This window comes from Streptomyces sp. Ag82_O1-12 (assembly GCF_900182715.1).
GTDB classification, from domain to species: domain Bacteria; phylum Actinomycetota; class Actinomycetes; order Streptomycetales; family Streptomycetaceae; genus Streptomyces; species Streptomyces massasporeus.
On record NZ_FXUW01000001.1, the window covers coordinates 8,224,740 to 8,281,029 of the forward strand.

At 71.0% G+C, this 56,290-nt stretch carries 54 protein-coding genes and 2 pseudogenes (2 of these 56 only partly in view); 25 read left to right on the forward strand and 31 right to left on the reverse strand.

Translation table 11 applies throughout. The features are described from left to right. Positions 1–286, reverse strand: the 5' portion of a protein-coding gene (locus tag QOL88_RS37510) for a nuclear transport factor 2 family protein (protein WP_097222639.1). The gene continues 113 nt to the left of window position 1, outside the view; only the first 286 of its 399 coding nucleotides appear in the window; the start codon lies at positions 284–286; the stop codon falls past the left edge of the window. Positions 287–432: 146 nt separating this feature from the next. Between QOL88_RS37510 and QOL88_RS37515 the strand changes: the two genes are divergently transcribed. Next, complete coding sequence (locus QOL88_RS37515; protein ID WP_097222640.1) at positions 433–729, forward strand: hypothetical protein; 297 nt, start codon at positions 433–435, stop codon at positions 727–729. A gap of 73 nt (positions 730–802) precedes the next feature. Here the strand turns inward: QOL88_RS37515 and QOL88_RS37520 are convergent. Further along, positions 803–1,548, reverse strand: a pseudogene (locus tag QOL88_RS37520) (dienelactone hydrolase family protein). A gap of 108 nt (positions 1,549–1,656) precedes the next feature. Between QOL88_RS37520 and QOL88_RS37525 the strand changes: the two are divergent. Beyond that, a complete protein-coding gene (locus QOL88_RS37525) occupies positions 1,657–2,139 on the forward strand; it encodes a MarR family winged helix-turn-helix transcriptional regulator (RefSeq protein WP_097222642.1) in 483 nt (160 codons plus the stop codon). A 177-nt stretch (positions 2,140–2,316) separates the two neighbouring features. Here the strand turns inward: QOL88_RS37525 and QOL88_RS38705 are convergent. Next, a pseudogene (locus QOL88_RS38705) lies at positions 2,317–2,412 on the reverse strand (DUF6584 family protein); the annotation flags it as partial. 188 nt (positions 2,413–2,600) lie between these two features. On the opposite strand from QOL88_RS38705, the gene QOL88_RS37530 reads away from it, so the two are divergent. The 3 genes from QOL88_RS37530 to QOL88_RS37540 all read left to right on the forward strand — a co-directional run bounded on the left by QOL88_RS37530 (position 2,601) and on the right by QOL88_RS37540 (position 3,911). After that, a complete protein-coding gene (locus QOL88_RS37530) occupies positions 2,601–3,326 on the forward strand; it encodes a class I SAM-dependent methyltransferase (RefSeq protein WP_257028002.1) in 726 nt (241 codons plus the stop codon). A gap of 9 nt (positions 3,327–3,335) precedes the next feature. Then, entirely contained in the window at positions 3,336–3,545 is a 210-nt protein-coding gene (locus QOL88_RS37535) for a hypothetical protein (protein WP_097222643.1), read from the forward strand. Positions 3,546–3,617: 72 nt separating this feature from the next. Beyond that, positions 3,618–3,911 carry a hypothetical protein gene (locus QOL88_RS37540; RefSeq protein ID WP_031106059.1) on the forward strand — a complete coding sequence of 98 codons (294 nt, stop codon included), beginning with the start codon at positions 3,618–3,620 and terminating at the stop codon, positions 3,909–3,911. Positions 3,912–3,944: 33 nt separating this feature from the next. Here QOL88_RS37540 and QOL88_RS37545 read toward each other — a convergent pair whose 3' ends face one another. Both QOL88_RS37545 and QOL88_RS37550 read right to left on the reverse strand, forming a co-directional pair. Then, positions 3,945–4,163, reverse strand: a complete 219-nt coding sequence (locus QOL88_RS37545) for a hypothetical protein (RefSeq protein WP_097222644.1) — start codon at positions 4,161–4,163, stop codon at positions 3,945–3,947. Positions 4,164–4,341: 178 nt separating this feature from the next. After that, complete coding sequence (locus QOL88_RS37550) at positions 4,342–4,917, reverse strand: dihydrofolate reductase family protein (protein ID WP_097222645.1); 576 nt, start codon at positions 4,915–4,917, stop codon at positions 4,342–4,344. Between the two features lie 416 nt (positions 4,918–5,333). Between QOL88_RS37550 and QOL88_RS37555 the strand changes: the two genes are divergently transcribed. Both QOL88_RS37555 and QOL88_RS37560 read left to right on the forward strand, forming a co-directional pair. After that, positions 5,334–5,768: a VOC family protein gene (locus QOL88_RS37555; RefSeq protein WP_097222646.1), complete on the forward strand. Its 435-nt coding sequence runs from the start codon at positions 5,334–5,336 to the stop codon at positions 5,766–5,768. Between the two features lie 58 nt (positions 5,769–5,826). Continuing rightward, positions 5,827–6,546: a Type 1 glutamine amidotransferase-like domain-containing protein gene (locus tag QOL88_RS37560; RefSeq protein WP_097222647.1), complete on the forward strand. Its 720-nt coding sequence runs from the start codon at positions 5,827–5,829 to the stop codon at positions 6,544–6,546. 257 nt (positions 6,547–6,803) lie between these two features. On the opposite strand, the gene QOL88_RS37565 is transcribed toward QOL88_RS37560, so the two are convergent. Then, positions 6,804–10,457, reverse strand: coding sequence for a LamG-like jellyroll fold domain-containing protein (locus QOL88_RS37565; protein ID WP_097222648.1), 3,654 nt, complete (start codon positions 10,455–10,457; stop codon positions 6,804–6,806). A 571-nt stretch (positions 10,458–11,028) separates the two neighbouring features. On the opposite strand from QOL88_RS37565, the gene QOL88_RS37570 reads away from it, so the two are divergent. The 5 genes from QOL88_RS37570 to QOL88_RS37590 all read left to right on the forward strand — a co-directional run bounded on the left by QOL88_RS37570 (position 11,029) and on the right by QOL88_RS37590 (position 17,079). Then, complete coding sequence (locus QOL88_RS37570; RefSeq protein WP_097222649.1) at positions 11,029–12,051, forward strand: LacI family DNA-binding transcriptional regulator; 1,023 nt, start codon at positions 11,029–11,031, stop codon at positions 12,049–12,051. Positions 12,052–12,191: 140 nt separating this feature from the next. Further along, the gene (locus tag QOL88_RS37575) at positions 12,192–13,433 is read left to right on the forward strand and encodes a sugar ABC transporter substrate-binding protein (RefSeq protein ID WP_097222650.1); all 1,242 of its coding nucleotides are present in this window, start codon (positions 12,192–12,194) and stop codon (positions 13,431–13,433) included. A gap of 10 nt (positions 13,434–13,443) precedes the next feature. Further along, complete coding sequence (locus tag QOL88_RS37580) at positions 13,444–14,427, forward strand: carbohydrate ABC transporter permease (RefSeq protein WP_097222651.1); 984 nt, start codon at positions 13,444–13,446, stop codon at positions 14,425–14,427. After that, entirely contained in the window at positions 14,424–15,248 is an 825-nt protein-coding gene (locus QOL88_RS37585; protein ID WP_097222652.1) for a carbohydrate ABC transporter permease, read from the forward strand. Before QOL88_RS37580 ends, QOL88_RS37585 begins: the two co-directional genes overlap by 4 nt. A 97-nt stretch (positions 15,249–15,345) precedes the next feature. Then, the gene (locus QOL88_RS37590) at positions 15,346–17,079 is read left to right on the forward strand and encodes an amylo-alpha-1,6-glucosidase (protein WP_097222653.1); all 1,734 of its coding nucleotides are present in this window, start codon (positions 15,346–15,348) and stop codon (positions 17,077–17,079) included. A gap of 76 nt (positions 17,080–17,155) precedes the next feature. Here the strand turns inward: QOL88_RS37590 and ppk2 are convergent, their stop codons facing one another. Continuing rightward, a complete protein-coding gene (ppk2, locus tag QOL88_RS37595; protein WP_097223370.1) occupies positions 17,156–17,959 on the reverse strand; it encodes a polyphosphate kinase 2 in 804 nt (267 codons plus the stop codon). Positions 17,960–18,217: 258 nt separating this feature from the next. On the opposite strand from ppk2, the gene QOL88_RS37600 reads away from it, so the two are divergent. After that, on the forward strand, positions 18,218–19,243 hold the full coding sequence (locus QOL88_RS37600) for a 6-phosphofructokinase (RefSeq protein WP_097222654.1): 1,026 nt from the start codon (positions 18,218–18,220) through the stop codon (positions 19,241–19,243). 4 nt (positions 19,244–19,247) lie between these two features. Here the strand turns inward: QOL88_RS37600 and QOL88_RS37605 are convergent, their stop codons facing one another. The 5 genes from QOL88_RS37605 to QOL88_RS37625 form a co-directional block, all read right to left on the reverse strand. After that, positions 19,248–20,135: a universal stress protein gene (locus QOL88_RS37605; protein WP_097222655.1), complete on the reverse strand. Its 888-nt coding sequence runs from the start codon at positions 20,133–20,135 to the stop codon at positions 19,248–19,250. 158 nt (positions 20,136–20,293) lie between these two features. Then, positions 20,294–21,094, reverse strand: coding sequence for a MerR family transcriptional regulator (locus QOL88_RS37610; RefSeq protein ID WP_097222656.1), 801 nt, complete (start codon positions 21,092–21,094; stop codon positions 20,294–20,296). 15 nt (positions 21,095–21,109) lie between these two features. After that, entirely contained in the window at positions 21,110–21,871 is a 762-nt protein-coding gene (locus QOL88_RS37615) for an ABC transporter permease (protein ID WP_097222657.1), read from the reverse strand. Between the two features lie 9 nt (positions 21,872–21,880). Then, positions 21,881–22,675 carry an ABC transporter ATP-binding protein gene (locus tag QOL88_RS37620; protein ID WP_097222658.1) on the reverse strand — a complete coding sequence of 265 codons (795 nt, stop codon included), beginning with the start codon at positions 22,673–22,675 and terminating at the stop codon, positions 21,881–21,883. A gap of 228 nt (positions 22,676–22,903) precedes the next feature. Further along, positions 22,904–23,575 carry a pyridoxamine 5'-phosphate oxidase family protein gene (locus QOL88_RS37625; protein WP_257028003.1) on the reverse strand — a complete coding sequence of 224 codons (672 nt, stop codon included), beginning with the start codon at positions 23,573–23,575 and terminating at the stop codon, positions 22,904–22,906. A 264-nt stretch (positions 23,576–23,839) separates the two neighbouring features. On the opposite strand from QOL88_RS37625, the gene QOL88_RS37630 reads away from it, so the two are divergent. Further along, positions 23,840–24,400, forward strand: a complete 561-nt coding sequence (locus QOL88_RS37630; RefSeq protein WP_097222659.1) for a dihydrofolate reductase family protein — start codon at positions 23,840–23,842, stop codon at positions 24,398–24,400. A 446-nt stretch (positions 24,401–24,846) separates the two neighbouring features. Here QOL88_RS37630 and QOL88_RS37635 read toward each other — a convergent pair whose 3' ends face one another. After that, entirely contained in the window at positions 24,847–25,683 is an 837-nt protein-coding gene (locus QOL88_RS37635; RefSeq protein WP_097222661.1) for an ATP-grasp domain-containing protein, read from the reverse strand. Between the two features lie 251 nt (positions 25,684–25,934). Here QOL88_RS37635 and QOL88_RS37640 point away from each other — a divergent pair, with 251 nt between their 5' ends. From QOL88_RS37640 to QOL88_RS37675, 8 genes are all read left to right on the forward strand, one after another. Continuing rightward, positions 25,935–27,593, forward strand: a complete 1,659-nt coding sequence (locus QOL88_RS37640; protein ID WP_179879170.1) for an FAD-dependent oxidoreductase — start codon at positions 25,935–25,937, stop codon at positions 27,591–27,593. Positions 27,594–27,890: 297 nt separating this feature from the next. Further along, positions 27,891–29,048, forward strand: coding sequence for a SchA/CurD-like domain-containing protein (locus QOL88_RS37645; RefSeq protein ID WP_097222662.1), 1,158 nt, complete (start codon positions 27,891–27,893; stop codon positions 29,046–29,048). 68 nt (positions 29,049–29,116) lie between these two features. Beyond that, complete coding sequence (locus QOL88_RS37650; RefSeq protein WP_257028004.1) at positions 29,117–29,560, forward strand: cupin domain-containing protein; 444 nt, start codon at positions 29,117–29,119, stop codon at positions 29,558–29,560. Continuing rightward, positions 29,557–30,825 carry a beta-ketoacyl-[acyl-carrier-protein] synthase family protein gene (locus QOL88_RS37655; RefSeq protein WP_097222663.1) on the forward strand — a complete coding sequence of 423 codons (1,269 nt, stop codon included), beginning with the start codon at positions 29,557–29,559 and terminating at the stop codon, positions 30,823–30,825. The genes QOL88_RS37650 and QOL88_RS37655 overlap by 4 nt, the downstream gene beginning before the upstream one ends. Next, on the forward strand, positions 30,822–32,075 hold the full coding sequence (locus QOL88_RS37660) for a ketosynthase chain-length factor (protein WP_097222664.1): 1,254 nt from the start codon (positions 30,822–30,824) through the stop codon (positions 32,073–32,075). Before QOL88_RS37655 ends, QOL88_RS37660 begins: the two co-directional genes overlap by 4 nt. A gap of 33 nt (positions 32,076–32,108) precedes the next feature. Continuing rightward, positions 32,109–32,363, forward strand: coding sequence for an acyl carrier protein (locus QOL88_RS37665; protein WP_097222665.1), 255 nt, complete (start codon positions 32,109–32,111; stop codon positions 32,361–32,363). A 1-nt stretch (position 32,364) separates the two neighbouring features. Next, positions 32,365–32,844 carry an SRPBCC family protein gene (locus tag QOL88_RS37670; RefSeq protein ID WP_097222666.1) on the forward strand — a complete coding sequence of 160 codons (480 nt, stop codon included), beginning with the start codon at positions 32,365–32,367 and terminating at the stop codon, positions 32,842–32,844. Between the two features lie 19 nt (positions 32,845–32,863). Next, positions 32,864–33,196 carry a TcmI family type II polyketide cyclase gene (locus QOL88_RS37675; protein WP_097222667.1) on the forward strand — a complete coding sequence of 111 codons (333 nt, stop codon included), beginning with the start codon at positions 32,864–32,866 and terminating at the stop codon, positions 33,194–33,196. Positions 33,197–33,310: 114 nt separating this feature from the next. Here the strand turns inward: QOL88_RS37675 and QOL88_RS37680 are convergent, their stop codons facing one another. The 16 genes from QOL88_RS37680 to QOL88_RS37755 form a co-directional block, all read right to left on the reverse strand. Further along, complete coding sequence (locus tag QOL88_RS37680; RefSeq protein ID WP_097222668.1) at positions 33,311–34,339, reverse strand: methyltransferase; 1,029 nt, start codon at positions 34,337–34,339, stop codon at positions 33,311–33,313. 90 nt (positions 34,340–34,429) lie between these two features. Continuing rightward, complete coding sequence (locus QOL88_RS37685; RefSeq protein ID WP_097222669.1) at positions 34,430–35,530, reverse strand: right-handed parallel beta-helix repeat-containing protein; 1,101 nt, start codon at positions 35,528–35,530, stop codon at positions 34,430–34,432. Positions 35,531–35,641: 111 nt separating this feature from the next. Continuing rightward, the gene (locus tag QOL88_RS37690) at positions 35,642–36,097 is read right to left on the reverse strand and encodes a hypothetical protein (RefSeq protein WP_097222670.1); all 456 of its coding nucleotides are present in this window, start codon (positions 36,095–36,097) and stop codon (positions 35,642–35,644) included. A gap of 236 nt (positions 36,098–36,333) precedes the next feature. Then, on the reverse strand, positions 36,334–37,686 hold the full coding sequence (locus QOL88_RS37695) for a diacylglycerol/lipid kinase family protein (protein WP_097222671.1): 1,353 nt from the start codon (positions 37,684–37,686) through the stop codon (positions 36,334–36,336). Between the two features lie 26 nt (positions 37,687–37,712). After that, positions 37,713–37,841: a DUF7144 family membrane protein gene (locus QOL88_RS37700; protein ID WP_257028005.1), complete on the reverse strand. Its 129-nt coding sequence runs from the start codon at positions 37,839–37,841 to the stop codon at positions 37,713–37,715. Between the two features lie 90 nt (positions 37,842–37,931). Next, positions 37,932–38,399, reverse strand: a complete 468-nt coding sequence (locus QOL88_RS37705) for an SHOCT domain-containing protein (protein ID WP_097222672.1) — start codon at positions 38,397–38,399, stop codon at positions 37,932–37,934. A gap of 79 nt (positions 38,400–38,478) precedes the next feature. Continuing rightward, entirely contained in the window at positions 38,479–39,339 is an 861-nt protein-coding gene (locus QOL88_RS37710; protein WP_097222673.1) for a YhjD/YihY/BrkB family envelope integrity protein, read from the reverse strand. Between the two features lie 3 nt (positions 39,340–39,342). After that, positions 39,343–40,698: a hypothetical protein gene (locus QOL88_RS37715; RefSeq protein WP_097222674.1), complete on the reverse strand. Its 1,356-nt coding sequence runs from the start codon at positions 40,696–40,698 to the stop codon at positions 39,343–39,345. Between the two features lie 127 nt (positions 40,699–40,825). Further along, on the reverse strand, positions 40,826–41,488 hold the full coding sequence (locus QOL88_RS37720) for an HdeD family acid-resistance protein (RefSeq protein WP_257028006.1): 663 nt from the start codon (positions 41,486–41,488) through the stop codon (positions 40,826–40,828). Positions 41,489–41,756: 268 nt separating this feature from the next. After that, positions 41,757–41,954 carry a DUF8691 family protein gene (locus tag QOL88_RS37725; protein ID WP_030847793.1) on the reverse strand — a complete coding sequence of 66 codons (198 nt, stop codon included), beginning with the start codon at positions 41,952–41,954 and terminating at the stop codon, positions 41,757–41,759. Between the two features lie 121 nt (positions 41,955–42,075). Beyond that, positions 42,076–42,600, reverse strand: a complete 525-nt coding sequence (locus tag QOL88_RS37730) for a hypothetical protein (RefSeq protein ID WP_097222675.1) — start codon at positions 42,598–42,600, stop codon at positions 42,076–42,078. A 19-nt stretch (positions 42,601–42,619) separates the two neighbouring features. Next, positions 42,620–44,248, reverse strand: a complete 1,629-nt coding sequence (locus QOL88_RS37735) for an MFS transporter (RefSeq protein ID WP_097223375.1) — start codon at positions 44,246–44,248, stop codon at positions 42,620–42,622. A gap of 158 nt (positions 44,249–44,406) precedes the next feature. Beyond that, positions 44,407–47,103 (reverse strand): helix-turn-helix transcriptional regulator, encoded by a 2,697-nt coding sequence (locus tag QOL88_RS37740; protein WP_097222676.1) that lies wholly within the window; start codon positions 47,101–47,103, stop codon positions 44,407–44,409. A gap of 114 nt (positions 47,104–47,217) precedes the next feature. Then, positions 47,218–47,709 carry a DUF7144 family membrane protein gene (locus tag QOL88_RS37745; RefSeq protein ID WP_097222677.1) on the reverse strand — a complete coding sequence of 164 codons (492 nt, stop codon included), beginning with the start codon at positions 47,707–47,709 and terminating at the stop codon, positions 47,218–47,220. A 244-nt stretch (positions 47,710–47,953) separates the two neighbouring features. Further along, a complete protein-coding gene (locus QOL88_RS37750; protein ID WP_097222678.1) occupies positions 47,954–49,534 on the reverse strand; it encodes a glycerol-3-phosphate dehydrogenase/oxidase in 1,581 nt (526 codons plus the stop codon). Continuing rightward, complete coding sequence (locus QOL88_RS37755; RefSeq protein WP_097222679.1) at positions 49,531–50,148, reverse strand: TetR/AcrR family transcriptional regulator; 618 nt, start codon at positions 50,146–50,148, stop codon at positions 49,531–49,533. Before QOL88_RS37755 ends, QOL88_RS37750 begins: the two co-directional genes overlap by 4 nt. 65 nt (positions 50,149–50,213) lie before the next feature. Between QOL88_RS37755 and QOL88_RS37760 the strand changes: the two genes are divergently transcribed. Further along, positions 50,214–51,812: an FAD-binding oxidoreductase gene (locus QOL88_RS37760; RefSeq protein WP_179879074.1), complete on the forward strand. Its 1,599-nt coding sequence runs from the start codon at positions 50,214–50,216 to the stop codon at positions 51,810–51,812. 82 nt (positions 51,813–51,894) lie between these two features. Beyond that, entirely contained in the window at positions 51,895–52,776 is an 882-nt protein-coding gene (locus QOL88_RS37765) for a diacylglycerol/lipid kinase family protein (RefSeq protein WP_097222680.1), read from the forward strand. 25 nt (positions 52,777–52,801) lie between these two features. Here the strand turns inward: QOL88_RS37765 and QOL88_RS37770 are convergent, their stop codons facing one another. Next, complete coding sequence (locus tag QOL88_RS37770) at positions 52,802–54,307, reverse strand: FAD-dependent oxidoreductase (RefSeq protein WP_097222681.1); 1,506 nt, start codon at positions 54,305–54,307, stop codon at positions 52,802–52,804. Positions 54,308–54,462: 155 nt separating this feature from the next. Between QOL88_RS37770 and QOL88_RS37775 the strand changes: the two genes are divergently transcribed. Beyond that, on the forward strand, positions 54,463–55,659 hold the full coding sequence (locus QOL88_RS37775) for a cytochrome P450 (protein ID WP_097222682.1): 1,197 nt from the start codon (positions 54,463–54,465) through the stop codon (positions 55,657–55,659). A gap of 90 nt (positions 55,660–55,749) precedes the next feature. On the opposite strand, the gene QOL88_RS37780 is transcribed toward QOL88_RS37775, so the two are convergent. Further along, positions 55,750–56,290, reverse strand: the 3' end of a protein-coding gene (locus tag QOL88_RS37780) for a S8 family peptidase (protein ID WP_257028007.1). It continues 1,259 nt past the right edge of the window; the window shows 541 of its 1,800 coding nt (coding positions 1,260–1,800); its start codon lies beyond the right edge, outside the window; the stop codon is at positions 55,750–55,752.

Genomic DNA, 56,290 nt, shown 5'->3' on the forward strand with positions numbered 1-56,290 from the left:
CGGAGGTGTGCTCGAGACCGGCCGTGTAGGCCATGTCTCCCGCAACGTCGTACGCCTGCAGTTCGAACGCGTACGACGTGCAGTCGGAGAAGCTCCTGCCGAGGGTGGTGAAGAGCTCGTCCAGCTCCTGCTGCCCGTAGGCGTTCCGCCATGCCCCCAGAACACTCACCGGTTCGTTGCGCGACCAGAGCGCCCGGCGGGGAGCCGCATCGCCGTTGTGCAGCGCAAGTTCCGCCTCGTACAGGGCGGTCGTGACCCACTCCAGGAAATCGTCACGGTCCGTCATGCCTTCATCATGGGCCCCAGGTGCACGCGATGCCCACGATCTCGGTCGACGGCACGCGGTGGCGCCAGGTTCCCCTCGGCTCGCGGACCTGCCGCCCCGGCTTTCGACCGGCCCGCGTTGTCAGTGGTGGCTGCAACGCTGGACGGATGAACGGCGACGAGCGACTGCTGCGCGGCCGGGTCTACGGCCACGACCACGACGACCCCGACCCGGGGCCCCGCTCCGGGAGGACCTATGCCCACCTCGTCGGAGGGCCGCTGGACGGGTTGCTGCTGGACGTCACGGGCTGGACGCCGGACGAGATCGGCACGGGTGCAGCACTGCCCACCGAACTCGGGCAGTTCCCCGGCGGCCGCGCACTGTACGATCCCGGCCCCGGCGAGCCGCATGCCCTCGGCCCCGGAGTGGCGTGTCGCTTCCACTACCGCGGGGACAGTCCCTGAGGGGTGACGATGCGGGACCGGCCGGACGCCCGACCCGTCGACGCCGCCTGGACGCTGGTGCCAGGCCCGTGTGTCAGCTTGTGGCCAGCCTGCGCTCCAGGAGAGGCAGCAGACGGTCCCAGTGGCGGCGCAGCGCAGAAGGGTCGAAGGCGTCGGTGTCGGACATGGTGAAACCGTGGACGGTGCCGGGGTAGATCTCTGAGGTGTGGTCGACACCTGCGGCGTCCAGCGCCCGGTTGAGCTCGGCGAGGGCCTCGGGCGTCAGGTCGGACTCGGCGTGGCCGAGGTGGACCTCGGCGGTGAGCTCGGACAGCAGGAGGCGCAGGCTCTCGGGCCCGTCGGCGCCCACGGGGCCGTGGAATCCGGCAACGGCGGCGACCTCGCCGGGGTGGGCCGCGGCGGTGGTCATCGCCAGAAGGCCGCCGATGCAGTAGCCGGTCACCGCGACCGGTCCGGCCACGACCTCGGGCTGGGCGGTGAGAAACCCGAGGTAGGCGGCGGCGTCGCTCAGGACGCGTTCGGTGGTGTGCGCCTCGATCAAGGGCATCAGCCGGGCGAAGATCGCGGGCCGGACCTCATCTCCGATGTGCTCCGGAAGTTCGATCACCGGTGCCGGGCCGTGCCGGTAGAAGACGTTGGGGACGAGCACGTAGTACCCGCGCCCCGCGAGTTCGCGGGCCATCTCCCGCAGCACGGGCCGGATGCCGAAGCCGTCCGCGTACATCAGCACCCCGGGGTGCCGCTCGCCCGGTCGGGAAAGGCGGCGAACGCGTCGGCCAGGCCGTCCGTGGTGGGGATTCGCAGTGTCTTGATGGGCAAGTTCTGCCTTCCTGTCGACCACGCGTCAGCGTTAGTCGCACTAACGATGTAAAGGTCTGAGCGAACGTACATCGTTAGTCCCACTAACACAACGGTAGATTTGGTGCCATGACCAGAGCCGAGGCCACCGACCTGCCCGACGCGGACGTGCTCAAGACGCCCGACAGGCTGCGGCGGCGGGCGAGCCGGCTGTTGTCCCAGCTGACCATGCGATCGGACCGGCTGATCGCCGAGGGGCTGGCCCGGGCCGACGCCCGCAAGTGGCACTACGCCGTGCTCGCCTCACTGCAGGAGTTCGGCCCGGCCAGCCAGGCGGAGCTGAGCAGACGCTCCGGCATCTACCGCAGCGACATGGTCGGTGTCCTCAACGAACTGGCCGAGCGCGACCTGGTCGAGCGGACGCCGGACCCCGCCGACCGGCGCCGCAACGTCATCACGCTCTCCCCCCGAGGCCGCCGCCACCTGAACCGCCTGGACGTGCTCCTGGACGACCTCCACGACACGCTCCTCGCGCCTCTCGACCCGGCCGAACGCGACCAGTTCGTCCAGTTGCTCACGCGCTTGCTGGACCACCACGCCGGAGCGTCGTGAGCGGCGGGGCGGAGGCACCGGACGTGCTCGACGGAGACATCAGTCCACGAGGGCAGGCACCCTGCCCCTGCCAGGAAGTTGGTGAGCGGGCTTCCGTCGCTGTCCGCATCTCGGTCGGACGGCTTCGTGTCCCAGTCGACGGCGTGCCCCACGGCGATGCGGCAGATCGTTCGGCTACGACGACACCAGCCCGCGCAGACGCCGGCGCGCGACGGGAACCCGGCCGGCGGCCAGATCCGCATCCACTGGGGCAAGGATGTCTCGCAACAGCATGAGCGCATGATCGGACACGGCAATGACCTGCGTCGACTTCGTTTCGACGACGTCCGGTCGAGTATGGGCCGCGCAAAGGAACCAGTACCGACGGCGCAGCCCGTGTCACGATGCCTGGCATGGCTGGTCGTGCGCTGAGTTTCGGAGTAGTGGCGGAAGCGTACGAGCGGTTCCGCCCCGGGTATCCCGTGGAGCTGCTCGACCTGGTGATGGCGTACGCGGGCCATCCGGTCCGGACTGCCCTGGAAATCGGGGCCGGTACGGGCAAAGCCACCCGGCTGTTCGCTCAGCGAGGGATCATGGTCACCGCGACCGAACCAGACGGGTCCATGCTCGCCGAGCTGCGCAAGCACGTGCCGGCGAACGTCAGCGCCGTGCACGCCGCGTTCGAGGACGTGCGACCGGGGGAGCGGTACGGGCTGGTCTACGCGGCCGCGGCGTTGCACTGGACGAACCCGGAGAACCGCTGGTCACGCATGGCCGCACTGCTGGAGCCGGGTGGTGTGTTCGCCTCGTTCGGCGGGCCGTTCCGGTTGGCCGACCCAGCCGTGGCGGAGGCCGTTCGCGCGGCGAGAGCGGCGTTCTTGGAGAGCGACGAGATCCCGTCCCCCGACGGGACCTCTCCGGAACAAGAGATGCAGTGGCCGGGTACCGAACTGCAACGTTCCGAATGGTTCACCGACGTCCAACAGGCCCTGATCGAACGACACGTGACGATGAGCGCCGACGACTACGTCGGGCACCTCTCCACCGTCTCGGCCTACCTCGTCCTGCCGCTTCCGGATCGGCAGCAGGTCTTCAGCAGAATCATGCGCGTCCTCCCGGACAGGGTCGAGATGACTGCCGACATCACCCTCCATCTCGCGCGTCGGCGCTACACGGGCCACCTTGATCACCGAGCTCCCCGCCTGTGATCATGCAGCGTGTTGATCGCAGTCGAGGGCCGGGCAGACAGCGAGCAGGAGTCGGACGGGTGGCCGGACATACCGGGAGACACCGCGTTCACCATCAAAATGGCTCCCCTGCTACCGCTGCGGTGCCATGTCGACGAGGTCGAACTCATCGTCTGGGACGGGGAACGCTGGCAGAGCCAGGCCACGTACCCGCTCGGGCGATTCGTCGGCCGACAGTGACTCGACCCGGGCTGCGGGGCTTCGAGAAGGGACGTGATGATAGCGAGCGCGTTCCGGGGTACCTGCGTCGGCATGGCTTCGGAAACCGATCACGTTGAATCCGTACGAGCCCTGCGGCAGCTGCGCCGGATGCGCACCTTCTACGCCGGGGGCGCCGTCCTGTGGGCGACTTCGGCCGCATCGGCGGGATGGGACGACCCCGGGGGCCGACCGATGTGGGTGTCGGTGGCGTTCCTGCTGGTCTTCGGCGCTCTGCTGGGCCTGACGGCCCTGTGGCTGAGGCGTCGGCAGGCCGACCGTGCGGAGGAGCCCGTGCACCATGCCGCTCCCCGGAGGACGACCTGGCGTCGGCACGCCAACGCCTGATGCTGGAGCCCGGACCCTGGGCCGTCGTCGGCCCTACTCGTCCGGGCTCGGCCGGAAGTCGTCCGGCCGATCGCGGCGCAGTTCCTGCCGGAAGTCGTCCGGCCGATCGCGGCGCAGTTCCTCGTACCGCTGCGCGTAGGCATCGACAGCCTGGTGAATTGTGCAGCCCAAGGTCTCGCGGATCGTCGCGATCGCGGCGATGCTCCGGTGAGCCAGGATGTCGTGGTCCACACTCGCGGGCAGTCCGTCCATGACCGTGAGGCTACGGCCATGACGTGACCGGGCAGTGGTCCATCCCCGTCGCCGGGGGCGACCATCCGGCCGAGTCGGGGGCAGACCCGGTTGGATTCAGCCGAGTCGTCGTCCTCCCGTGCTCCACCACTCCGCCGTTCGACGATGGTTCGACCCCGCTTCTTCGACCGTGCCCCGGTCAGTGGAGGGCCGGCCGGTAGACGAGCTCCTGGATGTGACCGTCGAGCGTGCGATGCTCGACCAGCTCCAGATCGAAGTCGGCCGCATCCCGGAAGACCGGGTCCAAACCCGTCCGGCCGGTGATGACGGGGAAGAGTGTCACCTGCACCCGGTCGACCAGGCCGGCGGCCATCAGCGCCCGGTTCAACGAAAGGCTGCCGTGCGAGCGCAACGGCACGTCCGACTCCGCCTTGAGCCGGGCGACGACGTCGACCGCGTCACCGCTGATCACGGTCGCGTCCGGCCAGTCGAGGGGGCCTTCCAGCGTCGTCGACACCACCGTCGTGGGCAGGTTCCTCATCCGCGTCACCCAGGGGTCCCGCACGTCGGATTCGTCGGTGCTCGAGGCCAGCATCTCCACGAAGGCGCGAAACGTGTTGGCTCCGTAGACCATCCGCTGCTCCTCGCCGTAGAGGGCGAGGCGGTGGTCGAGCAGCTCGGGCCCCTGCTTGCCCCAGTAGCCGGTCCAGTCGCCGCCGGCGGCGCCGTAGCCGTCGAGGCTGGAGAAGACGTCGAAGGTGTAGGTGGCGGTCATGTCGTGCTCCTCACATGAGGGCGATCGGTGTGAGTGGGCAGTGGCGAGACCGGCGATCTTCACCGGCGGCCCGCGGTGACCCTCGAACCAATAGACCCAGCACGCTGGTGATAATCATCGCTGTGCCCACCGTACGTCGCCCCCGATCGCTCGAACGGCGGAGGGCAGACGGTGCGCCTGCGTATCCCACGCGCCTGCGTATCCCACCCTTGCGTCCCCTCGCGTCCTCGCGCGAAATGCTCCGCGGTGTCCTCCCGATCCGGGCATGATTCCCTCGTGCAGGGAGGCAGGGGGCAACGCGCGCCGGCCGCTACGCCCTGACGGAGTCGGAGAACGGGCACTGTGGGGCGTCTGCGCATCAACACGCTGATCAACAACCCGAGTTGAGCGCCAGCGCTGCTTGCTATGGTGGCGCGATGCCAGCGGTCAAGCAGATCCAGGTCACCTTCGACTGCGCGGAACCCGAGCGGGTCGCTCGCTTCTGGTGCGAGGTGCTGGGGTACGGCGTACCGCCGCCACCGGAGGGTTTCACCACTTGGGACGAGTTCAATCGCTCGTTGCCGCCCGAGGAGCGTGGGGCATGGTTCGTAGCCCTTGATCCCACGGGTGTGGGCCCGCGTCTGTATTTCCAGCGCGTCCCGGAAGGTAAGGTCGCCAAGAACCGGGTGCACCTCGACGTGCGGGCCGGCACCGGACTCGTGGGTGAAGAGCGCCTGGCCACGCTCGAGGCCGAATGCGCCCGGCTGGTCGCACTCGGCGCGGTCCGCGAGCGACTGCTGGAGGCCGATGAGGACAACGAGTCGTGCATCGTGATGCAGGACATCGAGGGCAACGAGTTCTGTCTCGACTGAGGATGCGTGACCGCCGTGAACTCCGAGCGGCTGGCGGTTGGTTGGAAAGGCATGGGAGATGGGCGGTCCGGCTCGTGGTGTGGCGCTCCTCGGCGGAGGCTTCTCGACGGATGAGGACGGACTGCTGGACGACTGGCTGCTCAGCCACGCGAGGAGCAGCCGCCCCAAAGTGTGCTTCGTCCCCACGGCCAGTGGCGACGCACCTGCCTACGTCGATCAGTTCCTGAGCGCGTTCACGCCGCGCGACTGCGAGCCTTCCGTGCTGCCGCTCTTCCGGCGACAACTGGGCGACGAAGCTCTGCGGTCGTTCCTGCTGAGCCAGGACGTCGTCTACGTCGGCGGTGGCAACACCGCGAACCTCTTGGCGGTCTGGCGCGTGCACGGCGTCGACCAGGTGCTGCGCGACGCCTACGACCGCGGAACGCTGCTGTGCGGAATCAGCGCCGGCGCCAACTGCTGGGCCCAGGGCTCGCATACGGACTCCTTCGGCCCGCTGACGTTCCTCCAGGACGGGCTGGGCCTGCTGCCGGGTTCGGTGTGCCCGCACTACGACAGCGAACCGGGGCGCCGCGCCTCCTACCGGGAATCGGTGGCGACCGGCATGTTGTCCCCCGGGTGGGCAATCGAGGACGGTGTGGGGGCTCTCTTCGTGGACGGATGCCTCCAGGAAGCAGTCAGCCGGCGGCCGGGAGCGCAGCTGTACTGGGTGCAGGCCGATGAAGAACCCGCAACGCTGGAGCGGGCATTGCCGTGCCGGATGCTCGACGGAGGCACCTGACGCACGGTCCTCGTCATCTCCTCCTCACTCCGCGTCGCACATCTCGGCGGCCTTCGCCGACAGTTCGTCAGGCAGGACGGGAAGCCGTCGCCCACCCCGTCCCGCGGCGGCCCCAAGGGCCCGGACGTGGTCGTCGTCCCTGACAACTGTCAGGGACGACGACCACCGCTACACCGAGTCCACGCGCCTCACCGCGCTCCCGGAGCTCCCTGAGGAGATCACCTCAGCCGAGGAATGACCTCAGCGGAGGATTGATCTCAGCGCACCTCCCGCGCGTACGGCGCGACGGTGATCCGGTCGATCAGCGGCGCGTAGCGGGAGCGGAGCAGCACGCCCGGGAACGTGTCCGAGGCGTACGTGGTGCCGTCGAAGTTCGGCAGTTCCTCGGAGCGGAAGCCGATCGTGTTCTTCCCCTTCTTCAGCTGCACCGGGACGGTCAGCTCCCAGAAGTTGTTCTGGTGGAAGCTGTGCGGGAAGCCGACACGTCGAGCGTCGCCGCCGTTGACGCTGATGTCGGCGTGGCGAGCGAGCGGGTCGGGGTTGTAGTGGGTGGCCTCGGACTGCTCCGGGTTGGAGTAGCGGATGCGCAGCGCGTACAGACCAGCCTGGTCGGCCGTGACGGTGAACGCCGCGGTGTTGCCGTTGCCCGGGGCGCCGCCGATGCCCGTGATCGCCGTGCCGCCGGTGGCGAGGGAGAGCGGGGTGAGCGTGGCCGAGCCCGCGAGCCGCGCGTCCCCGGCCTCGTACGTGCGCGTCGGAAGCGTGCCCTCGGTCGGGGTGACCGTGAGGCGGTCGACGAGGGTCGTGGCCGGGCCCCCGGTCACGGTCACCTTGTTGACGCCGCCGGAGAGGGAGACCGCCGCACGGGTACGGCCCTTGGCCAGGCGCAGGACGTCGTGGCCGTTGACGGAGAGCCGGGCGCCGGTTCCGCCGAGGGTGTCGACCTTGAGCGTGGCCTCACGGTCGGCCGGTGAGTAGACCCAGAACGTGGCGCTCTGGTCCTTCGCGAGGCGGACCGCGCCCGAGCCGGTCGCCGCCGGCTTCGGAAGGTCGTAGACAGGACGTGCGCCGCCGGCCGGCCAGGCCAGCTCGCCCTCGTAGACCTGCGTGTCCGCCGAGGCGCGGGGGAGGGAGAGGGCGAGGCGGTCGACGATGGCGTCGCCCTGGGTGACGCGCTTGCCGTCGGCGCTCTTCGCGGCGAGCGTCAAGGTGTGCTTGCCCTTGGTGAGCCGCACCTTGGTGTCGGTGTGGTCCCAGACGACCCACTTGTAGCCGAGCGGCAGGTGCAGTTCCTGCTCGCTGCCGGCCTTGCCGTCCACCCGCAGGAAGACGTTGGTCGGGCCCTGCTCCTTGACCTTGTCGAAGGTGTTGAGGGAGTTGGCGAAGACGCTCAGGTCGTACGTGCCGTCCTCGGGCACGTCGACGGTGAAGTCGAGTGCCACATCCGAGCCGGTGCGCAGGCCGCCGACGTCGTAGCCGCCGGAGGTGTAGAACTTCGACACATCACGCGGCGAGCCCTCCGGGCCGTTCTTCGTCCAGCCGGAGCCGGTGTGCGCCGCGTCCTCCGCCTCGTACGAGGACTGCCAGCGCACGGGCGGGGCCTGCGTGCCCTTCGCCTCGCCGGCCGGACTGAGGACGACCTCGTAGGCCGAGGACTCCTTCAGCTTCGGCAGGGCGCCGTCGCCGAAGTCGAGCGCGACCGTCCCGTCCGCACCCACCTTCAGGTTCGACTCGGCGAGCAGCTTCGGGCCGGACGAGTCGCCGACCTGACCGCTCCACTCGATCTCCCGCACCCAGGCGTGCACGCGCTTGCCGAAGACCTTCTTCGGGACGCCGGCGAAGGTGATGTGACCCTTGCCGGTGGAGCCGCCGAAGACGAGCCGGGACTGCTTCTTCTTCTCGTCGAGCGTGGCGACGCCCTGCATGGTGTAGTTCTCGCCGGGGAACGGCGGGGTCACCTTCACGGTGTGCCCGCTCATCGAGGCGTATGAATTCAGCAGCCACCACTGGCCGTTGCCGCGGTTGGACTGCACGGCGGAGTCGGAGAGGTTCCCGTCGATGTTCCAGTACGCGATGTCGGCGTCGACCTTGGACTCCTCGATCGCGGACACCCACTGGATCATCTGGCCGGGCACCGAGGTGTGGTAGTTGAACGCGTACTCGTTGATGTTGACGGGGAGTTGGGTGCCTTCCTTGTCGGTGCCCTTGAACAGGTCCTTCTCCCACGCCCGGTACTTGGCGACGCTCTGGCGCACCGCCTCCGGGTGGCTCAGTTCGTGCCAGGTGATGACGTCCGGGAGGGTGCCGGCGGCCAGGGCGTGGGTGAGGAAGCCCTTCACCTGGTCGTACAGGACGCTGGTGTTGGGTCCGGCGATGCGGGCGCTCGGCATCTTGCCCTTGATGAGCTTGTGGACCTGGTCCCAGGCGGCGAAGTAGGCGTCCGGGTCGTTGAGCCAGCTGACCTTGTCGTAGCTCCACTCGCCGGTGCCGAACATGTTGCCCTCGGGCTCGTTGAACGGCACGAAGACGATGTTGTCCTGGTACTGCTTCGGCAGCTTCAGGACCTGGTCGACCTGCTTGGCGATCTTCTCCTCGTAGCCCTTGAGCTTCTCGGCTGGGGTGTCGCCCGGCCACTGGTAGGGGAAGCCGCGGTAGATGTCGGTCATGTAGATGTACACGTCACCGTCGGTGGAGTCGGCCAGCGGCTTGACCACCTCCAGGGCGTCGGCACCGGGGTGCTGCGGGCCGTCCTGCGCCTTGGTGGAGACCGTGCGCAGGCCCATGCCCTCCATGAGGTTGTTGGTCGGGACGTCCGGCCCGTACACGCCGTAGAGGGTGCCGGAGGCGCCGCCGTGGAACGCGCCGGTGTTCGAACCGAGGTCGACGGTGAGCTGACCCTCGCGGACCACGGTGACGGTGGCCTTGACCGCGCGCCCGGCCGCGGTTCCGGCGACCGTGAAGGTGCCCGGCGCGGCGTACTTCTCGGCGGGGACGGCGTCCCAGGTGACGGGCGTGTCGCGGTCGTAGCCGTCGGAGAACGAGGCGCGGACGGCGGCGGGGAGCGACGGGGCGGTCCCGGTCGTGGTGCGTGCCTCGAAGGAGGTCTTCGAGAGCTGCTGGAGGGTGGGCACGGATCCGACCGTACCGGCCACCTGCTCGGGGCTCAGGGCGGCGTGCCACACGGTGAAGTCGTCGATCGCGCCCTTGAGCAGCGGGTCCGGGTAGAGGGATTTGCCTATGTACCCGGCGGCGGTGGCCGAGGCGTCCAGCAGGTCCTTGGCCTTGATGCCGGTCTCGGCGGAGGAGACCGCCACGCCGTCGAGGTACGTGGTGAGCCGGCCGGCGGAGGTGTCGAGGGTGACGGTGACGGTCCGCCACTCGTCCGCGGGGAGCGGCGCGTAGCCGCGCACCTGGGCCTCGGCGCCCCCACCACCGGTGGTCACGGAGGTCTGGAACAGCCCGCCGCCGTTGTAGGGCGTGCTGAAGAGGTACTTCGTGGTGTTCGTGCCCAGGTCGAAGATCCGCTGCCAGGGCGATTTGTCGCCGCTCCACTTCACGCGAGCGGAGACCGTCAGGTCGGCCGTGTCGCCGACCACGGCACGGGGGAGGCGGACGTACGCGCCGTCGGCGTCGGGCGCGCCGCCGGGCAGGGCGAGGGCTTTGCCTCCGCCGGTGCCCTCGACGGACTGAGCGGTCGAGCCGTTCACCAGGTCTGCCGTCAGACCGTTGCCGGAACTGTCGGTGATCTTCCCGGAGGCCATGTCGTCCTGGTCGAAGGTGTAGTGGGCGGCGGGCCGGGGCGCCTCCGCCGCCTGCGCGGGGGCGGCCGGTGCGGCCAGCAGGCCCGCGCCGAGTGCCAGCGTCACGGCGGCGGGTGCCCGTCGCCGGGCGGATCTGTCAGCGGATGGCATGGATGGCGTCCTCGTTCTCTGAGTGGGCGGTCCGGGAGGAGAAGGTCCAGGAGGAGAAGGTCCGGGAGTGGGGGGGGGCCGGGCGGAGCGGGTTCCGGGCGGGGAGGGTTCCGGGAGTGGGCGGTTCCGGCCGGTCGGACTCGGCCGTCTGCTCGTACACGGGATGGCCCGGCAAGGAGAGTGCGTGCGGATGTCGATGTCGATGTCGGTCGAATCGGTTCGATTTCCCGGGCCGCAGGCACGTCTCCGGACGGCGGAGGCGGCCGCTCGCCTCCTCGGGGGTACGGGAGCAGCCCGGGTTTGCCGGAAGGATCACTTCGTCGAACCGGTTCGCGAAGCTAGCACCGGGAAACCCGCCCAGCAATCCCTCCGGCAGAAGGAGGCCCCGATCCGCGGGCAGATCGAGAAAGTGTGGTCCAGGGTGTTGACAGGTATTCGGGCACTTCCTACCTTCGCTTTCACGCGAACCGGTTCGACAACCGGCCGTCGCGCCCCGTCCCACCCCTCACCCTCACGACCGGCGAGCGCTCCCTCCCACGAGGTGTCGAACCGGTTCGAGCAAGGAGCCGCCGTGAACATCGGTGAGATCGCCAAGCGGGCCGGTGTCTCGCGGAGCACCGTGTCCTACGCGCTGAGCGGTAAGCGCTCGGTGTCGGAGGAGACCCGTCGCAAGATCCAGCAGGTCATCGACGAGCTGGGGTACCGGCCCAACGCCAGCGCGCGAGCCCTGGCCAACGGGCGTACCAGCACCATCGGCCTCGTCTTCCCGCCCGCGGGCAACCACTACACCGGGATGCAGCTGGACTTCATCGGCAGCGTGGTGGAGGCGGCCGCGGTGCACGACTACGACGTGCTGTTGTCGCCCAGCGGTGTCGACAGCGACCGTTCGTTCCAGCGGCTGCTGGGGGAGCGGAGGGTCGACGGGGCGATCCTGATGGAGATCAGGCTGGAGGACGACCGGGTCGACCACCTGGCCGAACTGGACTTCCCCGCCGTCGCCATCGGCCGCACCGCCCATCCGGAGAACGGCTGGTGGGTGAGCCTGGACCACACGGCGCTCGCCGCGGCCTGTGTCGACCATCTCGCCGACCTCGGCCATCGCCGGGTCGCCTTCGTCAACCGGCCCGAGCAACTGCTGCGCGCCGGGTACGAGTCCGCGCACCGCGGCCTGGACGGCTTCACCAAGGCCGCGGCCGAGCGCGGGCTCACGGTACGGACGTACTGCTGCGGGGACGACGCCGCGTCCGGCCAGGCGTGCCTGGAGCGGATCCTGCACGACGACCCGGCCACCACGGCCCTGGTCACGCTGAACGAGGCCGCACTGGGCGGCCTGTACCGGGGGCTCGCGAAGGCGGGCCGTCACGTATCGCGCGACTTCTCCGTCACCGGAGTCGTCGCGAGCCGGTGGGCGGAGACGGTCACCCCGCAGCTCACCGCGGCGGACGTGCCGGCCGAGGAGATGGGCCGGCGCGCGGTCGACCTGCTCGTCGAGCGGATCGAGCACCCCACCGCGCCGGGGCGCCACCACCTGCTCGCACCGCCGATCTCACTGCGGGCCAGCACCGGGCCCGCGACCGGCACCTCCTTCCCCTGAGCCTGACCGCACCTCACGTGCTTTCACTCGTCTCCCTCTCCGCCGAGCACCCGACCCCCTCACCCTCGCCGGTTCGGAGTGCCCGCTCCCCCCAGCCACCACTCCCGCGGCACACGTGTGCCCAGAACGAAGGACTTGCCATGCACAGCTCCTCAAGGCGCCGGCTCACCGCGGTGGCCCTGTCGACCGTCGTCGCCGTCACCGGTGCCGCCTGCTCCTCCGGGTCGGGCAGCGCCGACGCGAAGGGCTCGGACAGCGGCACGTACACCGTCTGGGACCCGTACCCGCAGTTCGCAAAGGGCTCGGCCTGGGTGAAGCTGCTGGACGCGTGCGGTGACAAGGCCGGGGTGAAGGTCAAGAGGACCGGCTACGACACCAGCGACCTGGCGAACAAGGCGCTGCTGGCCGCCCAGCAGGACAACTCCGCGGACGTCCTCATCGTCGACAACCCCGTGGTGTCGACCCTGGCCGAGGCGGGCGTTCTCACCAGCACCGAGGAGAACAAGCTCGACACCTCGAAGGTCGACCCCAACCTGCTCGCCGCCGGCCAGTCGGACGGCAAGACCTACGGAACCCCGATCGGCGCCAACACCCTCGCCCTCTACTACAACAAGAAGGTCCTGAAGGAGGCCGGGGTGGACATCGCCTCGGTCAAGGACTGGAAGTCGCTGACGGCGGCGCTGGCGAAGGTGAAGGCGGCGGGCAAGAAGGGCATCACCTTCTCCGCGATCGGCACGGAGGAGGGCAGCTTCCAGTTCCTGCCGTGGTTCTGGGGTGCGGGAGCCAAGCTGACCGCACTGGACTCCGCGCAGGCCGCGTCCGCCCTGTCGCTGTGGAAGGACTGGCTGGAGGAGGGCTACGCCCCCAACTCCGTCATCAACAACACGCAGACCACCAGCTGGCAGGAGTTCGCCGGCGGCGACTACGCCTTCGCCGAGAACGGAACGTGGCAGCTCGCCAACGCGAAGAAGGCCGGCTTCGAGTACGGCGTCCTGCCGGTGCCGGGTGCCGACGGAGGCAGTGCCGCCGCCCCCACCGGTGGCGAGTTCGTCACCATCCCCACCCAGGGCGACACCGGCCGCTACGCCACCACCCAGAAGCTGGCGACCTGCCTGACCAGCACCCAGAACCTGTACGACACCGACACCACCCTGTCCTACGTGGCCCCCACCAGCGAGGTCCAGGCCAAGCAGGTCGCGGCGAACGCCGAACTGAAGCCCTGGGTCGCGGCGGTCAAGGCGGCCAAGGGACGCACCAGCGACGACCTGGGCACCACGTACCCGAAGATCTCCGAGCAGATGTGGAAGGCCGTCCAGTCCGCCCTCAGCGGGGCCAAGTCGCCCAAGGACGCGCTTGCTTCGGCGCAGGCCGCGGTGAAGTGACGAGAGCCCGATGAAGCAGACGACCCACCCGCCGGACCACCTGTCCGCGCCCGTCCGGAACGGGGCGGCCACCGTCGCCCCGCCCCCGGCCCCCGCGCGCGCCCGGCGCCGTCCGACCTCCCCGCAGTGGGCCGCCTGGGCCTTCCTCGCCCCGGTGACCCTCTACCTGGCCCTCTTCTACGCCTATCCGCTCTACCGCAACCTCGACCTCAGCCTGCGCAACTACACCGTCCGCTCCTTCGTCCAGGGCAACGCGCCCTTCACCGGCATCGAGAACTACCGGACCGTCTTCGACGACCCGACCTTCGCCCCCGCCCTGCTCCACACCGCGCTCTTCACCGCCGTCTGCCTGGTCTTCCAGTACGCCATCGGCCTCGCCCTCGCGGTCTTCTTCAGCCAGCACTTCCGGCTGTCGGCGACCCTGCGCGCGCTGTTCCTGGTGCCGTGGCTGCTGCCGCTGATCGTGTCGGCGTCCACCTGGTCGTGGATGCTCAACAGTGACTCCGGCGTCGTCAACGCCGCCCTGCACGCCCTCGGCATCGCGCCGGTGAACTGGCTCACCTCACCGTCCTGGTCGCTGACCTCGGTGATCATCGCGAACATCTGGATCGGCGTCCCCTTCAACCTGGTCGTGCTGTACAGCGGCCTGCAGTCCATCCCCGCGAGCCTGCACGAGGCCGCCGCCCTCGACGGCGCGGGCGCCTGGCAGCGCTTCTGGCGCATCACCTTCCCGCTGCTGCGCCCGGTGTCCGCGATCACCCTCCTCCTCGGCCTGATCTACACGCTCAAGGTGTTCGACATCATCTGGATCATGACCAAGGGCGGCCCGGCGGACTCGTCGACCACCTTCGCAACCTGGTCCTACCAGCTCGGCTTCGGCAATCTCCTGCCCGCCTTCGGACCCGGCGCGGCCGTCGGCAACCTGCTGGTCGTCGCCGCCCTGGTGTTCGGCCTGATCTACCTCAAGGTCCAGCGAAAGCAGGCGCTGTCATGACCCGACGCACCGGCCGCACATGGTGGAAGACCGCCCTCGGAGTGCTGCTGACCGCAGTCATGCTCTTCCCGGTCTACTGGATGCTCAACGTGTCCCTCACCCCCGACCGGGACATGCGCAAGAGCCCACCGGACCTCTTCCCCACCCACGGCACACTGGACGGCTACCGCACGGTCCTCCACGAGCAGCTGCCCTATCTCGGCACCAGCCTCGTCATCGGCCTGGGCACCGTCGTCCTGACGATCGCCCTGTCCGCCCCCGCCGGCTACGCCCTGGCCAAACTGCGCCCACGCGGCGGCGGCATCCTCAACTTCGTCCTGCTGGCCGCCCAGATGATCCCCGGCATCATCATGGCGATGGGCTTCTACGCCATCTACCTCAGCCTCGGCCTGCTCCAGTCCGTCCCCGGCCTGATCGTGGCCGACTCCACGCTGGCCGTCCCCTTCGGCGTCCTCATCTTCACCGCGTTCATGTCCGGCATCCCCGGCGAGCTGCTCCAGGCCGCGAAGACCGACGGGGCGGGAGCCCTGCGGACCTTCTGGTCCGTCGTCCTGCCGATGAGCCGCAACGCCGTCGTCACGGTGTCCCTGTTCGCGTTCCTGTGGTCCTGGTCCGACTTCGTCTTCGCCGGAACCCTCGTCAACGGCGGCGCCCACGAGCCGATCACCCTCGGCATCTACCACTACATCGGCAACAACAACCAGGAGTGGAACGCCATCATGGCCACCGCCGTCGTGGCCTCGCTGCCCGCCGCGGTCATCCTCGTCCTCGCCCAGCGCTACGTCGCCGCCGGAGTGACCGCCGGGGCCGTCAAGGACTGACCCGGGGCCGACCCCTTCCCCCCCCTCTCCGTCACCACCGAGCCGCCTGCGCGTCAGCCGGCCGGTGACCCCCCTGCTCGAGAAACGAGTCAGCGTCATGACCGCCGCCCGATCCGGCCCGGCCTTCTCCGTCCACGACATCCCGTTCAGCACGCACGGATCATGGTTCGACATCTCACCCGTGGTGGCGGAGAAGACCTACGCCGAGGACCTCCACCTCGTCTCGCACCAGAACGGCATGCACGCCGTCCTGCGCCTCGTCCCGCTCGACCCGGCGACGGGCGACCGGGCCGAAGCCCGCGTCGAGACCACACCGGGCCTGCTCAGCTGGATCGGCGAGAGCGGACGCGTCGATCTCTCCTACGAGTCGCCGGACACCGTGCGCCTGCGGGGGAGCGGCCTGGGCATGAGCGTCGACGCGGCCGCGCGGACCCTCACCCCCTTCAGCGGAACGTACTTCTTCCGCGACCCGGCCGCCGACGCCTACGTGTTCACCTCCTACGAGACCGGACGCCGTTACCGCGTCACCGTGCTGTCCGGCACCGTCACCGACGCCGGCACCCAGAGCCTGGGCGGCGGCCACCGCGGCCTCACCATGACCGCGGAGGCGAACGGTTCCTGGGAGATCGCGATCGAGGAACTCGACACCGCGCGCCCGCCCTACGCGTCCCCGGCGACCTTCGACGCGATCACCGAGTCCGAGCAGCGCTCGTTCGCGGAGTTCGTCGACCGGGTGGCCCCGTGGCGCTCGGCTGCCACGCCCGCCGCCGAACTCGCCGCCTACGTCGTCTGGTCGGCGACCGTGCGTCCCACGGGGCTCGTCACCCGGCCCGCGGTGCTGATGTCCAAGCACTGGATGGACAAGGTCTGGAGCTGGGACCACTGCTTCAACGCCCTCGCCCTCGCCCCCGGTTGCCCCGACCTGGCCCTCGACCAGTTCGCCCTGCCCTTCGACCACCAGGACGACAGCGGCGCCCTGCCCGACTCCGTCACCCACTCCGAGGTCCTCTACAACTTCGTCAAACCGCCCATCCACGGCTGGACCTTCGGCCACCTGCGCCGCCGCCTGCCGACCCCTCCCGGCCCCGCCGAGCTCGCCGAGACCTACGGCCGGCTGGAACGCTGGACGGACTTCTGGCTCACCGCCCGGCGAGCCCCCGGCGCCGACCTGCCCCACTACCAGCACGGCAACGACAGCGGCTGGGACAACGCCACCACTTTCGACCCCGCGCGCGTCATCGAAAGTGCCGACCTGGCCGCCTTCCTCGTCCTCCAGCTGCATGAACTGGCCGACCTGGCCACCGCATTGAACAAACCGGACCAGGCCCGCCGGTGGACACAGGCGGCCGAGGAGACGCAGGCGGCGCTGCTCGACCAGCTCTGGGCCACCGACCGGTTCGTCGCCCGGGCGGTCGACACCGGCGAAACCTGGAACACCTCCAGCCTCCTCGACCTCATGCCCGTCGTCCTCGGCGAACACCTGCCCGGCGACGTCAGCAGCACCCTGGCCGACCACATCAAGGCCCACCTCACGCCGTACGGCCTCGCCACCGAACTGCCCACCTCACCGCACTACCTCGCCGACGGCTACTGGCGCGGCCCCATCTGGGCCCCCGCCACCGTCCTCATCGAGGACGGCCTGCGCCGCGCCGGCCACGAGCGCCTCGCGGACGACATCAGCGCCCGTTTCCGCGCCCTGTGCGAAACCCACGGCTTCGCCGAGAACTTCGACGCGCTCACCGGAACGGGCCTGCGCGACCGCGCCTACACCTGGACCGCCAGCAGCTACCTCCTCCTCGCCGAAGCACACGCACACCGGGACGCACGCTGACCGGAGGGCCGGGATTCGACTCATCGGTGGCCGCCCCGCGGTCACCGTCCACCCGGAGCCCGAGGCACGACGTGTCTCACAGCCGGGCCGCGTGGTCGGGGACGTAGGTCTGCAGGTCGCGTGGCGGACGCCGGTAGCCGGTCGACGGGGGGCGGTCCGGCAGTTCCAGCACGGGCGGCGGCACCTCGTGGTACGGCACGGAGTCCAGCAGGTGGGCGATCATGTTCAGCCGGGCGCGGCGCTTGTCGTCGCTCTCGACGACGTACCACGGGGCCTCCGTGATGTCGGTGTGCACCATCATCTCGTCCTTCGCCCGCGAGTACGCCTCCCAGCGGCTGATCGACTCCAGGTCCATCGGCGACAGCTTCCAGTGCCGCAGCGGGTCCTCGAGACGCCGGCGGAAACGCTCCTGCTGCTCGGTGTCGCTCACCGAGAACCAGTATTTGCGCAGCAGGATGCCGTCCTCGGTCAGCATCCGCTCGAAGATCGGGCACTGGCGCAGGAAGAGCTGGTGCTCCTCCTTGGAGCAGAAGCCCATCACATGCTCGACACCGGCCCGGTTGTACCAGGAGCGGTCGAACAGCACGATCTCCCCGGCGGCCGGCAGGTGCTCGACGTACCGCTGGAAGTACCACTGGGTGCGTTCGCGCTCGGTGGGTTTCGGCAGCGCCGCGATCCGCGCGACACGCGGGTTGAGGTGTTCGGCGACCCGCTTGATGGTCCCGCCCTTGCCGGCCGCGTCCCGCCCCTCGAAGACGACGACCAGCCGGGCACCCTCGGCGCGCACCCACTCCTGGAGTTTCACCAACTCCGTCTGCAGGCGCAGCAGTTCCTTCTCGTACGCCTTGCGCGGCACCTTCGCCGCCTGCTCGTTCGTCATGCCGCCTCCGCACGCCGCGGTGCCGTCGGGCCTCCGTCCCTGCACCGTACTGTCCTGCCGGGGCCCCCGCACGACGTGCCGCTCCGCCGGCAGGATCAGCACGTGCGTCGTCGGAAAGGGCCCGCCCGAGTGGCCACCGCAGATCGAATCGGGGGAGGCTGGAGGGGAGGCGGCGGTTTGCGGGGTCGGCTGCGGTCTCCGGGCGCCGTGAGCGGCGCGAGCGGACGGACGTGGCGCGCGGCGGATGGGAGAAGGCCCATGAGGGTCGGAGTACTGACCGGCGGCGGTGACTGTCCCGGCCTCAACGCGGTGATTCGCAGTGTCGTCCGTAAGGGCGTCCAGGAGTACGCGTTCGACTTCGTCGGTGTGCGGGACGGCTGGCTCGGCCTGCTCAAGAACGACGTCGTTCCACTGGACATCTCCAGCGTCCGGGGGATCCTGCCCCGCGGTGGGACCATCCTCGGGTCCTCCCGCACGAACCCGTTCAAGCACGAGGACGGGCTGCGACGGGTACAGGACACCCTCGCCTCGCACGAGGTGGACGCGCTCGTCGTGATCGGCGGCGAGGACACGCTGGGAGCGGCCACGGAGCTCAGCCGGCAGGGGATCAACCTCGTCGGTGTGCCGAAGACCATCGACAACGACGTCTCGGGCACCGACTACACCTTCGGTTTCGACACCGCCGTCGGTATCGCGACGGAGGCCATCGACCGCCTCCACACCACCGCCGAGTCACACATGCGCGCCCTCGTGGTGGAGGTGATGGGGCGGCACTCGGGGTGGATCGCGCTGCACGCCGGCATCGCGGGCGGCGCCAACGTGATCCTCATCCCGGAGCGGCCCTTCGACATCGATCAGGTCTGTGAGCTGGTGAAACGCCGGTTCGAGAGCAATTACGCGCCGATCGTCGTGGTGGCCGAAGGGGCGGTCCCCGAGGAGGGACAGCTGATGGTCAAGGACCAGTCCCTGGACGAGTTCGGCCATGTGCGACTGTCCGGCATCGGAGAGTGGCTGGCCCAGGAGATCTCGGCCCGCACTCAGAAAGACGCCCGCACCACGGTCCTCGGCCACATCCAGCGCGGCGGCACACCGAGCGCCTTCGACCGGTGGCTCGCCACCCGGTTCGGATTGCATGCCATCGACGCGGTCAAGGAAGGCGACTTCGGCCGCATGGTCGCCCTGCGGGGTACGCGGATCGTCCGCGTCCCCCTCGCGGACGCCACCGCGCAGAACAAGGTGGTGGACCCGTCGCTGTACGACGAGTTCGAGGCCTTCTACGGCTGAGCGGTCACCCTCCGTGCGGCACGACCGCCACCGGACAGCGGGCGTGGTGCAGCACGGCGTGGGCGACCGGTCCCAGACGGCCTTCTGCCGCCCGCGGCTCGGCGCGGCGTCCCACGACGAGCAGGTCCGCACCCCCGGAGGCGTTCAGGAGCGCTTCCGCGGGGTGGAGCAGCATGAGATCGCTGTCGACGGTCACACCGGGATACTTCTCCTGCCACGCGCGCAGGACGTCGGACAGCCGCAGAACCTCCTGGTCCTCCCAGTCCGCCCGGTCCTCCTCGGTCACCACCAGGCTCCGTGACGAAACGGATGCGGCGGGAAAGGCCCAGGCCTGCACCACGTGCAGCGGCGCGGCGTGATCATCGGCTGCCGAGAACGCGAAGTCGGCCACCTCACCGGCCGGCCGGTGCGTGTCGAATCCCAGGACGACCGGACCGGTGCTGTGCGCTGCGCGGCCTTGCTCCGCGAAGGCGCCCGGGCGGTGCGGGACGAGCACGACGGGGCAGGGGGCCGCTGCCGCCACCCGCAGCGCCACCGAGCCGACCGCCAGCCCCTCGAACCCGCCCGTTCCGCGCATGCCGACGACGAGGAGCCCCGCATCACCTGCCGCGGCCACGAGAGCGCCGGCCGGGGCGTCGTCGTACTGCACGCTCTCCACCCGGAGGTCCGGGTGACGGTCGGCGAGGTCTGCGACCGTCCGCTGGAGCAATCGGGCGCCGATGTCGCGCAACCGGTGCAGGGCCGGACCCGGGACGACGGCTCCGGGGAGCTGCGGAGACGCGTGCAGCAGCCGCAGCGGAACGCCGCGCAGCGCCGCCTCCCGTGCCGCCAGATCGGCCGCCGCCGCGGCACGCTCGGACCCGTCGACACCCACCAGCACAGGGAGCCGCATCCCGGCCTCCTCACTCCGCCCGCACCCTCGCGGGCTCCCGGCCCATGCCCCTCCCCACTGTTCCACGACGGGACGGCTACGGCGCCCGGACCGGGTACGGGGCGACATCTGCGGCCGGGTCCCCCGCACGGCAGGGCACCGGTGCGGCTCTGCATTGCCTAGGGCGGCGGCAGGTCGGTGTCGAGCCGGTCGGCGGGCACGCGCTCGATGCGCGTCCAGCCCTTCCAGCCCCGCTCCTCCAGGATCGCCACCACCCGCTCGGCACTCGGAGAGGACTGGACCATGGTCGAGTCCAGCAGGTCGACGAACTGGTCGTCGAGCCCGAAGGCACCCGCCTCACCCGACTCGCCCGCCTCCACGGCGCGCATCATCAGGCGCTCCACGATGTCGGCGACCTCAACGACTCGCGGATCGTCGACCGGCCAGTCCAGGTCGCCTCTGAAGAAGCTGTAGAGCTTCACCATGTCGGGGTCGTCCAGCTGCTCGTGCTTCTTGGCGATCACGAAGTCGATCAGGTGCGGTACCTGAGCGGCGATCATGATCCAGGCGTCCCGCTCCATCTCGATGTACCGCTCCACGACACCGAGACGGCGCAGCCGGTCGAGGTAGCCCACGACGCTCCGCGGGAGCGCCAGGTGCTCCCCGGCGGCGAGCCGGGCGAGCCGTTTGCGGATGCCCTGCAGCCGCCGGATCTCGGCGCGCAGGCGGGTGTCGATGGTCTGGACACCCTCGGCGAACTCCTCCGGGCCGGCGTCGAGGAGCTCCTGTACCCGGGCCAGCGGCACGCCGGCGTCCGCCAGGGTGCGGATCCGGATCAGCCGCACGACCGCTGCGGCGTCGTAGCTCCGGTACCCGGACCGGTCGCGCTCGGGCTCCGGAAGCAGCCCGACGTGGTGGTAGTGGCGCACCGCCCGCACGGTCACTCCGGCGTGCGCCGCCAGTTGGCTGATGGTGAGCATGGGATTCAGCCTGCCTCAGGCGATCTTCCGGCGATAGGCGGCCATCGCGAAGACGTACGCCGCGACGAGGATGCCGACGCACCAGGCGAGGGCGGTCCAGACGCCGTCGCCGACCGGCTGCTGGGCGAGCAGGCGGCGGATCGTGTCGACGATGGGCGTCACGGGCTGGTTCTCGGCGAAGGCGCGCACCGGGCCGGGCATGGTCCGCGTGGGCACGAAAGCCGAGCTGATGAACGGCAGGAAGATCAGTGGGTAGGCGAACGCCCCCGCGCCCTCGACCGATGCCGCGGAGAGTCCGGGGATCACGGCGATCCAGGTCAGGGCCAGGGTGAACAGGAACAGGATGCCGGAGATCGCGAGCCATGCCGGCACTCCTGCCCCCGAGCGGAAGCCCATGAGCAGGGCGGCACCCACGACGATCGCGAGTGAGATCAGGTTGGCGGCCACCGACGTGAGGACGTGTGCCCAGAGCACGCCCGACCGTGTGATCGGCATGGACTGGAACCGCTCGAAGATCCCGCTCTTCATGTCGACGAAGAGCCGGTACGCGGTGTAGGAGGTGCCTGACGCGACGGTGATGAGCAGGATGCCGGGCAGCATGTAGTCGACGTACGACGTCGTCCCGGTGTCGATCGCGCCGCCGAACACGTAGACGAACATCAGCATCATCACGACCGGCGTGATGACGGTCGTGATGATGGTGTCCATGCTGCGCGTGACATGGCGCAGGGACCGGCCCGTGAGCACCGCGGTGTCGCCGAAGAAGTACGGGGTCATCCTCGTTCCCTACGTGTTCGTGGTGGTGGCGGTTTCGTCGTCGCCGCCGGTGACCGCGAGGAAGATCTCCTCCAGGGTCGGCTGCTTCTCGACGTACTCGACCGTGGCGGGCGGGAGGAGTTGTCTGAGGTCGGACAAGGAGCCGTTCGCGATGATCCGCCCCTGGTGGAGGATCGCGATCCGGTCGGCGAGCTGCTCGGCCTCGTCGAGGTACTGCGTGGTGAGCAGGACCGTCGTGCCGTGCCCGGCAAGCTCCTTGACCGTCTGCCACACCTCGATGCGCCCCTCGGGGTCGAGACCGGTCGTCGGCTCGTCCAGGAAGATCACCGGGGGGTTCCCGACGAGGCTCATCGCGATGTCCAGACGACGGCGCATCCCACCCGAGTACGTGGACACTCTCCGCGCGCCCGCGTCGGTCAGGGAGAAGCGGTCGAGCAGGTCGTCCGCGATGGCGCCCGGGTCGTCGAGGTGGAGCAGCCTGGCGATGAGAACCAGGTTCTCGCGGCCGCTGAGGATGTCGTCGACGGCCGCGAACTGTCCCGTGAGGCTGAAGGACTCCCGCACCCTCGCCGGCTGAGTGGCGACATCGAAGCCGTTGACGACGGCCCTTCCCGCGTCGGGTGTCAGGAGCGTGGCGAGGATTCTCACGGTCGTGGTCTTGCCCGACCCGTTGGAGCCGAGCAGGGCGAAGACGGTGCCCGGGGCCACGTCGAAGTCCACGCCGCGCAGCACCTCGAGCGTCCCGTACGCCTTCTCCAGGCCCTGCACGCCAATCGCCGGAACGGCGGTCGATCGGGCCGCCATGGCCCCTCCCTCCTCGGTGGAGCCTTTCCCGCGGGCTGCGTGGAGGCTCCTGCGAGAAGCATCGAGGGTTGACCCGGCGTCAAGGTCAAGCCGCTTCCTGACCAGCGCATACAGAACGCCGGTGCGGGTGCGGGTGCGGGTACCGGTGCGGGTGAGGGGCGTCCCGTGATGCGATGCCGGCGGGCGTCCGGGATCGGGATCTAGCGGTGGTTCAGGATCCGGCCCGGATCACCGTACGGCCTGATTGTTTTTCGCCTTCGCCGCTTCGAAATAGTCCCCGCCTTTGCGTTTGACGTCGTCCGTGCCCCAGGCCTGTTCGCCTGCGGTGGCTGTGGGCTCTCTGTCTTCGCTCCGGGGCCGCAGCGGCATTTTGACCAGCCTCGGTATGTGCTTCGAGCAGTGGATGTACGCCTCTTCGACCTCGACCTCGACCCACATCTGGGGACGGCGTCCCGGCAACGGATCGAAGGGCAGGGCGGGATGGTCACGGCGCATGGTTTCGTCGGGGATGAGGCGGGCCCGGCCGTTGATGTGCAAGCCGATGCGATCCACGGAGAAGTCGATGAGCAGGAGGCCGACGTGCGGGTTCTCGCGGATGTTGCCGAGTGACGCCATGACGCCGTTTCCCCGGTATTCCGGGTATGCGAGGGTCGAGTCGTCGAGAACGTGCAGGAAACCGGGTGGGCCCGCCCGGAAGGTGCTGTCGCATTCACCGCGGCTGTCCGACGTGGCGAGGAAGAACATCTCCTGCCGGGCCACGAACTCCCTCATCCTGGGGTTGAGCCGGTCCAGCACCTGCTCGTCGTAGAAACGATCAGCGCGGCCGGTGGTGGCCAACTCGTGCTGGATCTCGTGTTCTCCGTGGCTTCCGGGCCGGTCTGCCCGCTCGTCCTGGTGCAACGGTCCTCCTGACAGGCGAGCCAACGCCTGCATCCGAGCCCTGCTCCGGTGGTCCTACCGGCGCGGGTGACTCTGCCGATCCCCTCGGAGGCCGAATAGCGGTGATCGGCCACGCACCTGAGGGTAGAGCAGTCCGTTCGAACGTTCCGGCGGGGGAGGGGGAGGAGAGCGGTCAGATGCCGGTGCTGCCGATGACCTTTCGCGGAGAATTCGAGGATCTGTGTGAAGAATGGATGGAACCGTTGTCTTCCGGGAGGACTTCCGATGCGCAGCGTGACCTATTCGATGAACGTCTCACTTGACGGCTACATCGTCGGGCCGGACGGCGGCTTCGACTGGACGGAGCCGGACGAGGATGTTTTTCGCTTCTGGATCGACGAGATCCGACAGGTCGACGTCCACCTGCTGGGACGACGGCTGTACGAGACGATGCTGTACTGGGAGACCGTCGATCAGGAATCGCTCGACGACGCGCAGCTCGAATGGGCCGCCCTCTGGAATCCGCTCCCCAAGGTGGTGTTCTCCGAGACGCTGACGTCGGTGCAGGGCAATGCCCGCCTGGTCTCCGGCGGTCTGGCGGAGGAGATCGAGCGGTTGCGCTCCGAGCCGGGGGAGGGGGAGATCGCCCTCGGCGGCGCGACCCTAGCCGCCCAGGCCGCTGCATCCGGTCTGATCGACGAGTACCGGGCCATGGTCTACCCCGTGCTGGTCGGCGGTGGCATCCCGTTCTTCCCGCGGGACGAGCGCCGGGTGGATCTCGAGCTCGTCGAGACGCGCACCTTCAGCTCCGGGGTCGTCCATCTCCGCCACCGCGTGACGCGCTAGGTGAAGTGGTGCGACCCCTCCCGGAGTTGCGTTGAACCGGGAAGCTTACGGGTGTCTTACGCGCCCTGGACGACGCCTTCCTCGCGCCGAAACGTCTCCTACGGTGACCCGCTGACACCCCTCCCCGCGCTGCGCGCCACGGCACCGGTGACCTTCGCTCCCCTGCTGCTGGCCACGGCAGGCATCATGCATCCAGCGCATCTGACCGCTGCCACCGCGGGCCACCGGACCGCGCTGCACGTCGCCCTGTTGCCCGTCTTTCCCTTCCTCGTACTCGGCCGAGGCCGAGGAAGCCACGGTGCTGGAAGCCTGCGAACCCGTGATGCCCGGACGGGCGGTCCGGGGGCTCCTGAGCCCGGCGGCACTCGTAACCGGGCTGAGACCGGCGTGCTCCTCAGGCGGAAGCTCTGCGCGGCCGAGCTGGTGCGGGCCGATCCGGCTGGTGGCTAGGTGCGCGGTGAGGCGTCCAGGAACCGGTGGAGGGAGCTCGTCATGCCGGTGACGAAGGCGTCGCGGGTCGGGGTGTCGACACGGTCCAGGGACAGGTACGGGTTGAGGTCCTCCAGCTCGACCAGGAGGAGGTCGCCCTCTCGGGTGCGGCAGGCGTCCACGCGCTGGATGCCGTGATCGAGGGTGTTCCAGTCGATGAAGCGGCGGGCGAAGCCGAGGTCGGCTTCGGTGGGCAGATAGGGCTCGAGGACCCAGCGGCGCTCGGGATCCGGGGCGCGGAGGGCGTACTGGAAGGCGTCGTCGACGTAGTAGAACGACACCTCGTAGCGGAAGTCGATGCGGGGCTGGACCAGCACGTCACCGTAGGCGAGGCCGTCCAGCCGGTCCCGGGGGACGACGGTGAGGCCGATGGAGTCCGCCCCCGCCTTCGGCTTGACCACGTACTGCTCGGTCTGGGGGAGCAGGGCCAGATCCTGCTGTCGGTCGACGGTGGGGATGACCGGGTATCCGGCTGCCGTCAGATCCAGCAGGTACCGCTTGCCGGCCATGTCGGCCCGGCCCGACAACGGGTTGTAGACCCGGGTGCCGCGAACCGCGGCCTGGTTCCGGAAGGCGTCGTACTCCCACTGGTAGTGGAGCACCGGGCCGCTGTTGCGGACCACGACCGCGTCGAAGGAGTCCATCAGGGCGGCGGCGTCCAGCGGGTGGCACAGAGCGAGGTCGAAGTCGTTCCGCAGCCGCGACGACAGGAAGACGTCCTCGTCGCCATAGCGCCGTCCCCGGGCCGGGTAGGCGAGATCGGTCACGAACAGAACGCTGGGGCGGCCGGGCACGGGACATCTCCTGGGTCGGTGCCCCCACTCTACTGACGCCGCCGCACACTGCCCCGCGCCGGTTCGCCCCTTGACCACCGGCGCGGTGACGTCCGTGGCGGTCACGCGCATGCCCCGCGCCCACCGGGGCCGGCCCGGGTCGCGACGCAGGCGGGTGAAGCCTGAGCCACCGTCAGCTTCCCGGGGCATGCATGAGGATCTCCGCCGTATCCGGCCGGGTCGGCGGCATCGATGCGCTGGAGGCGAGAGTGATGAACGAACGAGCCGGACGGACGGGCCCCCACACCATCAGTGTCCCGGTCCTCATCGTGGGCGGCTCCCTGGTCGGCCTGTCCACCTCGTTGTTCCTGGGACGGCTGGGCGTGCCCCACGTGCTGGTGGAGCGCCACGCAGGCACCTCCATCCACCCGCGAGGCCGCGGCAACAACGTCCGCACGATGGAACTGTTCCGCGTGGCGGGCGTCGAGAAGGGGATCCAGGACGCGGCGGCCACCCTGGCCGTCAACCACGGCATCCTCCAGGCGCCCACCCTGGTCGGCGACGCGGGCGAGTGGTTGTTCAGGGACATCGACCCGGGCGGCGGCCTCGCCCGCTTCAGCCCGAGCGCCTGGTGCCTGTGCAGCCAGAACGACCTCGAACCGGTGCTGCTCGACCACGCCCGCGAGCACGGAGGCGATCTGCGCTTCTCCACCGAGCTGATGTCGTTCGACAGCGACCCCACCGGTGTGACCGCCGTCGTCAAGAGCCGCGAGACGGGTGAGCACACCACCATCCGTGCGGACTATCTCGTCGCCGCGGACGGCCCGCGCAGCCCCGTGCGGGAGCAACTCGGCATCACCCAGAGCGGGCCCGGCGACCTGTTCCACAACGTCAGCCTCACGTTCCGCTCCCGCCGTCTCGCCGACGTCGTGGGGGACCGTCACTTCATCGTCTGCTACCTGACGAACCCCGAGGCCGACGGCGCCCTGCTGCCCGTGGACAACCGCGAGAACTGGGTCTTCCACGCCCCCTGGCATCCGGAAAACGGGGAATCCCTGGAGGAGTTCACGGACGAGCGATGCGCCGAGCACATCCGCCGGGCCGTCGGGGTCCCCGACCTCGATGTGGAGATCACCGGCAAGGCGCCCTGGCACGCCGCCCAGCGGGTCGCCCGCAGCTACCGGTCGGGACGGGTGTTCCTGGCCGGTGACTCGGCGCACGAGATGTCCCCCACCGGGGCCTTCGGTTCCAACACCGGTATCCAGGACGCTCACAACCTCGCCTGGAAGCTGGCCGCGGTGCTCGACGGCTGGGCGGGGGAGGAGTTGCTCGACACGTACGACGCCGAGCGGCGCCCCGTCGCCGAGGCCACCAGCGCGCGGGCCGCGGCCCGGTCGGCCGAGCACAGCCACCCCGGATTCGCCCCGCCCCCCGGAGCGGGCGGCGGTGGCCCCCAGAAGGGCATCCTCAACGTGGCCCTCGGCTACCGCTACCCGCAGGGTGCCGTCGTCGGCGCCGATCCGGCGGTCCCGGTGGTGCCCGAGCGTCTCGACCTGAGCGGAGGGCCGGGCAGCAGGGCGCCTCACCTGTGGATGCGCCGAGGGGACGAACGGCTCTCGACGCTCGACCTGTACGAGCGGTCCCTCGTGCTGCTCAGCGACGCCGCCGAGCCGAACGAGTGGCACGGGGCAGCCCTCCGCCTCGCCGGCGAACTGTCCCTGCCGCTCACGTCGTACCGGGTGGGCACCGGGGCTCAGGCCGACCTGGTGCCGGAGGACGACGCCGACTGGGCCGAGCGCCACGGCACCGGCCCTGGGGGCGCCGTGCTCGTCCGGCCCGACGGATTCGTCGTATGGCGGTCCCAGGGACCGGACGCGGACGCCGAGGCGGTACTGCACCAGGTCCTGAGGACCGCGCTGGCGGTCGCCTGAGCTCCCTGATGCCGCGGAGGGGGCAGTCGACCGGCCGAACGTCGACTGCCCCGGCCGTGGCGGGAGGACGAGTGGACGCCTGCGTCACCTGTGCGGGGGAGTGCGACCGGCAGGCCGTGATCGCGCGGATCGCCTGATCCGTCCGGGCTCTTCCCGTACCGCCCGCCTCCCGCCCCGTCACTCGCGTACGCCGTCCGAGTCGCGCGAAGTGCGGGGACGGCCACAGGATCGAGGAACGCCGACGTCGCACCACCGCGACCGGCGCTCACTTTCCCCTCCGCGAAGGAGATGTGCGGGATGACCACCACGTCCGACCGGGTGGAAGGTTCGCGTGCTCGACAGGCGTCGCACCATGTCTCCCAGTCCGTGTTCGACGGTTCCCGGCTGCGCGTCGTCCTCCTGGTCGACGTCCACGACGGGGCCCAGCACCAGTTCCTCGAAGCTTACGAACAGTTGTGCAACCAGGTCGCGTCCGTGCCCGGGCACGTCAGCGACCAGCTGTGCCAGTCGATCGAGAACCCTTCCCAGTGGCTCATCACCAGCGAGTGGGAGAGTGCCCCGCCCTTCCTGGCCTGGGTCAACAGCGAGGAGCATGTGCGGATGGTGGAGCCGCTGCACAGCTGCGTCCGCGACACCCGGTCACTGCGCTTCCACGTGGTCCGCGAGACCGGCGGCCCGGCGTCGGGCAGCGACCAGGCGGCCCGCAGGCTCCAGACGGCGCCCAGGATCGGTGACGGCGTGATCCGGCACGCGCTCACCTTCACCGTGAAGCCCGGCAGTGAGGAGATCGTCGCCAAGATCCTCGCCGACTACGACTCGCCCGAGCCCAAGGTCGACGACACCACGCGCCTGTGCCGCACCTCGCTGTTCATGCACGGCAACCGGGTGGTGCGGGCCGTCGAGGTGCGCGGCGACCTGCTGGCCGCGCTGCGCCACGTCGCCCGGCAGCCCGAGGTACGGGCCGTCGAAGAGGCCATCAACCCCCATCTGGAGCAGGACCGGGACCTGGGCGACCCCGAGTCCGCCCGGGTCTTCTTCACCAGGGCCGCACTGCCGGCCGTCCACCACGTGATGGCGGAGCGGCAGAACCCGCAGGCCGAGCGGTACGCCCTGTACTACCCGGCACGGCCGGAGCGCGGGATGCAGCTCGCCGAACTCCTGGCCCATCGCGACGCGGCGGCGGCGGACGACCCGCGCAGCCCCGTCCTGCGCAGCACGATCTTCCAGCGCGACGACGTCGTCGTACGGCTCATCGACGTACACGGCGGACTCGAGGCGGCCGACCCCGGCCACATCCTCGGTCTGTCCGACTCGGCACAGGTGGCCGAGCTGACGACGCTGCTGGACGAGACCGCGGGCATGGACGTGGTCGCGTCGAAGGACGGCAGCCTCGCGCGCCTGCTCGAACTGGCGCGCATGGATCTCGTCACCGACCGCCGGTCGCCCGACGCCTGATCCGCCATCCGGCGGGAGAGGCGGTGCCGCCTCTCCCGCGTTGGTGCAGCACCTCAACGGAGGAACCCGTGATCACATCCCGTCCCAACATCGTGAGCCTGAGCGACGTCGAGCCCAACCGCCGGCGAGGCGGTGACCTGCGCGCCATGCTCACTCCGGCCGCGGTGGGCGCCACCAGTGGATTCATGGGCGTGGCCCTCATCGAGCCCGGTGACCGCATCGGTGAGCACTACCACCCGTACTCCGAGGAGTTCGTGTACGTGGTGTGCGGGCAGCTCGAGGTGGACCTGGACGGAGAGCCGCACCCGCTCCAGCCCGAGCAGGGGCTGCTCATCCCCGTCAACATGCGCCACCGCTTCCGCAACGTCGGCAACGTGGAGGCCCGGATGGTCTTCCACCTCGGCCCCCTGGCCCCGAGTCCGCCGCTGGGCCACGTGGACACAGAGGAGACCGACGTCCAGTCCGCAGTGGTGGGAGCGGAGGCGGCCGAACGACGTCAGGTCCGGTCATGACGAGGCGAGTGGCGGTCACCGGCATAGGTATCGTCGCTCCCGGCGGCATAGGTGCTCCGGCGTTCTGGAACCTCCTGGCGGACGGACGCACGGCGACACGGGCCATCACGTTCTTCGACCCGTCCGGCCTGCGCTCGCGGATCGCCGCCGAGTGCGACTTCGACCCCGCCGCCCACGGCCTGGACGAGCGGGAGACGGAACGCAGCGACCGCTACATCCAGTTCGCCCTGGTCGCGGGAGAAGAGGCGGTACGGGACGCCGGTCTCGACCTCGACACCGAGGACCCGTGGCGGGTCGGGGTCTCACTCGGCACGGCGGTCGGCGGCACCACCCGGCTGGAGAACGACTACGTCCTGGTCTCCCACCGCGGACAGCGCTGGGACGTGGACCCCCGGGAAGCCGGCCCCGACCTGCACCGCGCCTTCACGCCCGGCTCGCTCGCCTCGACGGTGGCGGAGCGGTTCGGAGCACGTGGGCCGGTGCAGACCGTGTCCACGGGCTGCACCTCAGGGCTCGACGCGGTCGGGTACGCCTTCCACACCGTGGAGGAGGGCCGCGCCGACATCTGCATCGCCGGCGCCTCCGACTCGCCGATCTCCCCGATCACCATGGCCTGCTTCGACGCGATCAAGGCCACCTCCCCGAACAACGACGACCCGGCCCACGCCTCGCGCCCCTTCGACGCCGACCGCAACGGATTCGTCATGGGCGAGGGCGGAGCCGTACTCGTCCTGGAGGAGCTGGAACACGCCAGGGCCCGCGGCGCCCGCGTGTACTGCGAGATCGGCGGCTACGCCACCTTCGGCAACGCCTACCACATGACCGGCCTCACCAGCGAGGGCCTGGAGATGGCCCGCGCCATCGAGGACGCCCTCGACCACGCACGACTCGACCCCACCGCGATCGACTACGTCAACGCGCACGGCTCGGGCACCAAGCAGAACGACCGCCACGAGACCGCCGCGGTCAAACGGGTCCTGGGACCGCACGCCTACCAAACCCCCATGAGTTCCATCAAGTCGATGGTGGGCCACTCCCTGGGCGCCATCGGAGCGATCGAACTCGTCGCCTGTGTGCTCGCCCTGACCCACCAGGTGGTACCGCCGACCGCGAACTACGAGACCCCCGACCCCGAGTGCGACCTGGACTACGTCCCCCGCGTGGCCCGCGAGCGCAAACTCGACAGCGTGCTCTCGGTGGGCAGCGGATTCGGCGGGTTCCAGTCCGCGGTGGTCATGAACCGGCCGAGGGAGAAGTCACGATGAGCGAACCTCGTCCACGGCGCGCGGCCGTCACGGGAATCGGTGTGGTCGCGCCCAACGGAGCCAGTACCGAGACCTTCTGGAAGTCCACCAGGGAGGGCATCAACGTCCTGGACCGCGTCACCCGGGAGGGCTGCGAGCATCTGCCCCTGCGGGTGGCGGGCCAGGTCCGCGACTTCGACCCGTCGGCGGCGATCGAGGAGCGCTTCCTGGTCCAGACGGACCGGTTCACGCACTTCGCGATGGCCGCGGCCGACCTCGCGCTGGACGACGCCCGGCTCCCCCGGTCCGTGACCGACGAGGTGCCGTACTCGGTGGGCGTCGTCACCGCGGCCGGCTCCGGCGGCGGCGAGTTCGGACAGCGCGAGCTCCAGCAGCTGTGGGGCAAGGGCAGTCGCTTCGTCGGCCCGTACCAGTCCATCGCCTGGTTCTACGCCGCCAGCACCGGCCAGATCTCCATCCGCCGCGGCTTCAAGGGCCCCTGCTCGGTCGTCGCGGCCGACGAGGCCGGCGGCCTTGACGCCCTCGCCCACGCGGCGCGAGCCGTACGGCGCGGCACCGACGTGATCGTGGCCGGCGCGACCGAGGCACCGATCGCGCCGTACTCGATGGTCTGCCAACTCGGCTACGAGGAACTCAGCACGGCCGACGACCCGACCCGTGCCTACCGACCGTTCACCTCCGCGGCCTGCGGGTTCGTGCCCGCCGAGGGCGGCGCCATGCTCGTGGTGGAGACGGAGAGCACGGCCCGGGAACGGGGCGCGCCCGTGCGGGCCCACCTGGCCGGACACGCCGCGACCTTCACGGGGGCCTCCCGCTGGGAGGAGTCCCGGGAAGGGCTCGCCCAGGCAGTCCGGGGCGCTCTGGCGGAGGCCGACTGCGCCCCCGAGGAGATCGACGTGGTCTTCGCCGACGCCCTCGGTGTCCCGCAGGCGGACCGCGCCGAGGCCCTGGCCATCGCCGACGCTCTCGGGGCCCACGGCACCCGGGTGCCCGTCACCGCGCCGAAGACCGGGATCGGCCGGGGCTACTGCGCGGCGCCGCTGATGGACGTCGCTGCGGCGGTGCTCTCGATGGAGCACGGTCTGATCCCGCCCACCCCCAACGTCTTCGACATCTGCCACGACCTCGACCTCGTGACCGGCCGGGCCCGTACCGCCGAGGTACGCACGGCACTGGTGCTGAGCCGCGGGCTCATGGGGTCGAACTCGGCGCTGGTGCTGCGGCACGGCGCCACCGACGCCTCGTCCTGAGGCGCCGTGGAACAGGCAAGGAAGGGAAATGGCATGAATGACCGCATCACGGTGGAAGAACTCGCCGAACTCATGAAGAAGTGCACCGGTGTCACGGTCACTCCGGAGGAACTCCGCCGCGACGAGACGGCCTTCGAGCAGCTCGGCGTGGACTCGCTGGGCCTGCTGGGCATCGTGGGCGAGCTGGAGAACCGGTACGGCACGCCGATGCCCACCGACGCCGAACGCTCCAAGACGCCCCGGCAGTTCCTCGACCTCGTCAACGGTGCCCTCCTGGCAGGAGCGTGACATGACCGGACACACGCAGAACGAGATCACCATCGCGGCCCCGGTGGACCTGGTCTGGGAGGTGACCAACGACCTGGAGAACTGGCCGCAGTTGTTCAGCGAGTACGCCTCCGTCGAGATCATCTCCCGGGAGGGCCACAAGACGACCTTCCGGCTGACGATGCACCCGGACGAGAACGGCACCGTGTGGAGCTGGGTCTCCGAGCGCGAGCCCGACCGCGAAACGCTCACCGTCAAGGCCCGCCGCGTCGAGACGGGTCCCTTCGCCCACATGAACATCCACTGGCGGTACGAGGAGGTACCGGCCGGCACGCGGATGGTCTGGACGCAGGACTTCGCGATGAAGCCGGAGGCACCCGTCGACGACGCGTGGATGACGGACAACATCAACCGGAACTCGAAGGTGCAGATGGGTCTGATCCGCGACCGCATCGAGAAGATCGCCGCCGAACGCGGTGCGAGTCCCGGTCTGACCCGCTGAGCCGGACGGAGACCAGCCCATGCACCAAGCCCTGATCGTCGCCCGGATGGCCCCGGGATCGGCGCCCGACATCGCCAAGGTGTTCGCGGAGTCCGACCGTGGGGAGCTGCCGCACCTCGTCGGCGTGACCCGGCGCAGCCTCTTCCAGTTCGGCGATGTGTACATGCACCTGATCGAGTCCGAGCGGGATCCCGGACCGGCCATCGCCAAGATCACCGGGCATCCCGAGTTCCGGGACGTCAGCGAGCGTCTGTCCGCGTACGTCAGCGCGTACGACCCCGACACCTGGCGCTCCCCGAAGGACGCCATGGCGCAGCGCTTCTACCTCTGGGAGCGCGAGCCGGCCGGCTGACCGCCGCCGGCACTCGACGGCCGCCGGGTCCGCAGCGTCGCGGACCCGGCGGCCGTCGGTCTGTCTGCGTCGAGGGAGTCCCGGGATCACCTGGCCCCTCGGTACGCGGTCGGATCAGCCGGGGATGTGGCAGTCGAACGCGTGCAGATAGGGATTGACCGGACTGATGTCGTCGATGACCAGGCCGGCCTCGGTGAGCCGGTCCACCATGCTCTGGCGGGTGTGCTTCGCCCCGCCGACGTTGAGGAGCAGCAGCAGGTCCATCGCGGTGCTGAACCGCATGGACGGCGAGTCGTCGACGAGGTTCTCGATGACCACCACCCGCGTCCCGGGGCCGCCGGCCTCGCGGACGTTGCGCAGCGTGCGGGTGGTGCTCTCGTCGTCCCACTCCAGGATGTTCTTGATGACGTAGACGTCGGCCTTGACCGGGACGGCCGTCCGGACGTCGCCGGGCACGACCTGCGCGCGGTCCGCGAGGTCGCCGCCCGTGCGCAGGCGCGGGACGGCGTTCTCCACCACCCGGGGAAGGTCGAGCAGCGTCCCGCGCAAGTCCGGGTACTTGTCCAGCAGGCTCGCCACCACGTGCCCCTGGCCGCCGCCGATGTCGGCGACCGAGGCGCATCCCGTGAGGTCGAGGAACGCGGCGACGTCCTGCGCCGACTGCACGCTGGAGGTCGTCATGGCGCGGTTGAAGACGTCCGCCGACTCCGGGGCGTCCTCGTTGAGGTAGGGGAAGAACTCCTTGCCGTACAGGTCCTCCACCACGTTGCGGCCGGTGCGCACCGCCTCGTCCAGCTTCGGCCAGACGTCCCAGGTCCACGGCTCGGTGCACCACAGCGAGATGGCGCGCAGGCTGTGGGGGTCGTTTTCGCGCAGCAACAGGGAGACGTCGGTGTGCGCGAACGTCCCGTCCGGGCGTTCGGCGAACACGCCGTAGCAGGACAGGGCCCGCAGGAGCCGTCGCAGCGGGCCGGGTTCGGACTTCACCGCGGCCGCGATGTCCTCCACGGCCATGGGCTGGTCACCGAGCGCATCGGCGACGCCCAGCCGGGCGGCCGCGCGCAGGGCGGCGGCACATGCCGCCCCGAACGCGAGTTCCCGCAGCCGCATGGACGGCGGAGGAGCTGGCTGAGTGGTCGTCATGTGCCGCCTTTCTACTTGGATCGAGCAGGGGTGGTCACTGAACCGTCGTGGAACTCTCGGGTGCGCCGAGGGCCGTGTGCCGGTGTGCGGTCAGCACAGACCCGCCGGCTTGGACGACAGGCAGGAATTGCCCTGGAACGTGTTGCCCTTGCCGGGGTCCGTGTTGACCAGGTCCGCCGGGGAGTTGCCCTCCAGCAGGTTGTCGCTGATCCGGTTCCGCTCGCTGGTCGCGCCGACGAAGCTCTTGAACACGACGATGCCGCCCGAGAGCGGGGACGTGCCGACGTTGTCCCTGATCACGTTGCCGGTGATCAGGTTGTCGTCGGTGCCCGTCAGGACGATGCCGGACCCCTGCAGGGCGTCCAGCCGGGCGGTCTTCGGGCAGGACTTGTTGTTGCGCTCGATGCGGTTCTCGCGCACGGTCACGAGGCCGGCCTTCGGCTTGTTCTCGTCGCCGACGACGAAGACCGCCGCGCAGTTGCCCGTGAGGTGGTTGCCCGTGACGGTCAGGTTGCGCAACCGGCGGACGGTGACGCCGATCCGGTTGCCCTCCAGCCGGTTGTGCTCCACCACCGTTCCCCCGGTGTCCGTGGCGCCTTCCTCCTGTGTCACCGTGTTGGCGAGGAAGAGGCCCGCGTCGCCGTTGTCCCGGGCGGTGTTGCCGCGGAACACGCCACGGGCCGAGTGCTCCGTGGCGATGCCCCACACCCCGTTGCGGACCGCGGTGACGTTCCGCACCGTCAGCCTGTCGGCCTCATTGGCGTGGATGCCCGTCTTGGCGAAGCCGGTCACCGTCAGGGACGCGATGGTGACACCGTCGACGCCGTGGTCCTTCGTGCCCGTGACACAGATGCCGTTGCCCGCCGCGGCACAGCTGTCGGCGGCCCTCGCGGCGCCCGCTGTACCGGCGGGCAGGGTGCTGGTGCCCGCGCCCTCCTCCGGTACGAGCACCGTGCCGCGGCCCATGCCGCGCAAGGTGAGTCCGGGCGTGGTCACGTCGACGCTTCCGTGGTGGGTGCCGTGCGCCAGCAGGACGGTGTCACCCGGCCGGGCGCTGTCCACCGCCTTCTGGATCGACTCCCCGGGCTTCACCAGATGGACCGTGTGGCCGGCGGTCGACGGAGCGGCCCCGAGGCCCGTCCCGAGCAGCGCCGCGGCGCACGCCAGGTATGCGATATGGCATTTGTTCATACCGCGCAGGTTATGTCCATGAAGGTCGTAAAACGGTGAGATGGGCCATCCGGCGGCGTGGCCCTGCCGGCAGGCACCGGCCCGGGCGGCCCGGCGTCCCGAAAGGGCCTCTCAGCCCTGCGGCGTGGCGTCGGGCCGAGCCGTGTGGTCGGGGTGCCCGCCGGTCCGGCGCTTCTCCTTGAGCTCGGCCTCGTACAGGTGGTGCCTGCCGTCGGCCAGTTCCCGGCGCGCTTCCCGCTCCGTGGCCTTGAACGGCTCGTAGTAGGTGGCGTCGTAGGCCTCGATGATCTGGAAGGTCCAGTGCCCCGGAATGACGTTGCGGCCCGCGATCTCGTGCCGGATCCGTTCCGCCCATCGCGGGTGACCCGCCTCGTGCATGAGGTCGGCCGCGCGGTCCAGCTCGAAGTCGGCCCCACCCGTCAGCTGGTGAAAGGCGTACAGGTGGCCGCGCGCACGCTCGGTCGTCTCCAGAGCCTTGGACAGGGCACCCAAGGCCCGGACGATGGCGTCGGTCATGCCGGGTGGACGGCGGTGGGCTGCGTCCGGCCCCTCGTGGTGATCACTCATGTAGGACTGACTGCCCGGTCGGCGGCTGCCCGCATCACCGGCATTCGGGCGACGCGCGGCCCTGGGCACCCGCGTACCGGCCGGCCCGGGCCGCCCGGGCGGTGAGACGTGCTCAGAAGGCGTAGCGCACCCGCCGCGCCGATGCGCTCGGCGACGGGTGCGTGCTCTCGTACGGATGGATGCGAGGGGAGGATTCCGCCACTTGACTGCAAGGGCACACATCGCCGATGCGTGTGTCATGTGGTCCGGAGCGAGACCAGCGCCAATCGCACCACGCCCGGCCAGTCGGCCGCCCGGTCACCGGACCGCGAGGTGCGGGCGCGACGGCGTGGCACGCGGACCCGGAGTGCGCCGGGCGCGATGCGGCACACCACGGGTGACGGCAGGACGACGTGCTCTCCGTCGATGCCGGCCGGGAGGGTGTCCGTGTCCGCTTCGACGACGACCGTCGCGGCGCTCAGCCGGATCAGTCCTCTCCGGGAGCCCGGACCGCGCACGAGGCGTGCCGCCTGGGCGGCGTTGCCCACGCGCACGCACACCACGCCGAGGAGCCCCGAGTCCAGCCGTCCTCTGCGCCCCGGGTGGGCGGCGTCGACGGCCCGCCCGTAGGGGTTGTTGCTGACGAGCAGTGCCTGGAGTCCGTCGATGTGCGTCCGGTCGGCCCGCGCCCGCAGCCTGGGCGCATCCTCGCCGGTGAGGAGGCCGGGGAGCGTGCGCAGGGTCGTGCGGGCCTTGGCGTCCCGGTACGCGGGATCGGTGACGACGAACGCGTACGTCCCGAAGGAGGCGTTGTTGACGAAGACGCGGTCCGCGGCGTAGCCGAGGTCGATGCGGAGTTCGACGCCCTCGGCCAGGGCCTCCAGGGCTGCCGCCGGATCGTCGCGGTCGAGGCCGAGATCGAGGGCGAAATGGTTGCGGGTGCCGGCGGGAATCACCAGGAAGGGCAGGTCGTGACGCGCGGCGACCTCGGCCACCAGGGCCTGGGTGCCGTCACCCCCTGCCACGGCCAGCAGATCGGCTCCCTCGGCGACGGCCTGCCGCGCCAACTCGGTGACGTCCTGGCCCCCGTCGAGCAGCGTCACGCGGCAACCGGCCGCCCGGGCCCTGTCCACCAGGTCGAAACGGCCCACCTTGCCGCCGCCGGAACGCGGGTTCATGAGGACCCAGGGGTGGCGGGGCGCCTTCGTCGCCGTCTGCTCCGAGGCGGTGTGGCCGCAGGGCAGTGCGCTACGGGCCGTCGCGAGCGCGAGCGCCCACAGGGCGAGGGACAGGCAGGCCGCCCAGAGCATTCCGGCCGCCGCGTACAAGGCCAGGACGGCCGACGGCGCGGCGAGTGCCAGGACCAGTCCGAGGGCACGGACCACTCCGGTGTGCGCCAGGATCCACCACACCCCGACGGCCGCCAGCGCCAGTGCCGCGATTCCGGCCAGTACCCACAGCACGCTTCTCAGACCGGCCGTGACGAGTGGCACCAGGATGCTTCCCAGCAGGGCGAGCACCGCGAGGCGTGCCCGTCCGGGACTCCCCTCGCGCACGGTGACCGCCCCCGCCTCGGTGGATGCCGTCCGGTGCCGGACCTGTCGTCGCACCTGTGCTGCCCGCCCTTCTCGTCGCGTCACAGGTCGCGTGGTGGGGCGTCTTCGGAGAGGTCGTAGAGGTTGTCGGCCCGCACGACGCACAGGGCCCAGATGATGAAGCCCGAGAGCGCGATCATCACGATCGACCAGACCGGGTACTGGCCCAAAGCTGTTTCGGCGAAGGTGTGGGCCGGGTGTGTGTTGCCGTCATGGTGCGTGCCTCGGCTCGTGTGACCCGGCTCGTGTGACGAGAACGCTCAACGATCGGAGGCGTGGGCGGCGGAGCCCGAGGGGCCGGCCGGTGCGTGGCCGGTCAGAACGAGCTCCTTCGCCTTGCGGAACTCGTCGTCCGTGATGGCGCCGCGGTCGCGGATCTCCGACAGCCTGGCGAGTTCGTCGACGCTGCTGGACCGGCCCTCGGTGCCCGCGGCCTGCCTGACGCGGGCGTCGAAGGCCTCCTGCTGCGCCCGGGCCTGCGCGATCTCACGACGGCCCATGTTCTTGCCGCGGGCGATCACGTAGACGAAGACGCCCAGGAAGGGCAGCAGGACGGTGAGCACCAACCAGCCGGCCTTCGCCCAGCCGCTCATGTCGTCGTCACGGAAGATGTCGACCACCACGCGGAAGAGCAGAACGAACCACATGATCCACAGGAAGAACAGGAGCATGCTCCAGAAGACGCTCAGCAGGGGGTAGTCGTACGCCAGGTACGTCTGTGCGCTCATGTCTTCCTCCGTCTCCGGTGCTCGCCGGGCCTCCGGCGCGCGCTGCACTCAGCGTGAGCCCGGCAGGGCATGGCCGGCCTCACCCGGCACGGGTGAGCATGCGATAGAGGGCGGACGTCCGGTACCAGGTGGTGGAGGCGACGTACTCGCCCAGCGCCAGACCCGAGACGGCCACGAGGAAGACGGCGATGAGCCACGAAAGGAACGTGAACACGGGGCCCAGGGGGCCGAACTCCTCCAGGCTGCGTTCCATGGCCGTGGGGGCCAGCACACGCGCGGCCAGACTCAGCAGCACCGTCCCGCTGCCGGCCAGCAGTGCTCCCGGCAGCAGACTCCGCCAGCCGATCCGGCCCCCCAGCAGCAGGTGCTGCGACCACCACCACAGCAACGTCGCCGAGAGCACGGACAGCAGCACTCCGGGCACCGCGCCCGCACCGAACGCGTTGCGCAGCGGCGCCTGGAGCAGGAGGCAGACGAGCCAGACCACCAGCCAGAGCAGCCAGCGCCAGACCGCGGTCCGCAGCGGTGCGCGCGGGAGGTGCCAGCAGCGCTCGCACACCGCTTGGAGAGCCCGGCTGAACGCCGTGGCCGACAGCAGGGTCACCACCGCGCTCACGGCGCCGGCCGTGTTCCGCGTCGTGCCCGTCGCGGAGAAGACCCGGCGCAGTTCGTCGAGGGTGTCGCCGCGCATGCCGAGAACCGCCCGGAGGGAGTCGGCCAGCAGGTCCTGCATCCAGCCGGGGGCGAACGCCGCGACGGTCATGAGCAGCGGCAGTGCGGTGAGGAACGCCTGCGCGGCCAGCCGTACGGAGCCTTCCACGATGTTGATGGAAGACAGACGGGACAGCAGCCGGGCCATGGCGCCGGACCGCAGGCTCGCCGCGATCCGTGCCGCCGTGCGTCCGTGGACCTGGTCCCTTTGGCCGGATGTCCGGGTCATGGCTCACGGAATCGCCTGTTGCGTCGCCCGCCCCGCCGCCCGGTCGGCCGGTCCGGCGGCGGCGAGGACCGCCAGAACGATCAGTACGGCCAAGGCGATGCCGAGGACGAGCGCCACCGCTGCGACGGTGGGATGGTTCCAGAGCACGAGTGCCAGAGCTCCGGCCGCCATCACCACTGCGGTGGTCCACGTACGGTGCTCGGCGAGCCAGCGCCCCGTGGCGCCGGTGCGCACTCCCGCGTGTTCGAGGGCCCTGCCGGTGGCCGCCGTGCCCCGGTCCGCCGCCGTGCGGGCCCCGAGGGCGAGGCGCCCGGGGCCGTACAGGTAGGCGACCAGCGCGGTGACGACCGCCACGACCAGCAGGGTGATCGTGCTGTCGCGCAGGAAGCGGACGAAGGTGTCATAGACGGCCGCGGCCGCGCCGGTGGGCAGGGCCGCCGGCGGGACCGAGTCCAGATAGACGCGCCGGACCACGGCGAACCCGACGAGCAGCACCGCCATCATCACGCCCACACCCGTCGCGGTGATGATCAGCATGACCCGGTGCGCCGGAGCGGTCCACACGGCGAGCGCGGCCAGGACGACCGTGAGGACGGGGAGCCAGGCGCCGAGGACGTCCAGCAGCCGCATCGCGTCCTGTGCCTTGCCCAGTTGCTCCGTCTCGAACAAGGTGACCGTCCGGTCGACGTCCGGGATGGCGGAAGCCTTGTCGAAGCCCGCGTCGACGAGCCGCTCCCGCACCTGGTCCACGATCTCGCCCACGTCCAGCTGGACCGTGCCGTCCTCGGAGGTCACGGCACCATCACGGTCACCGGTGAGCATGTTCACCACCGCGGCGTGCGAGCGCCTGTTGGCGCCCTCCCACACCTGCTGGAAGGCGTCACTGGTGATCACGCCGGTGACGGTGCGGTCCACGACGGTCCTGACCGCGTCGCGCAACGGACCCTCGAGAGAAGCGGCTCCGTCGACGGCACGCGGCGGTGCCCCCGCGTCCTGAAGGGTCCGCACGAGAGCGTCCGTCACGGCCTTGACGTCGACGTTCTTCACCACTTGGTCCGTCAGGCGCTTGATCACGACATCCTGCACGGCCGGCTCCGATGCCAGGGGCGCGACGGTCTCCACGTACCTGTCGGTGTCGGACACCGTGTCCTGGACCCAGGCGGCGACGACGGCCAGCGGAGCCAGCAGCAGGGTCAGCACGAGGAGCAGCGAGGAGCCGGCCCGTCGTGCCCGCCGGTGGCGTACCGCAGCGTGACGGCGCAGCCGCTCGTACTCCGCTCTCTCCTCGGCGGTCATGACATGTTCCGGGCCGGCGGCTTCGCCGGGGTGCCGCGGGTCCTGGGATGCGGCCGGGTTCATGGGTGCGCCCTTCTCGGGTGTGCGTCGCCCCGGCTGTGAGGGTCGTCGCACGGGATGGAGGAGGAGAGGCGTCGCGGAGGACCCGGCTGTGTGTGCCCGGCGCCCCCCTGGAGTGTCGTGAGCGGGGTCAGGCGGCCCCGGTGGGCGCGCGCGGCCCCATGGACTGCGTCTTGCGGAGCGCGGCCCGCCACGCGAGGGCGACCGCCGTCTCGGCCACGGCCAGCAGGACCAGCCACAGGCCGAGCAGCCGGGTCAGGGCGCGGGCCGACTCCGAGGGCAGGGCGAGCACCACGATCCCCGCGACGATGCCGAGCACCGCGGCACCCAGGACGACGCCGCGGTGCGGCAGGTCCTTCGCGGCGATGGCCGTGTAGAGGGTGAGGATCCCGGACACCAGCCAGACGACCCCGACGACCAGCGAGAGCGCGGCGATCGTCTGCAGTGGGTTCCGCAGGCACAGCACCCCGGCCAGGACGTAGAGCACGGCCAGGACCAAGGCCGGAAGCCGTTCTCCGTGCTCCTCCCGGCCGAAGACGGCCACGAACCGGAACGCCCCGCTCACCAGCAGGTACAGGCCGATGAGGACGGCCAGGACGTGCAGGGACGCCTCCGGCCAGACCAGTATCAGGACGCCCGGTACGAGCGTCGCCACGGCCGAGCCCAGGAGCCAGGTCCAGGAACGGCCCAGCCGCGCGAGGCCGTACGCGGAGTCACCCGTCGCCATGAGGACCGTTGCGTCGGAGTGGTGCTCCTGCCCGGGGAGCGATGACGGACCACGCGACATGGTCATGGCTCCTCCTCGTGTGATCGAGGTGCGGTGGTCTTCGAGGGATGCGACGTGGCCCGGGCGACGGATCCGACTGCTCCAGCGTCCCGCCTGTCGCCGGTGCCGGGCTCACCCCCCGTGGGTGAGCCGTCGGCGCCGCCGTGACCGTGGGGCGGAAATCTCCTGCGTCTTGGATGCCGAGGACGGTCGGGCGTCTTGTACGGCGAGGACGGTCGGGCGTCGTTGTACGGCGAAGACGGTCGGGCGTCGTTGTACGGCGAAGACGGTCGCGTCACTCCGGTACCGGCCGCATCTCCACGACCCGCAGTCCCAGCGACTGGCAGCGTGCCAGCAGCCCGAACAGGTGCGCTTCGTCCACGACGGGGCCGAACAGGACCGTCTGGCCGGCCATCACCACATGGCCCAGCTCCGGAAAGGCTTTGGCCAGTGTCTCCGACAGGTGTCCCTCGACGCGGATCTCGTAGCGCACGAACTTGTCCTCCCACGGCTTCCCGGGACAGGCGGACGGCGCCCTTTCCGTCATCGTCCACCTCCGCGCCCCCTCGAACCTCACCCGGAGTAGGTGACCCGCCCGGTGACGGACGCCGGGATCAGTGCTTCAACACGATCTTGACGGCGATGATGAGCAGGCCGAGCAGCAGATTGACCGATGCGGTGACGGCCATGAGCCGCGGCGACGCACCGGCGCGGCGCGCCGCGGCCACGGACCAGCCGACCTGGCCGACCACGGCGACGCAGAGAGCCAGCCAGAGCGCCCCCCGGACGTCCAGCCCCAGGAGCGGGCTGAGCGCCACCGCGGCCGCCGGCGGGACGGCGGCCTTGACGATGGGCCACTCGTCATGGCACACGTGCATCACGAGGCGGCGGTCCGGAACCCGTTGCGCCAGGCGCGCCCCGAACAGCTGGGCGTGCACGTGCGCGATCCAGAAGACCACCCCGGTGAGGAGCAGCAGCACGACCATCTCGGCCCGGGGGAACGACCCCAGGGAGCCGGCGCCGACCACCACGGAGGCCGCGAGCATCGAACCGTAGACGCCGCCCGTGTAGTCCGCGCGGGCCCGGCGCTCCGCCCGGCGCTTGCCGCGGTCCGCCGGGGCGGGTGTGGTCCTGAACATGAGTTGCTCCCATGTGGCCTCAGAGTGTCGACCCGGTCGATCCGGCCGGAGCGTCGGGGCCCCGCTCCTGCGGGCGGCTCTGCCGGGCGGTCGGCAGGTGCGGTGTGACGAGGAAACTGGCCAGGGCGATGCCACCGGTGGCCAGGATCGCCGCCTTGAGGCCCTGCAACTGCGCGGACGCGTAGGAGTCCGTGACGGCTTCGACCTCGGAGGGCGGCAGCCCGGCGCGCTGGGCCGCCGAGCGCACCTGATCGGTCGGGATGAAGGTGACACCGGCCTCGAGGGCCACACCGACCTGCTCGCGGGTCTCCTCGGACAACCGTGGATCGTCCTCGACCCGGGTGGTGAAGGCGTGGGCCAGCGCGCCGATGAGAAGGGATCCGATGAGCGCGGTGCCCAGCGCCGAGCCCAGGTTCTGTGCCGTGAACTGAAGCCCTCCCGCCTCACTGCGTTCCGCCTCGCCGACCCCGGACTGCACGACGTTGCCCAGCTGCGAGGCGAGCAGGCCGATCCCCACGCCCAGCAGGGCCATGGCCCCGGCGAACTGCGCGTCGTCGATGGCCGGGTCGATGGTGGCCAGCAGCCACACGATGGCCGCCACCAGCGTGATCAGGGCCAGCCGGACCACCCGGCGCGGACCCGCCACCCGCCCCAGCGGGGACGCGCCCAGAGAGGTCACCAGCATGGTGGCGGACACCGGGAGCAGGCGCAGGCCCGTCTCGAACGCGTCGAACCCCTGAACCACCTGCAAGTACAGCGGAATGGTGAAGAACAGCCCCAGCAGGATGAGGTTCTGGCTCAGCAGCGTCAACAGGCCCGACCGCAGCACGGGTCTGCGCAGCAGGGACAGGTGCACGAGTGGATCGGCGTTCGCGTCGTCCCGCCGCCGCTCCCACCACCGGAAGACGGCCAGGACGGCCGCCCCGGCGCCGACGACGAACAGGGTCGGAGCGAAACCGAAGACGGTGAAGGGCGGGTTGCGCGGCTGTACCCATCCCCACGTGCTGCTCTGCAGCACGCCGAGTACGCCCAGCCCGAGTCCGGCCGCGGAGAGGACCGCGCCGACCCCGTCCAGCCGGGGGCGCGGCCCGCTCGGAGCGGGCGTGGCGATCACCCGGCGGCACAGCAGTACGGCCAGGACGACCACGACCTCGCCCGCGAAGACCAGCCGCCACGTCAGGTAGGTCGTCACCCAGCCGCCCAGCAGGGGGCCGACCGCGATCCCGGCACCGGCGAGCCCGCCGATGACCGCGTACGCGATGGCCCGGTCACGTCCCCGGTAGGACTCCGCGACGAGGGCGGCCATGGCCGGGAGCACCATGGCGGCGCCGAGCCCCTCGACGACGGACCAGCCCAGTGTGAGGACCCACAGCGTGGGTGCCACAGCGGTGACGGCCGACCCGACGCCGTAGACGACCATCCCGACGAGGAAGATGCGGCGGCGACCCACGATGTCCCCGAGCCTGCCGCCGATGAGCATGAAGGCGGCCATGACCAGCGCGTACAGCGTGATGACCGCCTGAATGGCGGTGACCTCGGTGTCGAAGTCCTCGACCAGCTGGCTGATGGACACGTTCATGACGGAGGTGTCCAGGACCATCAGGAACTGGGCCGCACCGAGGACGATCAAAGCCCGCCAGCGTTTCACGGTGTCCACCTCGCCGAGTCGGCCCGGTACGGCCGGGGAGTCCCGGGCGTGCACCGGCGCACTCGCCGGCTGCTCTCATCGAACTCCTGAGGGCGCGCTGCCCGCTTCACCCACGAGGGGGGAGGGTGCGGACGCGGGACTCCCGCACCGGCGCGGCCTCACAGCATCCGCAGGTCGCGGGCGCGGCGCACCGCTTCGCCGCGCCGGTTCACCGCCAGCTTCCGGTAGACGCTCTTGAGGTGGGTCTTCACCGTGTTCACCGACAGACAGAGGTCGGCGGCGACCTCCTCCGTCGACATCATCCGGGCCACGCACTCCAGGACGTCGTGCTCGCGCGCGCTCAACTCCACCACCACGAGCGGGGCGGACGGCGGCGGTGGCCCCGGCCGCTCGCGGGTCAGCGGTGCAGCCGGCGTGAGCCAGCCCGCCGCCAGATCGTGCAGCGGCGCCGTGGCCAGGTGGGGCCGGACCCACGCTCCGGCATCCAGAAACGGACGCCGCAGCCGTTCACGCCGGGCGTCGAGGAGCGCCTGGGTCAGGAGTTTGCGGGCGGTTGCCGTGTCTCCCGTCGCGTCGGCGGCCCGGGCCCTCACCAGTGCTGCCCTCACGGTCACCGCCGGGCCGGTGCGTTCCTCGGTGTGGATGCTGTCGAGCAGGTCGAAGGCCGCCGCGGTACGTCGTGCGGCGAGCTGGATCGACGCGGCCTCCACGGCGCACACGGGCTGTTCGCCGGAGACCGCCCGGAGTACCTCGGTGGCTCTGTCGGGCCGCCCTTCGGCCAGGTGGGCGGCCGAGGTGACGAGTGCTTCCTGGCTTGCCGCCCACGGGGAGGTCACGGCGGCGGGGACGGCCGGGGCCACCGCCTCGACCGCGGCTCGCATCTTTCCCCGGGCCATCAGGAGGCGAGCCGCGGCGAGGGAGCGCCCCGCCGCCGTCACCGGATCACGCGCTTCGAAGGGGTCATACGCCGTTTGGTCGATGAGGGCCTGGGCCCGGTCCAGCTCATTGCGGTCGACCGCCACGGCGGCCAGGACCAGCCGTCCGATCGCGGAACCGGTCGGCTGAGACGGGCCGGGGTGGTCTCCCCCGGGCACTGCCGCCAGGGCTTTGCGCTCTGCCCGGCCGGGCCAGCCGTTGAGGTAGTCGATCAGGGCCAGGTGCCCCATCGCCTCCTCCCGGGGAGCCTCGGTGGACGTTCCGCCGGGAGCGCCGGCCACGGTGTTCAGGACGGCACGCGACTCCTCGAAACGCCCGGCCCACAGGAGGGTCGAGCCCACATGGGTCAGCAGGAGGGCGGTGAGTTCCGGATGCTTGTCCAGGAGGTGAGCCGGCACTTCCTGCCGTAGTTCGTGGGCCGTTTCGGCGGCCTTCTCCACGTGCGGGGGACTGCCGGCCAGCCGGGCGGCCAGGGCTTCCAGCAGCGCGCAGCTCAGCCGTGCGGCCGCGAGGTCGCGGTCGTCGTCGGCCAGCTGCTCCTCGGCGTGGCGCAGGCTCGCCAGGCCGTGATCGAGGTCGTGGTGGGACAGGTCGTGGGCGGCGCGCACGAGGTCGGTGGCCGGGCTTCTCGCCTCGGGCCCCATGTGGGAGAACAGCCGCGCCAGGTCGTGTGCGTTCGGGCCGGTGAAGAGCCGTCCGATCGCGAGGTCGTCCACGAGGGCGCCGGCGGCGAGGTCCCAGTCGTCCGCGGCGGCACTGTGGGCGAGTGTCTCCGGCAGGTGGCCGTGCCGACGCAGCCACCGCGCGGCCCGTCGGTGCAGTTCGGGCTCCAGCCCGGGCAGGCGGACCCGCAGATGGGCCCGCAGGATCTCCCTGAACAGCGGGTGCAGCTGGTACCAGGAGTGCCCGAGCCGTTCGACGAACGCGTTCTCGCGGTGCAGGCCGGCGAGGAGGGGCTCGGCGTCGATGCGGTGGGTCAGCGCGTTGGCCAGATCGGGACAGAAGCGGTCCAGGACGCTCACGCGCAGCAGAAGGTCCTGGGTCTCCCGCGTCTGCCTCTTGAGGACCTCGGCCAGCAGGAAGTCCGCGACCGTGCTGCGGTCCGCTTCGAACTCCTTCAGATAGAGCTCGGGGTCCGGGCTCTCCCGGGCGGCCAGGGCGGACAGGCTCAGACCGGCGGCCCAGCCCCGGGTGCGGTCGACCAGGTTCCGCGCCGCCTGGATCGGAATGCTCACACCGTGCAGTTCCAGCAGGGCGGCGGCCTCTTCGGGCGTGAAGGCCAGTTCGGCGGAGCGGATCTCCGTCAGTTCGCCGACCGCCCGGTAGCGGTGCAGCGGGAGCAGTGGTTCGGTGCGGGTGATGAGAACGAGGCGCAGGCCCCGGCCGGCGTGGTGCAGGACGAACTCCAACTGCTCCGCGATCTTCGTGTCGGCCACGCGGTCGTACTCGTCGAGCACGAGGAGCACGGGCCGCTCGCGCTCGTTCAGTTCGGAGGCGAGTGTGGACAGCAGCCTGCGGCTCACCCTGGAGGCGTTGCCGGGTGCCCCGACGGCGTCGGACGGTGGGGCACCGCAGGCGCGCAGGGCCTGTAGGACGTAGGCCCAGAACAACCCGGGGCGGTGGTCTCCGCCGTCGAAGGAGAGCCAGGCGACCGGCGGGCTCTGCCGGGAGGCCCATTCGGCGGCCAGCAGGGTCTTGCCGGCTCCGGCCGGGCCGTTGAGGAGAGTCAGCGGCGTCTTGACGGCCTGGTCGAGGTGGTCGACGAGCCGCCGGCGCCGCAGGTACGTCCGGGGCCTCGCGGGGAGGGCGAATCGTGTGCGCAGGAACGGATTGCCCAGGGGATCGGTGTGCGACAGCGGCGAAACAACCGGAATCTCGGATACTCGAGCACGCGCGGGAACGTCCGGCACGGCGCTCATCACCCCTGTCGGGTCAGGGCCACGTCATGGGCAGCGCTTCCACCCTCAGCATCCCAGCCTTCCTGCCCGGCCGCACGGCGGACCGGGCCTCCTGAGAGGCCGCCCCGCGGCCCCTCAGCGAGGAGGCCGGGGAGAAGCCGTGGGCCGGTACGCGTCGTCGTGTGCGCGCCATGAGCCTTCCTCGGACGGTTCGAGAAGGTTCTCGCGCGGTACGACGCACAGGGCCCAGATGATGAAGCCCGAGAGCGCGATCATCACGATCGACCAGACCGGGTACTGCGGCAGGGAGAGGAAGTTGGCGATGATGACGAGACCGGCGATGGCGACGCCGGCCACGCGGGCCCACATCGACGTCTTGAGCAGCCCCACGCTGACGACCATGGCGACCACGCCGAGGGCGAGGTGGATCCAGCCCCAGCCGGTCAGGTCGTACTCGAAGACGTAGTTGCGGGTCGTGACGAAGATGTCGTCCTCGGCGATGGCCATGATGCCCCGGAAGAGGTCGAGCAGCCCGACCAGGAAGAGCATCACGGCGGCGAAGGCGGTCAGGCCGGTGGCCCATTCGTCCCTCGCCCTGTGTGACGGTTGGGTGGGTGTGGCGGTCATCTCGCGCCTCGGTTTCGATGCTCAGGGGCCGGAGGGGGACGGGGGAGAGGAGCCTCCTCCGAGCGGTTCGGCTCGGCGTCCTCACGGTTCGGCTCGGTTCGGCTCGGCGTCCTCTTCAGGACGGTTCGGCTCGGCGTCCTCTTAGCGTGCCCACGGCAGGCCGCGGGCGGCTTCACCCGGTGCGGGTGAGAGTGGAGCCGCTCGCCTGCGCCACTGCACGCGCCCGCCGTTCCCCACGGCGGCCTTACGCGAGGGGTGCCGCTTCTCCCATCAGAGCGCGTACGGCCTCCAGCGCCTCGGCCCGGTCCGCCGGGACCAGTCCGATGCGTGTGCGCCGGTCGAGCAGGTCGGCCTCGTCCAGGGCGCCCTCGTGCCGCAGTGCCCACAGCACCTCGGCGCCGGTGACGGGATGGCCCGGGACGACGGGCTCGGCCAGCCGCGGGTCCCGCACGGCCAGGGCCTGCACCGCGGGTGCCTCGGTGCCGTAGCGCTGGACGAGGCGGCGGGGCGCGCGGAGTGCGGCGAGTGCCCGGGGGGCCGCGGCGCCCACCAGCGGGAGCGCGGCGGTGGGTGAGGGACCGGCGGCCAGACCACGTGCGTCGACCGCGGCGTTCACGGCGTCCTCGGCCATCCGGCGGTACGTGGTGAGCTTGCCGCCGACCACGCTGACCACGCCGTCCGGTGAGGTCAGCACCGCGTGCCGGCGGGAGATGTCGGCCGTGCGCGAGGCGGCGCCGGACCGGGCCGTCCCGCTCGTGTCCAGCAGGGGACGCAGGCCGGCGAACGCGCCGACGACGTCGGTGCGTCGGACGGGGACGTCGAGTACGGAGCCGAGGACGTCGAGCAGGAAGCCGATGTCGGTCTCGGGCACGTCGGGGACGTCGGGGACGGGCCCGTCGAGGGGTTCGTCGGTGAGTCCGACGTAGACGCGGCCGTCGTCCTGGGGCAGCACGAGGACGAAGCGGTTGGTCTCCCCGGGGATGGGGATGTGCAGGCCGGCGGGGAGCGGGCCGATGTGCTCCGAGCGCAGGACGAGGTGGGTGCCGCGGGAGGGCCGGATCCGGATGCCGTCCACGAGGTCCCCGGCCCACACGCCGGACGCGTTGATCACCGCGCGGGCCCGGATCTCGCCCTCCTCGCCGGTGATTTCGTCCCGCACGCGGGCGCCGGACGCGGTGATCTCCAGGGCCCGGACACGGGTCAGCACGCGGGCGTGGTGCGCGGCGGCCGTGCGGGCGAGGGCGGTCACCAGACGGGCGTCGTCGGTGAGCCGTCCGTCCCAGGACAGCAGGCCGCCCCGCAGCCCGCCGGGGCGCAGTGCCGGGGCCAGGTGCCGGGTCTCGACGGGCGACAGCCGACGCGGGGCGGGCAACGTGGCCCGAGCCGTACGGGCCGACAGCCTGAGGGCGTCGCCGGCCCGGAAGCCGGCCCAGGCCAGCGCCGCCTGGCCGCGCGGGACGAGTCCGGTCAGGGGCAGGACGAACGGCTGGGCGCGCACCAGGTGGGGTGCCGTGCGCTCCATCAGCACGCCGCGTTCGACCGCGCTCTCGTGGGCGACGTCGAACTGCGCCGAGGCCAGGTAGCGCAGTCCTCCGTGGACGAGCTTGGAGCTCCAGCGCGAGGTGCCGAACGCGAGGTCGTGGGCGTCGACGGCGACGACGTCCAGACCGCGGGCGGCGGCGTCGAGGGCCGCTCCGGCGCCGGTCGCGCCGAGGCCCACGACCAGCACGTCCACCACGCGGCCGTCGGCCGCTTCGGTCAGCTCGCGGGTGCGCCGGGCCGCGGACAGGGAGGCCCAGGCGGCCGGGACGGCTGTCTGGCTCATGGGGTGAGGGTCCTCTCCAGAACGGTGCGCAGTTCGGCCAGGAACGCCGCTGTGGTGAGCTCGGCGTCGTCCTCGTCGGTCATGGTGCGCAGGGACAGGGCGAAGGACTGCAGGATCAGCAGCACGGTCCGGGCCTGGCGTTCGGCCGGGGCCTCGCGCACCGAACCGTCGGCGTGTCCTTCGCGCAGCGCCCCGGCGAGCAGTTCCAGCAGGGCTTCCTGGCTCGCGCCGCGCCGGTCCAGCACGTAGGGCAGGAGCAGTTCGGGGTCCACGTCGACGATCTTCTGGAAGAGCGGGTGGGCGCGGAACGCCTTCACCCCCGCGACCAGGCCGTCGATCAGCGGCGGGCGTGTGCCCAGCTCCGGCCGGCTCTCTGGCATGGACCCGGTCGCGACGGCGATCCACTCGCGCGTCATGAGGTCGCCGACGAGGGAGCGGACGTCGGGCCAGCGGCGGTAGAGCGTCATCCGCGAGAGGCCCGCGCGACGGGCCACGTCGGTCATGGTCGTCCGCCGGACCCCGACGGCGAGGACGCAGTCGCGGACGGCGTCGAGCACCACGTCGTTGTCGGCGGAGGTCGGCCGGGCCGAGCTGTTGTGACGATTAGGCGTCATGTGTAACAGTGTAACGCCCGAGGCCGCTCCAGCGGCAACCCCGACGACCGGTGAGGACGACAGGCATGGACATGCTGTGGAACGGCTGGGGAGACCCGGCCAGGGCGACGCCGCTGCCCGACACCGTGACCGGGCTGCTGCGCGACTGGCTCGGCGTCAAGCCGCAGTCCACGGCATCAGCCCGGCTGGCGGAGATCGCGATCTCCACGCCCGCCCTGGAGGGCGCCGCCCTGCACGCGCTGCGCACCGCACTCGGCGACCGGGCGGACGACGTCCGCACCGACACCGAGAGCCGCGTCCGGCACACCCGCGGCAAGTCCACCCCGGACCTGCTGCGCCTGCGCGCCGGTGACACCGCCGACGCCCCGGCGGCCGTGGCCCTCCCGCAGAGCCATGAGGAGGTGCTCGCCGTGCTCCGCGTCTGCGCCGAACACGGCCTCGCCCTCGTCCCGTTCGGCGGCGGCACCTCCGTCGTCGGAGGCCTCGCCCCTGTCGGCAAGGCGCCCTTCGTCGCCCTGGACCTGCGGCACCTGAACCGCCTGCTCGACCTCGACCCCGTCTCCCGGACCGCCACCCTCCAGGCCGGTCTGCGCGCCCCCGAGGCCGAGGCGCTCCTGGCCGAACACGGCTTCACCCTCGGCCACTTCCCGCAGTCCTACGAGTGGGCCACCATCGGCGGCTTCGCCGCGACCCGCTCCAGCGGCCAGGCCTCCGCCGGCTACGGCCGCTTCGACGACATGGTCCTCGGCCTCACCCTCGCCACGCCCGGAGGAACCCTCGACACCGGCCGCGCACCCCGCTCGGCCGCCGGGCCCGATCTGCGGCAGCTGCTGCTCGGTTCGGAGGGCGCCTTCGGCGTCATCACCTCCGTCACCGTCCGCGTCCGGCCCGTCCCGCGGACCCGCCGCTACGAAGGATGGCGCTTCGCCTCCTTCGCCGAGGGCACCGCCGCCCTGCGCCGGCTCGCCCAGGACGGCCCCCGTCCGACCGTCCTGCGGCTCTCCGACGAGACCGAGACACTGATCGGCCTGGCCCAGCCCGATGCCATCGGCTCCGCAGCCGAGCAGCAGAGCGCGGGATGTCTCGCCGTCGTCGGCTTCGAGGGAACCGAGGAGGACACCGCCCAGCGCCGGGCGGCCGCGGCGGCCGTACTCACCGACTGTGGCGGCGAGTTCGCGGGCGAGGAACCAGGACAGCGCTGGGCACACGGCCGCTACTCGGCGCCGTACCTGCGGGACTCGCTCCTCGAAGCGGGAGCGTTCGCCGAGACGCTGGAGACCGCCGCCTACTGGTCCCGGCTGCCCGGCCTGTACGCGGGCGTCCGCGACGCGCTGACCGCCACACTCACCGAGCACGGCACCCCGCCCCTGGTCATGTGCCACATCTCGCACGTCTACGAGAACGGCGCCTCGCTGTACTTCACCGTCGTCTCGGCCCAGGGCGAGGAGCCCGTGGCGCACTGGACGCGCGCCAAGCACGCCGCGAACGAGGCGATCCTCGCCGCCGGGGGCACCATCACCCACCACCACGCGGTCGGCACCGACCACCGCGACTGGTACGTCCGGGAGGCCACGGACCTGGGCGTCGCGGCACTGCGGGCCGTCAAACAACGCCTGGACCCGGACGGCCTGCTGAACCCCGGCGTCCTGCTGCCGACCGACTGACCGCGCCCCCGGTCCCAGTCCGAACACGCACCACCCCACCAGACGACAGCCCGGCACCACCCGTCAGCCCGGAGGCACATCGATGCGACAGTTCACCGCCGTCGTCAACCCCACCGCGGGCGGAGCCACCAGCGCTGCGGCGCTGCTGAAAGTGGCCCGTCTGCTGCGGGATGCGGGCGCCGAGCTGGAGACCGAGTACAGCCGCAGCCTCGCCCACGCCCGCGAACTCGCCCGGCACGCCGGGGAACGAGGCCGGGTCGTGCTCGCCGTCGGCGGTGACGGCATCACCGGAAGCATCGGCGGCGCCCTCAGCGGCTCCGGCGCACTGTTCGGCATGGTCCCGGCCGGGCGCGGCAACGACTTCGCCCGCGCCCTGGGCCTGCCCGGCGACCCCGAAGGCGTGGCACGCGTGCTGCTCCACGGCACACCACGTGCCGTGGACACCATCGAGGTCACCTCGTCCGTCCACGCCGGCACCGTCGTGCTCGGCAGCGTCTACGCGGGCGTGGACGCGCTGGCCAACCTCCACGCCAACCGCTCCCGCCTGCTGCGCGGTTCGGCCTCCTACTACGCCGGTGCCCTGCGCGCGATCAGCACCTGGCGCCCCGCCCGCTACCGGATCACCGTCGACGGCCAGGAGCACACCTGCACCGGCTACACCGTGGTGGCCGCCAACTCCAGCTACTACGGCTCCGCGCGCCGCATCGCCCCCGAGGCGCGGCTGGACGACGGCCTCCTCGACGTCGTGATGATCCGCGACGCGCCGCGCCGGCTGTTCTTCGCCCTGATGAGGGAACTCGACACCGGCGCCCACATCCACCGCCCCCAGGTGCGGGTCCTGCGCGGCCGGGAGATACGCATCGAGGCCGACAGAGACCTCCCCTACGGCGCGGACGGCGAGATCGAGGCCACCCTCCCGGTCACGGCCAGGGTGCTGCCCGGCGCACTGCGCGTCCTGTGCTGAGGCCGGGCCGCACCCCGACGACCGTCTAGCCCGCGCTGCTCATCAGACCCATCCGCGCCAGGTAGCGGCCGACATGCTCCGGGCTGTCGGCGGCCAGTGCGATGTGGTGGTCGGGGCGGATGAGGAACAGCCCGGTGCCGAGTTCCTCGGCGAGCGGTCCGCCCGTCACGTGATGCGTGCGGACACCCGGTGTCGCACGGGGCGGTGCGCAGTTCACCGCCAGCAGGGTGAAGTCCGGGCCCCTCAGCAGGCCGAAGAGATTCGGGCAGGCGCCGTCGGCGGTGACGCACGGGAGGTCGGGCGCCCGGTCGCCGGCCCGGACCCCCGTCGGGGAACCCAGTGCGCGGGCGTCGGTCGAGAGCTCACTGTCGCGGTAGTGCACCGACAGCAGGTGACAGACCCGCCCCCGCAAGCGTGACTGCCCGCCGTCCTCGGGTTTGCGGCCGGCACGGTACAGGCGGGTGCTGAGGTCCAGGACGCCCGCCGCGGCGGGCCGGCGCTCGGCTTCGTAACTGTCCAGCAGCGTGACCGGGGCACCGCGGCCGATGACCTGGCCGAGCTTCCAGCCGAGGTTGTAGGCGTCCTGCACGCCGATGTTCAGCCCCTGGCCACCGCCGGGCGGGTGCAGGTGGGCGGCGTCCCCGGCGAGGAAGACCCGCCCCTGGCGGAAGCGTTCGGCCATCGCGGTGCGCGGCCGGTAGAACGAGCTCCACGGCACCTCGGTGACGGCGTCCGGGGGCAGGTGGGTCCGCTCGGCGACCAGGCTGCGCACGGTCTCGGCCGTCGCGGTGAACTCATCGCCCGTGATCTTGGCGTTCAGCTGGAAGTCGGCGGTGCCCGGCAGCGGGCACAGCAGCAGCTCACCCGGCGGGTCGTCGGGCCAGATGTGCCAGTGATCGCGGTCCAGGCCCCGCACGCGCACGTCCGCCACCACCGCCGACCGCAGCCCGCGGTCCTCGCCCTTCATGGCGATGCCGAGGGACTCGCGAACCGAGCTGTGGCTGCCGTCGGCGCCCACCAGGTAAGGCACCGTCATCAGGCGACGGCCGCCGTCGGACCGCTCCACCTCGGCCGTCACGTGCGTGTCCGTCTGCGTCAGGGACACGAGCCGGGCACCGCACTCCACGGTTCCGCCCAGTTCCAGCAGGCGATCGCGCAGGATCTCCTGGGTGCGCCACTGCGGGATCAGCCACTGCTGCGGCTGACGCGAAACCGGCGCCTCCGGATCCGGTTCGATCAGCCACCACTCGCCCCCGCGCTCGCCGTCGCGCCAGGTCTGCATGGGAGGGAAGGGGGCGCCGGCGGCCCGCACCGCGTCGATGACGCCGAGGTCGTCGAACGCCTCCAGCGTGCGGGCCTGAAGGCTCTTGCCGCGTGAACCGGCGGGGAGCCGGTCGCTCGCCTCGATGACATGGGTCCGCACGCCGCGCCTGGCCAGGTCGCAGGCGAGGGTGAGGCCAGTCGGTCCGCCGCCGACGACCAGCACGTCGACGGTCGGCTTCTGCGGTGTCCGAGAGGTGGGATCGGGCACGTCTGCCTGCTTTCTGCCGTCTGCCCCGGCACTGGATGCATGGAGCGGCGCTCTGCCGCACTATGCGAAATGTCCCCCACGGGCGGGGCGGCCGTGGCCCGTGCCCACCGGTTCCGCCCACATGGCCGCACCACCGCACGAGCTCAGGAGCACACATGGCTCACACCGCCACCTGCCCCTTCGACTACAGCGAGCAACTCGAGTTCGACCCGTCCCTCGCCCAGCTCATGGCCCGCGGCCCGGTCAGCCGTATCCGGCTCTCCTACGGCGAAGCCGAGGCGTGGCTGGTCACCACCTTCGACGGCGTACGTCAGGTGACGACCGACCCCAGGTTCAGCCGAGCCGCCATCGTCGGCCGCGACTACCCCCGGATGACTCCCGAGCCGATCGTCTCCCCGGAATCGATCAACGTCATGGACCCGCCGCGCGGCACCCGGCTGCGCCACGCCGCCGCCCGGGCCTTCACCCAGAGCAGCGTGAAACGCATGACGCCGGCCATCGAAGAGGTGGCCCACCGGCTCGTGGACGAGATGATCGAGCAGGGCCCGCCGGCCGACCTGGCCCGTGGCCTGTCCGAGCCGCTGCCCAACCACACCATCTGCGCCCTGCTGGACGTACCCGTCCAGGACCGGCCGCTCATGCTGCGCCTCACCCAGCAGATGCTGACCACCGCGCCCGAAGCCCGGCAGACGGCGGCCGAAGCCAAGCAGCACCTGCGCGCCTACTTCACCACGCTCGTCGCCGAACGCCGCAAGGACGGGGGCAGCGACCTCATCACCACCATGGCCGCCGGCGATCAAGAGGAGGAGCCCCTGAGCGACGACGAGCTGGCCGTCCTGGCACTGACCCTCATCCTCAGCGGCAACGACACGGCCACCTGCCAGATCAGCAACATCGCCTACACCCTGCTGACCCGCCCCGAGCTCCACGAACTGCTGCGGCGCAGCCCCGAACAGCTTCCCCGGCTGCTGGACGAACTCCTGCGGCACATCCCCTTCCGCAAGGGCGTCGGCATCCCGCGCGTCGCACTGGAGGACGTGGAGCTCGAAGGAGTGCTGATCCGCGCCGGTGACTTCGTGCACGTCTCCTATCTGGCGGCCAACCGGGATCCGGAGGTGTTCGCGGACCCCGATGCCCTCGACGTCGACCGTGCGTCGCACCCTCATATGACGTTCGGCTGGGGCGGCCACCACTGCGTCGCCAGCACCCTCGCCGTCGCGGAGCTGAAGGCCGCGATCGGGGTCCTGTTCACCCGCCTTCCCCGACTGCGGCTGGCCGTACCGGCCCAGGACGTGCCCTGGGACACCCGGACGATCCGGCGCTTCCCCCTGGAGCTGCCCGTGACGTGGTGAGGGCGCGGGCAGCTCCGGTCCTGCTCCTCGCGGCGAGGTGCTGACGCCCCCCTGCCGCGAGGAGTTCACGGACTCGGTGGAAGCCTCCTGCTAGAAGGTGAGGTTCCAGGCGTCGATCCGCCCGGTGTCCTGTGTCGCGATGTCGCGCACACGCAGCTTCCACGTACCGGACGCGGTCTCCGACGAAGCGTCCACCGTGTACGTCTTCACCACGTCGTCCCCGCTGTCGCCGTCGGCGAAGTCCTCCAGGGAGTAGACCGAGCCGTCGGGGGCGACGAGGGACAGCACCAAGTCGCCGCGGTACGTGTGCTTGACGTCCACACCGACCTTCAGCGCGGCCGGGGCGTTGCCCGTCACACCGGTCACGGTGATCGGCGACTCCACCGTGGCGTTGTCGGCGACGGTGACGTCGGCGGTGTTCTCGAAGGAGCGGCCGGGCGGCGGCGTGGTGCCACCGACGGCCTTCAGCGCGTCGACCTGGCCCTCTCCGAAGAAGGCGTTCTTCGCCGTGGTGCCGGTGCAGCGGATGTCGGACGGGCACGCGGTGTCCGTGGCCTGGGTTCCCAGCCGCGCACGCAGATCAGCGGGGGTGGCGGCCGGATCGGTACTCTTCAGCAGCGCGGCGACACCG

Coding starts and splice junctions, on each gene's coding strand:
- QOL88_RS37515 (WP_097222640.1), top strand. CDS start 433: ATGAACGGCGACGAGCGACTGCTGCGCGGCCGGGTCTACGGCCACGAC.
- QOL88_RS37525 (WP_097222642.1), top strand. CDS start 1,657: ATGACCAGAGCCGAGGCCACCGACCTGCCCGACGCGGACGTGCTCAAG.
- QOL88_RS37540 (WP_031106059.1), top strand. CDS start 3,618: ATGGCTTCGGAAACCGATCACGTTGAATCCGTACGAGCCCTGCGGCAG.
- QOL88_RS37545 (WP_097222644.1), bottom strand. CDS start 4,163: ATGGACGGACTGCCCGCGAGTGTGGACCACGACATCCTGGCTCACCGG.
- QOL88_RS37550 (WP_097222645.1), bottom strand. CDS start 4,917: ATGACCGCCACCTACACCTTCGACGTCTTCTCCAGCCTCGACGGCTAC.
- QOL88_RS37555 (WP_097222646.1), top strand. CDS start 5,334: ATGCCAGCGGTCAAGCAGATCCAGGTCACCTTCGACTGCGCGGAACCC.
- QOL88_RS37560 (WP_097222647.1), top strand. CDS start 5,827: ATGGGCGGTCCGGCTCGTGGTGTGGCGCTCCTCGGCGGAGGCTTCTCG.
- QOL88_RS37565 (WP_097222648.1), bottom strand. CDS start 10,457: ATGCCATCCGCTGACAGATCCGCCCGGCGACGGGCACCCGCCGCCGTG.
- QOL88_RS37575 (WP_097222650.1), top strand. CDS start 12,192: ATGCACAGCTCCTCAAGGCGCCGGCTCACCGCGGTGGCCCTGTCGACC.
- QOL88_RS37580 (WP_097222651.1), top strand. CDS start 13,444: ATGAAGCAGACGACCCACCCGCCGGACCACCTGTCCGCGCCCGTCCGG.
- QOL88_RS37585 (WP_097222652.1), top strand. CDS start 14,424: ATGACCCGACGCACCGGCCGCACATGGTGGAAGACCGCCCTCGGAGTG.
- QOL88_RS37590 (WP_097222653.1), top strand. CDS start 15,346: ATGACCGCCGCCCGATCCGGCCCGGCCTTCTCCGTCCACGACATCCCG.
- ppk2 (WP_097223370.1), bottom strand. CDS start 17,959: ATGACGAACGAGCAGGCGGCGAAGGTGCCGCGCAAGGCGTACGAGAAG.
- QOL88_RS37600 (WP_097222654.1), top strand. CDS start 18,218: ATGAGGGTCGGAGTACTGACCGGCGGCGGTGACTGTCCCGGCCTCAAC.
- QOL88_RS37605 (WP_097222655.1), bottom strand. CDS start 20,135: ATGCGGCTCCCTGTGCTGGTGGGTGTCGACGGGTCCGAGCGTGCCGCG.
- QOL88_RS37610 (WP_097222656.1), bottom strand. CDS start 21,094: ATGCTCACCATCAGCCAACTGGCGGCGCACGCCGGAGTGACCGTGCGG.
- QOL88_RS37615 (WP_097222657.1), bottom strand. CDS start 21,871: ATGACCCCGTACTTCTTCGGCGACACCGCGGTGCTCACGGGCCGGTCC.
- QOL88_RS37620 (WP_097222658.1), bottom strand. CDS start 22,675: ATGGCGGCCCGATCGACCGCCGTTCCGGCGATTGGCGTGCAGGGCCTG.
- QOL88_RS37630 (WP_097222659.1), top strand. CDS start 23,840: ATGCGCAGCGTGACCTATTCGATGAACGTCTCACTTGACGGCTACATC.
- QOL88_RS37640 (WP_179879170.1), top strand. CDS start 25,935: ATGAACGAACGAGCCGGACGGACGGGCCCCCACACCATCAGTGTCCCG.
- QOL88_RS37645 (WP_097222662.1), top strand. CDS start 27,891: ATGACCACCACGTCCGACCGGGTGGAAGGTTCGCGTGCTCGACAGGCG.
- QOL88_RS37655 (WP_097222663.1), top strand. CDS start 29,557: ATGACGAGGCGAGTGGCGGTCACCGGCATAGGTATCGTCGCTCCCGGC.
- QOL88_RS37660 (WP_097222664.1), top strand. CDS start 30,822: ATGAGCGAACCTCGTCCACGGCGCGCGGCCGTCACGGGAATCGGTGTG.
- QOL88_RS37665 (WP_097222665.1), top strand. CDS start 32,109: ATGAATGACCGCATCACGGTGGAAGAACTCGCCGAACTCATGAAGAAG.
- QOL88_RS37670 (WP_097222666.1), top strand. CDS start 32,365: ATGACCGGACACACGCAGAACGAGATCACCATCGCGGCCCCGGTGGAC.
- QOL88_RS37675 (WP_097222667.1), top strand. CDS start 32,864: ATGCACCAAGCCCTGATCGTCGCCCGGATGGCCCCGGGATCGGCGCCC.
- QOL88_RS37680 (WP_097222668.1), bottom strand. CDS start 34,339: ATGACGACCACTCAGCCAGCTCCTCCGCCGTCCATGCGGCTGCGGGAA.
- QOL88_RS37685 (WP_097222669.1), bottom strand. CDS start 35,530: ATGAACAAATGCCATATCGCATACCTGGCGTGCGCCGCGGCGCTGCTC.
- QOL88_RS37690 (WP_097222670.1), bottom strand. CDS start 36,097: ATGAGTGATCACCACGAGGGGCCGGACGCAGCCCACCGCCGTCCACCC.
- QOL88_RS37705 (WP_097222672.1), bottom strand. CDS start 38,399: ATGAGCGCACAGACGTACCTGGCGTACGACTACCCCCTGCTGAGCGTC.
- QOL88_RS37710 (WP_097222673.1), bottom strand. CDS start 39,339: ATGACCCGGACATCCGGCCAAAGGGACCAGGTCCACGGACGCACGGCG.
- QOL88_RS37715 (WP_097222674.1), bottom strand. CDS start 40,698: ATGAACCCGGCCGCATCCCAGGACCCGCGGCACCCCGGCGAAGCCGCC.
- QOL88_RS37720 (WP_257028006.1), bottom strand. CDS start 41,488: ATGACCATGTCGCGTGGTCCGTCATCGCTCCCCGGGCAGGAGCACCAC.
- QOL88_RS37730 (WP_097222675.1), bottom strand. CDS start 42,600: ATGTTCAGGACCACACCCGCCCCGGCGGACCGCGGCAAGCGCCGGGCG.
- QOL88_RS37740 (WP_097222676.1), bottom strand. CDS start 47,103: ATGAGCGCCGTGCCGGACGTTCCCGCGCGTGCTCGAGTATCCGAGATT.
- QOL88_RS37745 (WP_097222677.1), bottom strand. CDS start 47,709: ATGACCGCCACACCCACCCAACCGTCACACAGGGCGAGGGACGAATGG.
- QOL88_RS37750 (WP_097222678.1), bottom strand. CDS start 49,534: ATGAGCCAGACAGCCGTCCCGGCCGCCTGGGCCTCCCTGTCCGCGGCC.
- QOL88_RS37755 (WP_097222679.1), bottom strand. CDS start 50,148: ATGACGCCTAATCGTCACAACAGCTCGGCCCGGCCGACCTCCGCCGAC.
- QOL88_RS37760 (WP_179879074.1), top strand. CDS start 50,214: ATGGACATGCTGTGGAACGGCTGGGGAGACCCGGCCAGGGCGACGCCG.
- QOL88_RS37765 (WP_097222680.1), top strand. CDS start 51,895: ATGCGACAGTTCACCGCCGTCGTCAACCCCACCGCGGGCGGAGCCACC.
- QOL88_RS37775 (WP_097222682.1), top strand. CDS start 54,463: ATGGCTCACACCGCCACCTGCCCCTTCGACTACAGCGAGCAACTCGAG.